Annotated in this window: 40 protein-coding genes (2 of these 40 cut by a window edge); 25 read left to right on the forward strand and 15 right to left on the reverse strand. The window is 71.4% G+C overall.

Features of this window, described 5'->3' with window-relative positions:
- Window positions 1–465, forward strand: partial view of a PQQ-binding-like beta-propeller repeat protein gene (locus tag AB0E90_RS05995; protein ID WP_360399946.1) — the end only. 828 nt of this gene lie to the left of the window's left edge; the window shows 465 of its 1,293 coding nt (coding positions 829–1,293); the start codon falls outside the window, past its left edge; it ends in the stop codon at window positions 463–465.
- Between the two features lie 38 nt (window positions 466–503).
- Here AB0E90_RS05995 and AB0E90_RS06000 read toward each other — a convergent pair whose 3' ends face one another.
- Window positions 504–1,877 carry an aromatic acid exporter family protein gene (locus AB0E90_RS06000; protein WP_360399949.1) on the reverse strand — a complete coding sequence of 458 codons (1,374 nt, stop codon included), beginning with the start codon at window positions 1,875–1,877 and terminating at the stop codon, window positions 504–506.
- Between the two features lie 363 nt (window positions 1,878–2,240).
- A complete protein-coding gene (locus tag AB0E90_RS06005) occupies window positions 2,241–2,849 on the reverse strand; it encodes a hypothetical protein (RefSeq protein ID WP_360399952.1) in 609 nt (202 codons plus the stop codon).
- Between the two features lie 432 nt (window positions 2,850–3,281).
- Here AB0E90_RS06005 and AB0E90_RS06010 point away from each other — a divergent pair, with 432 nt between their 5' ends.
- The 7 genes from AB0E90_RS06010 (at window position 3,282) to AB0E90_RS06040 (ending at window position 12,949) form a co-directional block, all read left to right on the forward strand.
- On the forward strand, window positions 3,282–4,832 hold the full coding sequence (locus AB0E90_RS06010) for an amino acid permease (RefSeq protein WP_360399955.1): 1,551 nt from the start codon (window positions 3,282–3,284) through the stop codon (window positions 4,830–4,832).
- Complete coding sequence (locus AB0E90_RS06015; RefSeq protein WP_360399958.1) at window positions 4,829–5,665, forward strand: urea amidolyase associated protein UAAP1; 837 nt, start codon at window positions 4,829–4,831, stop codon at window positions 5,663–5,665. The genes AB0E90_RS06010 and AB0E90_RS06015 overlap by 4 nt, the downstream gene beginning before the upstream one ends.
- Entirely contained in the window at window positions 5,662–6,288 is a 627-nt protein-coding gene (locus AB0E90_RS06020; protein WP_360399961.1) for an urea amidolyase associated protein UAAP2, read from the forward strand. The genes AB0E90_RS06015 and AB0E90_RS06020 overlap by 4 nt, the downstream gene beginning before the upstream one ends.
- A gap of 122 nt (window positions 6,289–6,410) precedes the next feature.
- Window positions 6,411–9,959: an urea carboxylase gene (gene uca / locus AB0E90_RS06025; protein WP_360399964.1), complete on the forward strand. Its 3,549-nt coding sequence runs from the start codon at window positions 6,411–6,413 to the stop codon at window positions 9,957–9,959.
- Window positions 9,956–11,623: an allophanate hydrolase gene (gene atzF / locus AB0E90_RS06030; protein WP_360399967.1), complete on the forward strand. Its 1,668-nt coding sequence runs from the start codon at window positions 9,956–9,958 to the stop codon at window positions 11,621–11,623. The genes uca and atzF overlap by 4 nt, the downstream gene beginning before the upstream one ends.
- A 59-nt stretch (window positions 11,624–11,682) precedes the next feature.
- Window positions 11,683–12,360 (forward strand): helix-turn-helix domain-containing protein, encoded by a 678-nt coding sequence (locus AB0E90_RS06035; protein ID WP_360399970.1) that lies wholly within the window; start codon window positions 11,683–11,685, stop codon window positions 12,358–12,360.
- A gap of 91 nt (window positions 12,361–12,451) precedes the next feature.
- Window positions 12,452–12,949: a hypothetical protein gene (locus AB0E90_RS06040; protein ID WP_360399973.1), complete on the forward strand. Its 498-nt coding sequence runs from the start codon at window positions 12,452–12,454 to the stop codon at window positions 12,947–12,949.
- An 8-nt stretch (window positions 12,950–12,957) separates the two neighbouring features.
- Here AB0E90_RS06040 and AB0E90_RS06045 read toward each other — a convergent pair whose 3' ends face one another.
- On the reverse strand, window positions 12,958–15,534 hold the full coding sequence (locus AB0E90_RS06045; RefSeq protein WP_360399976.1) for a tetratricopeptide repeat protein: 2,577 nt from the start codon (window positions 15,532–15,534) through the stop codon (window positions 12,958–12,960).
- Window positions 15,535–15,607: 73 nt separating this feature from the next.
- Window positions 15,608–16,363: a DUF3152 domain-containing protein gene (locus AB0E90_RS06050; protein ID WP_360399979.1), complete on the reverse strand. Its 756-nt coding sequence runs from the start codon at window positions 16,361–16,363 to the stop codon at window positions 15,608–15,610.
- A 106-nt stretch (window positions 16,364–16,469) separates the two neighbouring features.
- Here AB0E90_RS06050 and ligA point away from each other — a divergent pair, with 106 nt between their 5' ends.
- From ligA to AB0E90_RS06070, 4 genes are read left to right on the forward strand one after another with little or no spacing between them, the layout of a single operon-like run.
- Window positions 16,470–18,452 (forward strand): NAD-dependent DNA ligase LigA, encoded by a 1,983-nt coding sequence (gene ligA / locus AB0E90_RS06055; RefSeq protein ID WP_360399982.1) that lies wholly within the window; start codon window positions 16,470–16,472, stop codon window positions 18,450–18,452.
- Between the two features lie 33 nt (window positions 18,453–18,485).
- A complete protein-coding gene (locus AB0E90_RS06060) occupies window positions 18,486–20,552 on the forward strand; it encodes an ATP-binding protein (protein WP_360399985.1) in 2,067 nt (688 codons plus the stop codon).
- Entirely contained in the window at window positions 20,549–20,821 is a 273-nt protein-coding gene (locus AB0E90_RS06065; RefSeq protein ID WP_360399988.1) for a PAS domain-containing protein, read from the forward strand. Before AB0E90_RS06060 ends, AB0E90_RS06065 begins: the two co-directional genes overlap by 4 nt.
- A 22-nt stretch (window positions 20,822–20,843) precedes the next feature.
- Window positions 20,844–21,539 carry a histidine kinase dimerization/phospho-acceptor domain-containing protein gene (locus AB0E90_RS06070; RefSeq protein WP_360399991.1) on the forward strand — a complete coding sequence of 232 codons (696 nt, stop codon included), beginning with the start codon at window positions 20,844–20,846 and terminating at the stop codon, window positions 21,537–21,539.
- A 101-nt stretch (window positions 21,540–21,640) separates the two neighbouring features.
- Here the strand turns inward: AB0E90_RS06070 and AB0E90_RS06075 are convergent, their stop codons facing one another.
- A complete protein-coding gene (locus AB0E90_RS06075; RefSeq protein WP_360399994.1) occupies window positions 21,641–23,149 on the reverse strand; it encodes a right-handed parallel beta-helix repeat-containing protein in 1,509 nt (502 codons plus the stop codon).
- A 155-nt stretch (window positions 23,150–23,304) separates the two neighbouring features.
- On the opposite strand from AB0E90_RS06075, the gene AB0E90_RS06080 reads away from it, so the two are divergent.
- The 7 genes from AB0E90_RS06080 to AB0E90_RS06110 all read left to right on the forward strand — a co-directional run bounded on the left by AB0E90_RS06080 (window position 23,305) and on the right by AB0E90_RS06110 (window position 35,281).
- Entirely contained in the window at window positions 23,305–25,161 is a 1,857-nt protein-coding gene (locus tag AB0E90_RS06080) for a right-handed parallel beta-helix repeat-containing protein (protein WP_360401323.1), read from the forward strand.
- 18 nt (window positions 25,162–25,179) lie between these two features.
- A complete protein-coding gene (locus AB0E90_RS06085; RefSeq protein ID WP_360399997.1) occupies window positions 25,180–25,713 on the forward strand; it encodes a GNAT family N-acetyltransferase in 534 nt (177 codons plus the stop codon).
- 243 nt (window positions 25,714–25,956) lie between these two features.
- A complete protein-coding gene (locus AB0E90_RS06090; protein WP_360400000.1) occupies window positions 25,957–26,841 on the forward strand; it encodes a hypothetical protein in 885 nt (294 codons plus the stop codon).
- 44 nt (window positions 26,842–26,885) lie between these two features.
- Window positions 26,886–28,787 carry a hypothetical protein gene (locus AB0E90_RS06095; RefSeq protein ID WP_360400003.1) on the forward strand — a complete coding sequence of 634 codons (1,902 nt, stop codon included), beginning with the start codon at window positions 26,886–26,888 and terminating at the stop codon, window positions 28,785–28,787.
- Between the two features lie 11 nt (window positions 28,788–28,798).
- Window positions 28,799–29,716, forward strand: coding sequence for an AAA family ATPase (locus tag AB0E90_RS06100; RefSeq protein ID WP_360401326.1), 918 nt, complete (start codon window positions 28,799–28,801; stop codon window positions 29,714–29,716).
- The gene (locus AB0E90_RS06105) at window positions 29,709–32,090 is read left to right on the forward strand and encodes an SAV_2336 N-terminal domain-related protein (RefSeq protein WP_360400006.1); all 2,382 of its coding nucleotides are present in this window, start codon (window positions 29,709–29,711) and stop codon (window positions 32,088–32,090) included. Before AB0E90_RS06100 ends, AB0E90_RS06105 begins: the two co-directional genes overlap by 8 nt.
- A gap of 644 nt (window positions 32,091–32,734) precedes the next feature.
- On the forward strand, window positions 32,735–35,281 hold the full coding sequence (locus AB0E90_RS06110) for a tetratricopeptide repeat protein (protein ID WP_360400009.1): 2,547 nt from the start codon (window positions 32,735–32,737) through the stop codon (window positions 35,279–35,281).
- Window positions 35,282–35,292: 11 nt separating this feature from the next.
- On the opposite strand, the gene AB0E90_RS06115 is transcribed toward AB0E90_RS06110, so the two are convergent.
- On the reverse strand, window positions 35,293–35,580 hold the full coding sequence (locus AB0E90_RS06115; protein ID WP_360400012.1) for a hypothetical protein: 288 nt from the start codon (window positions 35,578–35,580) through the stop codon (window positions 35,293–35,295).
- A gap of 49 nt (window positions 35,581–35,629) precedes the next feature.
- Window positions 35,630–37,837 carry an ATP-binding protein gene (locus AB0E90_RS06120; protein WP_360400015.1) on the reverse strand — a complete coding sequence of 736 codons (2,208 nt, stop codon included), beginning with the start codon at window positions 37,835–37,837 and terminating at the stop codon, window positions 35,630–35,632.
- 79 nt (window positions 37,838–37,916) lie between these two features.
- Between AB0E90_RS06120 and AB0E90_RS06125 the strand changes: the two genes are divergently transcribed.
- Window positions 37,917–38,378: a response regulator gene (locus tag AB0E90_RS06125; protein WP_360400018.1), complete on the forward strand. Its 462-nt coding sequence runs from the start codon at window positions 37,917–37,919 to the stop codon at window positions 38,376–38,378.
- A 2-nt stretch (window positions 38,379–38,380) separates the two neighbouring features.
- Here the strand turns inward: AB0E90_RS06125 and AB0E90_RS06130 are convergent, their stop codons facing one another.
- From AB0E90_RS06130 to AB0E90_RS06140, 3 genes are all read right to left on the reverse strand, one after another.
- Window positions 38,381–45,766: a CHAT domain-containing protein gene (locus tag AB0E90_RS06130; protein ID WP_360400021.1), complete on the reverse strand. Its 7,386-nt coding sequence runs from the start codon at window positions 45,764–45,766 to the stop codon at window positions 38,381–38,383.
- A 64-nt stretch (window positions 45,767–45,830) separates the two neighbouring features.
- Window positions 45,831–46,445, reverse strand: coding sequence for a hypothetical protein (locus AB0E90_RS06135; protein WP_360400024.1), 615 nt, complete (start codon window positions 46,443–46,445; stop codon window positions 45,831–45,833).
- 159 nt (window positions 46,446–46,604) lie between these two features.
- Window positions 46,605–49,130 carry a TIR-like protein FxsC gene (locus AB0E90_RS06140; RefSeq protein WP_360400027.1) on the reverse strand — a complete coding sequence of 842 codons (2,526 nt, stop codon included), beginning with the start codon at window positions 49,128–49,130 and terminating at the stop codon, window positions 46,605–46,607.
- 131 nt (window positions 49,131–49,261) lie between these two features.
- Here AB0E90_RS06140 and AB0E90_RS06145 point away from each other — a divergent pair, with 131 nt between their 5' ends.
- Entirely contained in the window at window positions 49,262–49,930 is a 669-nt protein-coding gene (locus AB0E90_RS06145) for a Type 1 glutamine amidotransferase-like domain-containing protein (RefSeq protein ID WP_360400030.1), read from the forward strand.
- Between the two features lie 15 nt (window positions 49,931–49,945).
- Here the strand turns inward: AB0E90_RS06145 and AB0E90_RS06150 are convergent, their stop codons facing one another.
- Window positions 49,946–50,689, reverse strand: a complete 744-nt coding sequence (locus AB0E90_RS06150; protein ID WP_360400033.1) for a hypothetical protein — start codon at window positions 50,687–50,689, stop codon at window positions 49,946–49,948.
- A gap of 199 nt (window positions 50,690–50,888) precedes the next feature.
- Here AB0E90_RS06150 and AB0E90_RS06155 point away from each other — a divergent pair, with 199 nt between their 5' ends.
- A complete protein-coding gene (locus AB0E90_RS06155) occupies window positions 50,889–53,150 on the forward strand; it encodes an ATP-dependent Clp protease ATP-binding subunit (protein WP_360400036.1) in 2,262 nt (753 codons plus the stop codon).
- Here AB0E90_RS06155 and AB0E90_RS06160 read toward each other — a convergent pair.
- The 4 genes from AB0E90_RS06160 to AB0E90_RS06175 form a co-directional block, all read right to left on the reverse strand.
- The gene (locus AB0E90_RS06160) at window positions 53,147–54,043 is read right to left on the reverse strand and encodes a hypothetical protein (RefSeq protein ID WP_360400039.1); all 897 of its coding nucleotides are present in this window, start codon (window positions 54,041–54,043) and stop codon (window positions 53,147–53,149) included. The two genes, AB0E90_RS06155 and AB0E90_RS06160, sit on opposite strands and share 4 nt — an antisense overlap.
- 111 nt (window positions 54,044–54,154) lie before the next feature.
- Entirely contained in the window at window positions 54,155–55,216 is a 1,062-nt protein-coding gene (locus tag AB0E90_RS06165) for a lysylphosphatidylglycerol synthase transmembrane domain-containing protein (protein WP_360400042.1), read from the reverse strand.
- Between the two features lie 48 nt (window positions 55,217–55,264).
- Window positions 55,265–55,786: a hypothetical protein gene (locus AB0E90_RS06170; protein ID WP_360400045.1), complete on the reverse strand. Its 522-nt coding sequence runs from the start codon at window positions 55,784–55,786 to the stop codon at window positions 55,265–55,267.
- 88 nt (window positions 55,787–55,874) lie between these two features.
- The gene (locus AB0E90_RS06175) at window positions 55,875–56,525 is read right to left on the reverse strand and encodes a hypothetical protein (RefSeq protein ID WP_360400048.1); all 651 of its coding nucleotides are present in this window, start codon (window positions 56,523–56,525) and stop codon (window positions 55,875–55,877) included.
- On the opposite strand from AB0E90_RS06175, the gene AB0E90_RS06180 reads away from it, so the two are divergent.
- From AB0E90_RS06180 to AB0E90_RS06190, 3 genes are all read left to right on the forward strand, one after another.
- Window positions 56,496–56,975, forward strand: a complete 480-nt coding sequence (locus tag AB0E90_RS06180) for a hypothetical protein (protein WP_360400051.1) — start codon at window positions 56,496–56,498, stop codon at window positions 56,973–56,975. The genes AB0E90_RS06175 and AB0E90_RS06180 overlap by 30 nt on opposite strands.
- A gap of 76 nt (window positions 56,976–57,051) precedes the next feature.
- Window positions 57,052–57,216: a hypothetical protein gene (locus AB0E90_RS06185; protein WP_360400054.1), complete on the forward strand. Its 165-nt coding sequence runs from the start codon at window positions 57,052–57,054 to the stop codon at window positions 57,214–57,216.
- A 290-nt stretch (window positions 57,217–57,506) separates the two neighbouring features.
- A protein-coding gene (locus AB0E90_RS06190; protein ID WP_360400057.1) for a carbohydrate binding domain-containing protein crosses the window boundary here: on the forward strand, window positions 57,507–57,671 show its beginning. Its footprint extends 2,829 nt past the window's final position; the window shows 165 of its 2,994 coding nt (coding positions 1–165); the start codon lies at window positions 57,507–57,509; its stop codon lies beyond the right edge, outside the window.

The following is a 57,671-nucleotide window of genomic DNA, read 5'->3' on the forward strand; positions in this document are numbered from 1 at the left end:
CGCTCCGACGAGCTGATCGGCTACGTCACCGGCTGCGGCCCGCTGATCTGCACGGCCGGCGTGCGCGGAGTGGCCGGCCGCGATCCCGCCACCGGCCGCCAGGCGTGGCGGCGCGACGACATGAACTTCGTGTGGGACGTCGGCGCCGGCCGCCTGCTGCTCTCCGCCGCCGCCAACCTGGCCTCGGCCACGACGGTGCTGGTCGACGCCGCCACCGGCCGCACGATCGGCGGTCCGCTCGGCGGCCAGGAGGCGTTCGTGGCCGGCCCGGCCAGCTCGCTGACTCTGCTGCGCGCCACGGGAAGGCCCGATGACCGCACCGCGGTGAGCCGCCTCGACCTGGCCGACGGCCGGCTGACCATCCTCGGCACGGTTGACCGGCTCGCCGAGCAGGGCTGCCAGGGCGCGTCCGGCTATCTGCTCTGCCCGCGCGGGGACACCCTGACCGTCACCGCGGTTGGCTGATCCCCGGAACGTCGCCGGTGGCCGGGCGGGTACGGGGCTCAGTGGTCTGGTCGCCGGTTGGTGGTGTCCGGGTCGGTTTTCGGGACCACCGCCTTCTCCCAGAAGCTGCGGACGGCCGGTACGACCTCCGAGACCGCCGGGATGCCCGGGCCCGTTTCCCGGGCACCGACGGTGAGTGCCGGCGCTGACCGCTCCAGCGATCCCGCCATCCGGTCGATGTCGGTGATGATCGAGCCGGTGAGGACCAGCACCCCGGTGTCGTCGATCTGGGTGCGCACCTTGTGCAGCGTCTGCCGTCGCACCTCGCGCAGGTCGTCGAGCAGGCCTTCGAGACTGTCGGCGTCCTGTGTGGGGTCGGCGTCCGGGTCCGTCTCCAGGGAGGCGTGGGCGGCGAACGCCTCCGAGGCGGCCGCGAGCAGCGGGCCGATCTCGTCCGGTACGCCGGGGTGGTTCGGTGTCGCGGCGGCATCGAACATCGACCGTGCCACCGAGTTGACCTGGTGCACCCCATGTTCGAGGACGCGGAACGTGTGGTGCACCGGGGCCACCTCCGCGACGGGGGTGGTGAGTGACCAGCGGGCCTGCCGGTCAAGATCCTCCACGGCGTCGACCGCCTCGCCGAGGGTCTCGCCGAGCGCCCGGGACCGCGCCAACCACTGTGTGGCCTGGTCCCGGCCGTACCCGCGGGCCGCGCCGGCCCCGAGGTCGCCGAGCAGGCGTGCGATCTCGGTGGACAGGTACGCCAGCTTGTCATGAGCCCGTTCCAGCGGCGTGATCCCGCCGACCAGTGGTGAAAGAATGATGCCGACCACGATGCCCAGCCCCGTCGCCCCGGCCCGTTCCCAGACGAAGGTCTCGGTGACGGCGCTGCCGGCGACCAGCACGCCCAGCGAGGTCGCCGGCACGGTGACCGCACCGTCGCCCAGGCGCAACAGCCGGCCGACGACGAGCCCGCACCCGGCGATCATGGCGATCGACAGCGGGCTCGGGCCGAACACGCCCCACACGCTCACCGCGAAGCCGACTCCGGCGAGCGTGCCGACCATGCGCCGCGTGCCCTCCCGCACCGAGGCATGCGAGCTGAGGTGCACCGACAGGATGGCCGAGATCGATGCGGTCACCGCGCCGACCAGATGCAGGGTTTCGGCCGCGAACCAGGCGACGCCGGCGGCGATCGCCGCCACCAGAACGGAGCGAACGGTGGAGGGGTCGCTCCGCTCGTACCACCGGCGTGCCACCCGGCGCAGACCGGCCGGTAGTCGCGGTCCCACCTGGTCGAGCACGACGCGGCCCGCGGACTCGACGACCGGCTTGACCTTGCGACGCAGTAACGCCGCGACCACCGCGCAGAGCGTGAGGCTCGCGGCGACGATCGTGATCGGGTTCGCGGACTCGACGAGCGACTGGGGCAACGCTGCTTCCTCTTCACGGCGGCTGATCCGGACGCGAAAAGTATCCTCGACTGCCCAACACCAAATGTCGCAAATACAGTAATTGTGACAGCCGTCGCCAGTGTGCACTTTGGGAGAAATGGTGGTGCCACCGAGGCTCAGTCGGCCCGCACGCCGCCCGATCAGCCGCCTCCGAACGGGTCCGGGACGGTCTGGTCGCGTCGGTGCAGGCGTGGATCGACGGTCCGGACGCCGTGCCGGTGGCACTCGCCAGCGTGCACGCCCAACCGCGCAGCCAGGCCGCGCGCAACGAGCGCCGCAACTCCGATCAAGACTGACCTAGCGGTCCCCGATCACCGAGCGGGCGCGGTCCGCTGACCTCGGTCACGCTCCAGCTGCGGGCGCCGTCGTGGGGTCGGTCGTCGGAGCGGTGGTCGGCGTCTGCGTGGTCGGCGCGGTCGTCGGCTTGGTCGTCGTCGGCTTGGTGGCCGGGGTCGTCGTCGGCTTGGTGGCCGGAGTCGTCGTCGGTTTCGTGGTCGGCTTGGTGGTCGGGGCGGTCGTGGTGGCCGTCGCGAAGGTCCGCCACCGGGCCCGGCTGTCGCCGAGCGCGCGGATGCACCGCAGGCTCAGCCCGGTCGACGTCTTGCCGGTCGCGCCGATCGGCGAGCAGAAGGCTCCGGCGGTGACGCCCTGCTGGGCGGGCGTCGTCGTGGCGCCGGGAACGGCCACCTGCTCAGTGGCGGCCGCGCCCGCCGTCGCCCCGGGTCCGGCCGCTTCCTGCGTGAACACCTGAGAGTCGTCCTCGGTGGCATCGGCGGTCGCGGCGGCCGTCTGCTCCGGGGTGTCCGGCCCGGTGAAGTAGTAGACGATCGCGCCGAGACCGAGGATCCCGGCGACGGCCGCGGCGACGGTGCCCACAATCAGCTTGGCCACCGGCTCGCGGTGACTCGCCACCGGGATCGACTGATCGGCGGGCTCGTGCGCGGGTCTCATTCCGATGATCTTGTGCCGCGGAACGTGTCCGCGGATCGGCGATTCGGGCGGTCTCACCGGTAAAACGGCGGACTGACCGGGGCGCACTCCGCCCGATGTGTCGGACTGGTCCGTGGAAACTCCACAAAAGCCGAAGCGGAGCGCCAGGCGTCAGAGCCCGGCAGGGCGGGGCGATGCTCCCTCCCGCACGTCATTCGCCAGCAATGTCGGTAGGCGGCGAAGCCGAGTAACGCCACCACAGCGGCGGGAGCGGCCAGCACCCGTTTCCGGGGCGGCTTCGCGGGGTGCAGCCCGCCGTCGGCCGTCGGTCATCGCGAATTAACGCCGCGGAACCCGGCCGAAACGCTGTGGAACCGCGTCCGGAACACCTGGACTTCAACCTCAGGTCCATTACCTGTCGGACGACAGATAAGACCCGCCGGAGGTGGAGTCGTGAGCGCAACGGACGTCGACCCTGGTCACATCGGCTATAAACAAGAACTGCACCGAGGCGTGGGGACGTTCGCGTCCTTCGCTGCGGGCTTCTCCTTCGTCTCCATCCTGACCACCGTGTTCCAGCTGTTCGGGCTGGGATTCCTGCTCGGCGGGGCCTCGTTCTTCTGGTCCTGGCCGGTGGTGTTCGCCGGGCAGCTGTGTGTCGCGCTGTGCTTCTCCGAGCTGGCCGGGCGCTGGCCGGTGTCCGGGGCGATCTTCCAGTGGTCCAGCCGGCTGGCCGGCGTGAGTTGGGGCTTCTTCACCGGCTGGATCATGGTGATCGGGCAGATCCTGACCGTCGCCGTGGCGGCGATTGCCATGCAGGCCGTGCTGCCGGCGATCTGGTCGGGCTTCCAGCTGGTCGGCGGGTCGGGCGCCGACTCGTCGATTCTCTCCGCGACCGGGGCGCAGAACGCGATCATCCTCGGCGTCATCCTGCTGGCGATCACGACGCTGGTGAACGTGCTGGGCATTCGGCAGATGGCGGCGGCCACCAGCGCCGGCGTCGCGATCGAGATCGTCGGCGTGGTGGTGCTCATCGGCGTGCTGTTCGCGCTGTCCGAGCGCGGTCCCGGGGTGGTGCTGCACCACACCGGCTGGACCGGCGAGGGCCACTACTTCTTCGCCTGGCTGGCGTCGGGGCTGATGGCCGCGTACGTCATGGTCGGCTTTGATTCGGCCGGTGAATTGGCAGAAGAGACGCACGCGCCACGGAAGACCACGCCGAAGACGATCATCCGGGCGCTGACCACCTCGGGTGTGGGTGGCGGCCTGCTGATCCTGGCTGCGCTGATGTCCGCGCCCAGCCTCACCGACGGCAACCTCTCCACCGCCGGCCTGTCCTGGGTGCTCACCGAGCGGCTCGGCAACGTGCCCGGCCGGCTGCTGCTGTGCTGCGTCGCCATCGCGGTCTTCGCCTGCACGCTGGCCTGCCAGACCTCCGGGGCGCGGATGATGTACTCGATGTCGCGCGAGGGCGCCTTCCCGTTCGCCAAGGCGCTCGGCAAGGTCTCGCCGCGCACCGGGACGCCGATCCTCACCTCGATCGTGGTGGGGGCCGGCGCGGCGATCGCGCTGCTGGTGAACATCAACTCCACGACGATCTTCACCGCGCTCTCCAGCATCTGCATCGCGATGCTCTACATCGGCTATCTCGGGGTCACGCTCCCGCTGCTGGTGGTGCGGATCCGGCACCGCAACACCGACCGGTTCCCGGCCGGGGTGGACGAGGACGGCAAGCCGCTGTTCTCGATGGGCCGGTTCGGGCTCGCCGTCAACGTCGTGGCGGTGATCTACCAGGTGATCATGGTGGTCAACCTGATGTGGCCGCGTACCGAGATCTACGACCTCTCGCCGGACGGGAACTGGGCGCTGCAGTACAGCGCGCTGCTGCTGGTCGCGGTGGTCGTCGCGGTCGGTGCCGGCTACTTCGGCTACAAGCGGCTGCACCGCAACATCGAGCTGGTCCACGTGCCGCACAGTCACGTCCCGGCCGAGGTGCAGGCGTGAGCGTCCGCGCCGAGCATGTCACCGACAGCGTCCTGAGCGCGCGGGACGACGCCCGCGCGCAAACAGGGTTGAACAGCGAGTGGATGCCCTACCTGCCCGCGTCGAGCAGCCCCTTCGTTCCCGACGGGGTCGATCCGGCCGGGCTCACCTGGGCCGAGACGGTGGCGCCGGGCGGGTACACGCACAAGGTGCTCGCCCGGGGCACGCGGCTGCGCCTGGACGACCCGACCGGACAAGCGTGCGCGCACCTGATCGTCTACAACGCGCTCGAGCCGGTGGAGCGGCTGAACGTGGCCGACACCCTGAAGATCCCGTGGCAGGCGTACCTGCAATCCGGGACGCCGCTGCTCTCCGGCGACGGGCGGGTCCTGGCCAGCGTGGTCGAGGATTCCTCGGGGCAGCACGACGCGTTCTGCGGCACCACCACCGAGGCGTGGAACGCGCAGAAGTACGGCGATGCCCGGCCGGAGGGGCCCTCACCGGCCGGGCGCAGCCTGTTCGTCAAGGCGGCCGCCAAGCACGGCCTCACCCGGCGCGACCTGCCGCCCAGCGTCAGCTTCTTCCAGGGCGTCCGGGTCGCGGCCGACGGGGCGCTGGACTGGCTCGGCTCGGCCGGTCCGGGCACGCACGTGACGCTGGTGGCCGAGCTGCCGCTGCTGGTGCTGCTGGCCAATGTCGCCCATCCGCGCGATCCCCGGCCCGACTACGCGGTCGGGCCGCTGCGGGTGCACGCCTGGCGCGGAGAGCCCACCGATCCGCAGTCCGGCGTCACTCCGGAGCTGCATCGCGCCTACCTGAACACCATCGACTATGTGGAGGCACGCGGGTTATGACGGAGTCTCTTGTCGCCGGTGACGTGACCCGTGACGAACGGGTGGCGCCGAACGCGTCCTGGTCGGGCGTGGTCGCAAAGGGGGAGGTGCTCACGATCGTCGACGTCGGCGGCAACCAGTCGGCGGACTGCCTGATCTACAACGCGCACGATCCGGACGAGCGGTACAGCGTGCCCGACACCCTCGCGTGGCAGGGCAACGCGTACGTCCGTACCGGAACGATTTTGCGCAGTAACGAGGGGCGTCCGCTGATGACGGTCGTCGCCAACGAGATCGACCGGCAGGACACCATCGGCGGGGCATGCGGCAAGGAATCGAACACCCTGCGCTACGGCCACCACGTGATGTTCCATCACGGCTGCCGGGAGAACTTCCTCTCCGAGGGAGCCAAGCACGGATTAGGCGTACGGGATCTGGTCTCGAACTTGAATTGGTTCATGAATGTCCCGGTCGAACCCGACGGTGCGCTCGGCATCGTGGACGGGATGTCGGGGCCGGGCAAGCGGGTGGCGGTGCGGGCCGAGATGGACGTGCTGGTGGTGGTCTCCAACTGCCCGCAGATGAACAACCCGTGCAACGACTTCAATCCCACGCCGCTGCGGATGATCGTGGTGCGGCCGTGAGCGCGAGGAGTGAGCCGGTTTTGCGAGCCCCGCAGTCGCGAACGAAAGGAGGCTCGGCCGTGAGCGCGAGGAGTGAGCCGGTTTTGCGAGCCCCGCAGTCGCGAACGAAAGGAGGCTCGGCCGTGAGCACCGTGCTGATCGCGAACCGGGGCGAGATCGCCCGGCGGATCATCCGGACCGCCTCTCGTCTGGGCCTCCGGACGGTCGCGGTCTTCTCCGATGCCGACCGGGCCGCGCCGCACGTGCGCGAGGCGGACGCCGCAGTCCGGCTCGGCCCCGCCCCGGCCCGCGACTCCTACCTTCGCCGCGACCTGATCCTGGCCGCCGCGCTGGACAGTGGCGCCGGGATCGTCCACCCCGGCTACGGATTCCTCTCCGAGAGCGCCGATTTCGCCCGCGAGGTCGAGGCGGCCGGGCTGACGTTCGCCGGCCCGACGCCCGAGCAGATCGTCGCGTTCGGCGCCAAGCACACCGCCCGGGCCCTCGCCGAGCAGGCGGGGGTTCCGCTGCTGGCCGGCACGGGACTGCTCGGTTCGGCCGACGAGGCGGTGGCCGCGGCCGAGGCGATCGGCCTGCCGGTGATGCTGAAGGCGACCGGCGGCGGAGGCGGTATCGGCATGCAGGCCTGTGCCACGGCCGGCGAGGTGCGCACCGCCTTCGAGCGGGTCCAGGCGCTGGCCCGGGCCAACTTCGACTCCGCCGGCGTCTTCCTGGAGCGGCTGGTCCGGCCCGCCCGCCACGTCGAGGTGCAGGTCTTCGGCGACGGCGCGGGGCGGATCGCGGTGCTCGGCGACCGGGACTGTTCGCTGCAGCGGCGCAACCAGAAGGTGATCGAGGAGGCGCCCGCCCCGGGTCTGCCCGCACCGATCAGAGAGCGGCTGCACGCGAGCGCCCGGGCCCTGCTGGCCACGGTGGACTACCGGGGCGCCGGCACGGTCGAGTTCGTCTACGACCCGGTCCGGCAGGAGGCCGCCTTCCTGGAGGTCAACACCCGGCTGCAGGTCGAGCACCCGGTCACCGAGGAGGTCTTCGGGGTCGACCTGGTCGCGCTGCAGCTGCAGCTGGCCGGTGCCGGGACGGTGGATCCCGCCGTGTTCGAGCGGGACTGGCAGTCGTCGGGGTTCGCGGTGGAGGCACGGGTCTACGCCGAGGACCCGGCGAAGGATTCGCTGCCGTCCGCCGGCCTGGTCACCCGGGCGGAGTTCCCGCCGGACGTCCGGGTGGACGGCTACGTCGAGACCGGCCTGGAGGTGTCGCCCTACTACGACCCGATGCTCGCCAAGATCATCGCCACCGGTGACACCCGCGACGAGGCCCTCGATCGGCTCGGCGCGGCGCTGGACGCGACCCGGATCGACGGCATCGTCACCAACCTGGGGCTGCTGCGCTCGCTCACCGATCACACCGACCTGCGCGCCGCCGTCCACTCGACCACGACTCTGCAGTCCACCACCGACCCCCGGCCGCGGATCGACGTGCTCGCGCCGGGGCCGATGACCACCGTCCAGGAACTCCCGGGACGGCTCGGCTACTGGCACGTCGGGGTGCCGCCGAGCGGGCCGTACGACGCCGTCTCGTTCGCCGAGGCGAACCTCGCGGTCGGCAACCCGGCCGGGAAACCGGCCCTCGAGGTCACCGCGGGCGGCCTGTCGGTCCGGTTCTCCACGCCGTCGACGGTCGCGGTGACGGGCGCTCCGGTGCCGCTCGCCCTCGACGACGAGCCGGTGGAGCTCTGGACCGCGATCGACGTGCCCGCCGGTGGAGTACTCACCCTCGGCGCCTCGACCGGCCCCGGGTTGCGCACCTACCTGGCCGTGCGCGGCGGCCTGGACGTGCCGTCCTATCTGGGCAGCGCGGCCACGTTCACGCTGGGTGGGTTCGGTGGCCACGGCGGCCGGGCGCTGCTCGCCGGTGACGTGCTGCGCCCCTTTCCGGCCACCGGATCTGCACCAGAAGACACTCCCCCGGAGCGCCGCCCCCACCTGACCGACAGCTGGCAGATCGGGGTCACCGAAGGACCGCACGCCGCGCCGGAGTTCTTCACCCGCGCGGACATCGACACGCTCTACGCCACCGACTACCAGGTGCACCACAACTCCGCGCGGACCGGCATCCGGCTGATCGGCCCGAAGCCCACCTGGGCGCGGCCCGACGGCGGTGAGGCCGGCCTGCACCCGTCCAACATCCATGACACCCCGTACGCGGTCGGTGCCCTGGACTTCACCGGCGACACCCCGATCATTCTCGGACCCGACGGGCCGTCCCTGGGCGGCTTCGTCTGCCCGGCCGTGGTGGCCAGCGGAGAGCTGTGGAAGCTCGGCCAGCTCCGGCCGGGCGACACCGTCCGGTTCGTGCCGGTCCGGGAGGTCGATGCGGCCGCCCTCGCCGACCGGCGCAGCGCCCCGGCCGTCATCACCGGAGGCGGCGACGGTGACGACGGCCTACTCGGCCGGATCGAGGCGGACGCGGACCGCCCGGCCGTGACCTACCGGCGCGACGGCGACGACAACCTGCTCGTCGAGTACGGGCCGATGGAGCTCGATCTGGCGCTGCGCATGCGGATTCACGCGTTGCAGGAGACCCTCGCCCGGCACACGCCCGCGGGGATCCTCGACGTCACACCCGGGATCCGGTCGCTGCAGGTGCACACCGACGCGAGCGTGCTGAAGGCCCGCGACGCCGCCGCCCTGCTGCGCGAACTGGAGGCCGAGGTGCCGCCCACGCACGAGCTGGTCGTCCCCTCGCGCACCGTCCGGCTGCCGCTGAGCTGGGACGATCCGGCCACCCGGCTGGCCATCGAGCGGTACATGGCCGGCGTTCGCGACGACGCGCCCTGGTGCCCGTGGAACATCGAGTTCATCCGCCGGATCAACGGCCTGGACACCCCCGACGACGTCTACCGCACCGTGTTCGACGCCAGCTATCTGGTGCTCGGGCTCGGCGACGTCTACCTGGGCGCGCCGGTCGCCACCCCGCTGGACCCGCGGCACCGCCTGGTCACCACGAAGTACAACCCGGCCCGCACGTGGACGGCGGAGAACTCGGTCGGGATCGGCGGGGCGTACCTGTGCATCTACGGCATGGAGGGGCCCGGCGGCTACCAGTTCGTCGGCCGTACGGTGCAGATCTGGAACCGTTTCCGCTACCGCGACCAGCCCTGGGCGCTGCGGTTCTTCGACCGCATCGAATGGTACCCGGTCACCGCCGACGAGCTGCTCGAACTGCGCGCCGAGAGCGACGCCGGGCGACTCGCCTCGGACACCGCCGAGGGATCGTTCTCGCTGGCGGAATATGACGCGTTCCTCGCCGCGAACGCGGAGTCGATCGCGTCGTTCCGGACCCAGCAGTCGGCGGCGTTCGAGGCGGAGAAGGAACGCTGGCGGGTGGCCGGCGAGTTCGACCGGCGGGACCCGGAACCGGCGGCCTCGGCCGAAGAGGTGGCGTTGCCGGCCGGGGCCACGGCGGTGACCGCGCCGTTCACCGCCACGGTCTGGCAGCTGAACGCCGCGCCCGGTGACGTGCTGGCCGCCGATGATCCCGTGCTGTCCCTGGAAGCGATGAAGATGGAGGCGAAGGTGACCACACCGGTACGCGGCACCCTGGTGGAGCTGTACGTGAAGGCCGGCGAGCAGGTCGCGCCCGGCCAGATCCTCGCGGCGGTCCGGCCGTGACCGCGGGCGCGGTGGCCCGGGTCGAGGCCGCCTTCGATCGGATCGAGGCGGCCGACCGGCCGGAGATCTGGATCTCGCTGCGCGACCGGGCTTCGGCGATTGCCGAGGCGTCCCCGGTGGATCCGGCCTTGCCGCTGGCCGGCCTGGTCTTCGCGGTCAAGGACAACATTGATGTGTACGACCTGCCGACCACCGCAGGCGCCCCCTCCTACGCCTACCGCCCGGATGCCGACGCCACCGCGGTGGCCCGGTTGCGGGCGGCGGGCGCGATCGTGATCGGCAAGACGAACCTCGACCAGTTCGCCACCGGCCTGGTCGGCACGCGCAGCCCCTACGGCGCCGTCCGCAACGCCTGGGACCCGGCGCGCATCTCCGGCGGCTCGTCGTCCGGTTCGGCGGTGGCGGTCGCGCTCGGCCTCGTCGACTTCGCGCTCGGCACCGACACGGCCGGCTCCGGCCGGGTGCCGGCCGCGCTGAACGGGATCGTCGGGGTGAAGCCGACCAAGGGCCTGGTCCCGGTCACCGGGGTGGTGCCGGCCTGCTACTCGCTCGACTGCGTGACCGTCTTCGCCCGGGACCTGACCCTCGGCCGTACCGTCGCCGAATTGATGGAAGGTGTTGACCCGGCCGATCCGCTCTCCCGGTCCGCTCCCCTTTCGGTAGCCGCACCGGCCCGGCCCCGCCTTGCCGTCCCCACCGCCGCGCACCTGGAAGGTCTCGCGCCCGGCTGGCGGGAGGCGTTCGAAGCGGCCGTCCGCCGGTTCGCCGACACCGGCGCCGAGATCGTCGAGGTCGACGTCGCACCCCTGCTCGAGGCGGCGTCCCTGCTGTACGGCGGGGCGTTCGTGGCCGAGCGGTACAGCGCCGTCGGCGCCCACCTGGAGAAGCACGCCGACCTGATCGGCACCGACCTGGACCCGGCCGTCGCCGGCATCATCCTCGCCGGCAAGGAGAAGACCGCCGCCGACTGGGCCACCGACACCGGCCGGCTCGCCGCGCTGAGCGCCGCCGGGCGGGCCGCGCTGGCCGGCTGCGACGCGCTGCTCACCCCGACCACCACCTGGCACCCGACCCTGGCCGAGGTGGCCGCCGACCCGATCGGGGCCAACGCGCGGATGGGCCGCTTCACCAACTTCGCGAACCTGCTCGACTACGCCTCCCTCGCCGTACCGGCCGGGTTCGTGGGTGGCCTGCCGTTCGGGGTCATGCTGACCGGGGCCGCGTTCACCGACCGCGCGCTGGCCGACCTGGCCCGCCGGTTCGCCAACCCGGGCATCGAGCTGTTCGTGGTCGGCGCCCACCTCACCGGCCAGCCGCTGAACGTCCAGCTGACCGCGGCCGGCGGCACGCTCGTCGCGGCCACCGAAACCGCGCCGAACTACGCCCTGCACGTGCTCGACACCGATCCGCCCAAGCCGGGACTGGTCCGGGTCGGCGACGGCGGGTGCAGCATCAAGGGCGAGCTGTGGCGGCTCCCGGCGGACGGTTTCGGGGCCTTCGTCGGCGCCCTGCCCTCACCGATGGCCATCGGCCGGGTGACCCTGATCGACGCCACGTCGGTCAGCGGCTTCCTGGTCGAACCGGCGGCGCTGGAGAACGCGCCCGACATCAGCCACCTCGGCGGCTGGCGCGCCTACCTCGCCGAACCCGCCGTGCACGGGTGACCGCGGTGGCGTACCACCGGCCGGACAGGCGCCGGAACGGCGTGTGGAAGGCTGAGGACATGACGCAGCAGGCTCGACCGGGGCGGCCGCGGCACGCTCCCGCCTCGGGCCCGGCCGGCGCCACCGCCCGCGAGCAGATCCTGGACGCGGCGGCCGCGCTGTTCGCCGAGCACGGCTTCGCCGCGACCACCACCCGCATGATCGCCGAGCGGGTCGGCATCCGGCAGGCGTCGCTCTATTACCACTTCGCCGGCAAGGACGACCTGCTCATCGAGCTGCTGACCACCTCGGTGCGGCCCAGCCTGGACGCCGTGCGCCGGATCGAGGCTCTCGTCCCGGGAAACGCCAGCGCCGCCGCGGCGCTCTACCTGCTCGCCTTGATCGACGTGGAGACCCTGAGCCGCACGCCGCACAACATCGGCACGCTCTATCTGCTCCCCGAGGTGCAGCACGAGCGTTACGACTCGTTCCGCGCCGAGCGCCAGGAGCTGCAGGACGCCTACGGCCGCCTGGGCGCCCGGACGGCCGGCCCCGAGGTGCTGGCCGGCACCAGCGCACAGCGCCTCGGCGAGCTGCTCATCCAGGTCACCGAGGTGGTGATCCAGCTCCGCCGCACCCGCGAGCCGGACAGCGCCGACGCCCAGACGATCGCCGACTCCTGCCTGCGCTTGTGCGGCTGCCCGCAGCCCACGATCGACCGGGCCCGCGCCGAGGCCGCCGAACTCCGCCTCGCGTAGCCGCTATCCGGGTTCATCCGGGAAACCCTCGCCCGGCCGCGCCACATCGGACAGTCAGTGGCGTACAGGAAAGTAAACGAGGGGGGAAACGATGAACATCAGGAAGCGGGTGATCGGCGCGGGGGCGGCCGTCGCCTTCGTGGCCGGCACCGCCGGTGTGGTCACCGCCGTGGCGGCGAGTCCGGCCGCGGCCATCCCGGCGTCGCAGTCGATCTGCTCGATGCCCGGCTTCGAGTTCTTCTCGGACGCCGGCTGGATCACCATGCTGCCGGCGAGGTCGGTCGTGACGACCGGTGCGACCACGCTCAAGGTATCGGCGACCGCGGACGTCGGCGTCGACAACGCCAACAACGCGGAGGTACGGCTCGGCTGGGCGATCAACGGCGGGCAGCCGAGCGAGGGCGTCTTCGGGCCGGCGAACTTCGCCAGTCACGCCAACACGTGGGAGACCCGGACGACCTGGGGGCTCATCAGCGTCGGGGCCGGCACCACCACGGTGCAGCCGTACATCCGGCTCAGCGCGCCGCTGCTGTCGCCGAGCGCGCACATCCTCCACCGGTGCTTCACCATCGAAGCCACCACCGCCTGACTCGAGGGTCAGGCGGCTCCGGACCGGTCCTCGTCGAGTGCGGCGAGGTCGGTCCGGATCCGGTCCGCCTCCGGCACGCCCAGCTCGGCGTAGAGCGTCACGGCGTGCCGGAGATGCCGGCGGGCGAGCGCCCGCTGGTCGAGGGCGCGGTGCGCGGCGCCCAGGCCGGCGTGGGCGCGGGCCTGCTGGTCCAGGTCGCCGATGTCCGCCGCGAGGGTGTGCGCGGCCTCGTGGTGGGCGAGCGCCTCGGCCGGGCGGCCGCCGAGGTGCGCGGCCTCGCCGAGCCCGTTGAGCGCCCACACCTCGCCGTCACGCTGCCCGATGGCGGTGACGATGGCCAGCGACCGGCGGTGGAAGTCGGCGGCCAGGGCGGGCTGAGCGAGCCGGGCGTGCAGGGTGCCCAGCTCGTCCAGCACGCAGGCCTCGCCGGCCCGGTTGCCGAGCCGCTGGTACGCCGACAGCGCCTGCCGGAGATGGCGGGCGGCAAGCCGGTGGCGGCCCAGCCGGGTGTTGGCGGCGCCCAGGTTGGTCTGCGCCCCGGCCGCGGCGATGACGTCGCCGGCGGCGCGGTTCAGCGCCAGGGCCTGGGCCTGCCGCTCGGCGGCCCGCTCGTGGTCGCCCAGCCGCGATTCGAGAAAGCCGAGATTGCTCAGGGCAGCTGATTCCGCGCTGCGGTCGCCGGACCGCCGGCTCAGCTCGAGCGCTCGTTCGTAGTGGTCGGCGGCCGGGCGGAGGCGGCCGCGCCGTTCCTCGACGCCGCCGAGGTTGGTCAGCGCCCGCGCCTCGCCGTCCGAGTCGCCGATCTGCCGGAACAGGGCCTGGGCCCGCTGGAGAAGCTCGGCGGCCTGGTCGTAGTGGCCGAGCCGGCGGTAGGTGACACCGAGGCTGCCCAGGGCCAGCGCTGCGCCGCCGGTGTCGCCGGCGGCCCGGGCGGCCCGGTGGGCGTGGCCGTGCACGGTCAGCGCGTCGGCCGAGTGGCCGCCGCCCTGCAGGTAGCGGAACAGGATCGGGGACAGTCGCGTGGCGTGGGCGGGCCAGCCCTGGGTCGCGGCGTGCGCGGCCATCGCGACCAGCGTGGGCCGCTCGGCGTCCAGCCAGGCACGCGCCGCGAGGGGATCGGCCATCGGCGGCAGCGGCGTGCCGGGCGCGGGCACCGGCGGCCGCCGGTGCGCCTCGCCCGGGTGCTGGATGTCGGCCGCGGCGGCGGCGCCGGCCAGGTAGAGGTCGAACACCCGGGTCAGCGCGGCCCGGCGCTCCGCCGGCGGGTCCTCGTCCCGGGACCGTTCGGCGGCGAACGCGCGGACCAGGTCGTGGAACGTGTAGCGACCGGCCGCGGCCCGCAGCAGCAGATGGTCCGCGCCGAGGTCGCGCAGGCCCGCTCCGGCCGTGTCCGGATCGATGCCGGTGAGGGCGGCCGCGGCGTACGCGTCGAGGTCCGGTCCTGGATGTGCGGCAGCCAGGCGAAGCAGCCGGCGCCGGTCGGCGTCCAGCCGCCGGTAGGACAGGTCGAGGGCGAGCTGCACGCCGGCGTCCAGGCGCCGCTGCCGGTGCCGTTGGTCGAGCCGGTCGGCGTGGTCGGTCAGGGTCCACCCGGTGGCGCCGCGGATGTGGCCGGCGACCAGACCGACGGCAAGTGGCAGGTGACCGCAGCGCTCGGCGATCCGGGTGGCCGCCGCCGGGTCGGCGCCCACCGGCACGCCGGTCGCGGCCCGGGTCAGCAGACTGACCGCCTCGGCCGCGGTGAACACCTCCACTGCCAGGTGCGCAGCGTCCGGCAGGCCGGCGAGCGTGCGCCGGCTGGTCACCAGCACCGGGCAGCCCGGCGTGGCCGGGAGCAGCGGCCGGACCGTCTCCTCGTCCGCCGCGTTGTCGAGCACGACCAGCGTCCGGCTGCCGGCGAGCCGCTCCCGGAAGGCGGCGGTCCGCGCGTCCAGCTCGTGCGGCACCTGATGGCCGGGGACGCCCAGCAGGCGCAGGAATCCGTCGAGGACGGCGGCCGGTTGCGCCGGCGGCTGGGCCGGGTCGGGATGGAATCCGCGCAGATTGACGAACAGCACCCGATCGGCGAGGCCCTCCTCGCGGAAGCGGCCGGCGGCGTGCACGGCGAGCTGGGTCTTGCCCACCCCGGCCATCCCGGAGAGGACCACCGGTACGCCGTTGCCCAGCGCCACGCGCAGCCGGCCCAGCTCGGCGGCGCGGCCGGTGAACGAGTCCAGCTCCTCCGGCAGCGCGTCCTGGACCCGGACCTGGGTCGCCGCCCGGGCCTGGCCCTCGACCACCTGGAGCGCCTGCCGCCACTGCGACACATACCCCGGGTCGGGGTGCAGCGCCTGGACCACCGCGGCCACCAGGTCGGCGTTGACCCGCCGCCGGCCGGCCCGGAAGCAGTCCGCGACGGTGCTCTTGCCGGCCAGCTCGCCGCGCGGGCGCCCGGCCTCGGCCCACGCCGCGTTGATCCGGCCGGTGATCGTCTCGTACGACGGGTCGCCGGCCCAGACCTTCAGCGCGCGAAGCCGCTCGGCGAGATCGTCGAGGGTGCCGGCCTGCCCCGGGTCGGGCAGCGCCGCGAAGGGTGGGAGCGCCATGCGAGCCTCCTGTGTGGACGCTCCGACACTAAGGCTCGAACGGGCGGCGGGCAGTCAGCGGCAGGACAGCGGGTCAGGATTGGCCGCGGTCGCGGGGCGGGACGTGGTCGTCGTACGCGCCGATTCTTCCGCGGTGGCGTTCGCCGTTCAGCAGTGGCCACGGGTCGGGTTTGCATCCGTGCAGGCCGAGGGTCTGCTGCTGCATGACCGGGGCGGCCTCACCCTGGCCGGGGCAGAGTTCGTGGGCCTGGCCGAGGCGGTGGCCGACCTCGTGGTTGATGACGTATTGGCGATAGACGTCGAGGCTCGCGCCGTAGCCCGGCACGCCCTTGGCCCAGCGGGCCACGTTGATCACGACCTCGTCGTGGGTGCGGCAGGAGGTGTAGCCGTCGGCTGCTCCCTCGCAGAGGCTGTCGCGGGTCTTCGGAGTCACCAGGTGGATCGTGAAGTCCGCCCGGTCGGCCGGGCCGACGCGCTTCAGTCGCCAGTCGCCGGCCCCGGTCCAGCTGCGGGGGTCGCGCAGGATGGCGGTGACCGTGGCGGCGAACGCGGCGGCGGTGATGCCGTGGATGTCGCGTTCCACCGCGACGTGGTATCGCAGCAGGGTGCCCTTCGTGCCGGCCGGGGCGGCGGTCTCCCCCGCCGCGACCGCGTAGCTCCGGCTGCCGGACGCGGGGTAGGTGATCCGGACCGGCGGCGCCGGAGACGGCGGCGCCGGAGATGCCGCGACCGTGGCGGCCGCCGTCGCGGACGGGGCGGCCCGTGGCTGCGCGCGGACCGCCGTGCCGCAGCCGGCCAGCAGAAAGCAGCCGGCCAGCAGAAACAGCATCGCGGCGACGGCCGTTAGTCGAGTTGATCTCACATTCCCCTGACGTGCGCGAGCCGATCGCGGTTGCATCCCGGGACTTGTCGTACCCGCCACGTAAGTTGTCGGCATGACGGACGACACCGCCCTCACCGAAGCCGGCTTCGCCGCCGCCGTCGACCAGGCGCAGGCCGCCGCGAAGTCGTATTACGACACCGGCGACGTGCTGATGACCGACGCCGACTACGACGCGTTGCTCGACCGCATCGCCGAGGCGAAGACGGCGCATCCGGGGTGGGACGACCGCGGTGTCACGACGCGGGTCGCGGCGGGTGTGTCCGGTGGCGGCGACGTGCGGCACCCGGTGCCGATGATGTCGCTCGGCAAGGTCACCGGCGAGGATGAGGTGCGCGCGTTCGTCGCCAGTCTCGGCGGCGACCCCTGCCTGGTCGAGGTCAAGCTCGACGGGCTCGCGATCCGGGTGGAATACGCGTCGGGCCGGCTCGCCCTGGCGGCGCTGCGGGGCGACGGCAGCACCGGGGAAAATGTCACCGCCCAGGTGCTGCGGGGTGTTGCCGGGCTGCCCGCCCGGCTCGGCACGGCGTGGACGGGTGAGGTCCGCGGCGAGATCTACATGACCGTCGCCGACTTCGAGGCGGCCAGTGCCAACCGGGTCGCGGCCGGCGCCAAGGCGTTCATCAACTCGCGCGGCGCGGTCGCCGGGTCGATCCGGAGCGCCGACCGCACCTACGAGACGCCGATGACCTTCGCGGCGTACGACGTGTCCGGTCAGTTCGGCTCCCACCAGGAGCGCATGACCCAGGCGGTGGAGCTCGGCTTCCCGGTGGCCGGGCGGCTCGCCACCGGCGATTTCCAGGTCGCCGCCGATGCCGAGACCGCGCTCGCCGCCGTCGCGCACATCGGCGAGCTGCGCCGCGGCCTGGAGTTCCCGATCGACGGCGCGGTGCTCACCGCCGACCTCGAGTCGACCCGCCGTCGGCTCGGCTCCGGCAGCCGCACGCCGCACTGGGCGGCCGCGTTCAAATACCCGGCCGACACCGGCTCGACGGTTCTGCGCGACATCGAGGTCCGGGTCGGACGCACCGGCCGCATCACGTTGCGGGCCGTGCTCGACCCGGTCTTCGTCGACGGCACCACGATCACCTACGCGACGCTGCACAACCCGAAGTTCGTCGAGGAGCAGGGCCTCGCGATCGGTCAGACCGTCGCCGTGTGGCGGGCCGGCGACGTCATCCCGCGGGTCACCGCGCCCATCGGCGAGCAGCCGCACGGCCTCACCCCGTGGGTGGCGCCGGAGACCTGCCCGCAGTGCGGCGAGCCATGGGACAAATCCAGCCTGCTCTGGCGCTGCCACACGGCCTCGTGCAGCGCCACCAACGCACTGGAATATTGGTGCAGCCGCGAGGCGATGGACGTCGAGGGGGCGGGCGAGGCGCTCTGCGTCGCCCTGGTCAACACCGGCCTGGCGAACGACGTGGCCGACCTCTATGTGCTGACCGCCGAGCAACTGGCCGAGCTGCCGGTCGGCAACACCAAGGCCGGCGGTGTCGTGCTGCTCGGCAAGCTCAACGCGGCCAAGGTCGTCGCGTCGCTCGAACACAGCAAGACCCAGCCGTTCAACCGGGTCATCACCGGCCTCGGCATCCGGATGACCGGCCGCAGCGTCGGCCGCTGGCTCGCTGCCCGGTTCAAGACCATGGACGCGCTGCGCGCCGCCACCGTCGAGGAGATCGCCGAGATCGACAAGATGGGCCTGATCAAGGCCCAGCACGTCGTCGACGGCCTCGCCGCCATGGCCGGCGTCATCGACCGGCTCGCCGCCGCCGGCGTGACCATGAGCGTCCCCGAGACCGAGGGCGACAAGCCGCTGGAGGGTAAGACGTACGTGGTCAGTGGCAGCGTCCCCGGGTACACCCGCACCACGGTGAGCGAGCGCATCGAGCAGCTGGGCGGCCGGGCCAGCGGCAGCGTCTCGGCGAGCACCACGGCGCTGGTCACCTCCGAGACGGCCACGGCCAAGGCGACCAGGGCCGCCAAGCTCGGCATTCCGATCATCGACCCGGCCGAGTTCGCGGAGTTGCTCGGAGACTGATAACCAAATGGGGGAATTACGTAGAATGCGGGAATGGACGGGAGCAGCGTCGACCACCGATTGTTGTTCGCCGCCTTGCCGACGCCCGTTCTGGTGATGGATCCGGACCTGGTGATCGTGGACGCGAACGAGGCGTACCTGGCGGCCACCATGACGAGCCGCGAGTCGATCGTGGGCCGGCCGGTGTTCGACGTGTTCCCGGACAAGGGGGAGGACGAGCCGAGGGCCCGGCTGAGGGAGTCGCTGCGGCGCGTCGTGCGGGAGCGGGTGGTGGACACGGCGCCGATCCAGAAATATGCCGTCGCCCGGCCGGAGTCCGCCGGCGGCGGGATGGAGACGCGGTACTGGGCGCCGGTCAACGCGCCCGTGCTCGGTCCGGGTGGTGAGCTGCTCTGGGTCATCAATCGGGTGGAGGACGTCACCGCCTACATGCAGGCCCGCGAGCTTGCCGGGGAACTGCAGGCCCGTACCGAGCGGATGGCTTCCGAGGTCTTCGCCCGGCAGGAACTGCAGGAACAGAACCAGTCGATGCACGCTCTGCTCGACAGTCTGGACACCGCGGTGGTCGGCTGCGACGCCGCGGGCCTGCCGGTGCTGCACAACGAGGCCGCGCGCAGCCTGTTCGGCGACCTCGCCGACGGAACGCCGGTCCAGGAATGGGCGCAACACCGCTACACCTTCCACCCGGACGGGCGCAGCGTGCCCGGCAACGACGTGCCGCTGATGCGCGCGCTGCGCGGCGAGCGGGTCCGCGACGCCGAGGTCGTGTTCCGCCGGCCGGGTCAACCGCGGCAGTTCTTCCGTGTCAACGGCCGGCCGGTCGTCGGCCAGACGGGGTTGGCCGCGGTAGTGGCGTTGCATGAAGTGACCGGACACCGGCGCGCCACCAAATACAAGGAATGCGAGCTGGAGATCGCCCAGCGGACCTCGAAACCCGACCCGGTCGACGTCGTGCTGGCCGACATCGTGCAGGTGATCGGCGGCATGCTCGAGTGGTCGGCGGTGGAGTTCTGGACCGTCGACGACGTCACCCAGGTGCTGCGCCGCGCCACCTGCTGGGCCGAACCCGGTCACGACCGGCTCGGCCGGACGCCCTACCCGCTGCGCTGCGGGCAGGACCTGCCCGGTCACGCCTGGCAGACCGCCAACCCGGTCTGGGCGCAAGATCTGCCGATTGATGACCTGGGTGCGTCGCGCTCCGCCCTGGCCATCCCGATCACCAGCGGCTCCGCCGTCCTCGGCGTGCTGGTCTGCTACAGCGACACCAGCGAGGTCCCCGACGACACCCGCACCGCGATCATGACCGGTATCGGAGCGCACATCGGCGAGTTCCTCGCCCGCCGCCGCGCCGAACGCCTCACCACCGAGCTCGACCGGACCCGCGACGAATTCATCGCCCTGGTCGGCCACGAACTGCGCACACCGCTGACCAGCGTCCAGGCCTACACCGACACGTTGCTCGAGGAGGCGCACCTGCCGGACGAGCACCGCGTCATGCTGCAGGTCATGCAGCGGAACACCGCCGCCCTGCACGCCATCGTGATGAAGCTGCTCGACGTCGCCGGGTTGCGTGCCGGGCACATCGACCTGCATCCGCAATTCATCGACCTGACCGTGGTCGTGCGGGCCGCCGTCGACAACGCCCGGACGAGCGCCGCGACCCGGGTCACGATCGAGACGAACCTCCCGCCGGTGGCTCCTCTGCACGGTGATCCCGCCCGGCTGCGCCAGGTCGTCGACGAGCTGCTCTCCAATGCGCTGACCTGGGCCCGCGACGACAGCACCATCGTGCTCAACCTGCACACCGACCCACTCACGGTCACTCTCGCGGTGTCGAACGCCGGGGAGCGGATCCCGGCCGACGAGCGCGACCGGCTGTTCGACCTGTTCTTCCGCAGCGATGCCGTCCGCCACAGCGGCATACCGGGCAGCGGCCTGGGCCTGACCATCGTCCGGGCCATCGTCGAACAGCACGGCGGCACCATCCGGGTTGGCGAGACCGACGAGGCCGCCACCACCTTCACCGTACGGCTACCCACACAGATGGATCCGCCACCCACCCCGCCTATGCGGGCTAGGCTTCCAGAGCGCCCGGGATGACTGAATTGCCCGATTCGAGCTTTCGGGCCCTCTTCGAATCCGCGCCCGGCCTCTTCCTGGTTCTCGATCCGGATCTGCGCATCGTCGCCGTCACCGACGCGTACCTCAGCGCCACGCTGACCGTCCGCGAGCAGATGGTGGGCCGCTACCTCTTCGACGTCTTTCCGGACAACCCCGGCGACCCCGACGCCACCGGCACCTCGAACCTGCGCGCCTCCCTGCACCGAGTTCGTCGCGACGCGGGAACAGGGCGAGCAGGAGACCGATGAGCTACGCGCCCGCACCCGGCCGATGCAGGCCGAGATCCTCCGCCGCTCGCAGGAGCTGCAGGCGGCCAACCGGGCGCTCCGGGCCGCCGACGACGCCAAGAACGACTTCCTGTCACGGGTGAGCCACGAGCTCCGAACCCCGCTCAACGCGATCCTGGGCTTCAGCGAGCTGCTCACCCTCAGCGAGATCGACGAGGGCCACCGGGAACGGGCCGGCCTCATCCACACCGCCGGCCGGCACCTGCTCGCCCTGCTCGACGACGTCCTGGACATCACCCGGATCGAGGGCGGCAATCTGGCCCTGAACCTGGTGCCGGTGCCGGTCGGCGCCCTGGTCACCGAGGTCCTCGACCTGGTGCGCCCGATCGCGGACGCCGAGGTGGTGGGCCTGACGCCGGCCCCGGAGCTGCCGGCCGACTGGTGTGTGCTCGCCGATCGGCAACGCCTGCGCCAGGTGCTGATGAACCTGCTCTCCAACGCGATCAAGTTCAACCACCCCACCGGCACGGTCACCGTGACCGCACGAATGGAACCGGGCGAACGCCTCCGGATCGACCTGCCGTCCGGCGCCTGCGCCACAACCGGCCCGGAGCACTCCCCCGGCCCGGCATCGCACTGCCGTCCGGCCACGCCCACCCGGCCCGGGTGCTCTACGTCGAGGACGTGGCGGACAACATCCGGCTGGTCGAGAGCATCCTGGTGCACCGGCCGACGGTGACGCTGATCCCGGTCACGCTCGCGGCGACAGCCCTCGACCTCGCCAACGAGCATCGACCCGACCTGATCCTGCTGGACCTGCACCTGCCGCCCGGGTCTGAGTTACCAGCCGAGGTTGTCCGAGGCGAGCACACCGGAGTGCAGGTTGGCCCCCAGCTGGATGGAGCGCCAGCGGGTGCCGGTGACCGTCATGCCGCTGCCGGTCGCCACGTCCACCGCGTACCGGGCTGAGCCGTAGACGACCGTATCCCGGACGACCACGCGGTTCGAGGTGGTGACCGAGACGCCGTCGTAGACCTTGTCGGCGGCGTTCGTCCAGCCGTAACCCGGGTCCTGCACGATGTTGCCGGCGATCTGGGCGATGTCGGCGCCCTCCAGCCGGATGCCGTGCTGGTGCGACCGGTAGACGTGGTTGCCGGTGATCCGGGTGACCTCGGCGCCGACCACCCGGATGCCGAAGTTGCCGGGGGCGTCGCTCTGCAGATCGATCCGGTTGTCCGCGATGATCGTGCCGTTGACCTCGGCGGTCCCGCCCTTCTCCACCAGGATCCCGGTGATGCTGGGCTGGATCACCACGTTGCCGGAGACGACCGTGCCGGTCACCGACTTGTTGAGCGGCGCCTGGGCGATGATGCGGACGCCGCGCTGCGGGCGCTGGAACACGTTGCCGGTGACCGTGTTGCCCACGCTGACCTCGTCGCCGATGAAGACGCCGTCCTTGCCGCCCTCGGTGGTGTTGCCGACGATGGTCGTGCCGACGCAGCCGTAGCAGTCGATGCTGTTGTCGACGAAGCCGGAGATCGTGTTGTTCTCGATCCGGCCGCTCCGGCCGCGGCCGTTGGAGATGCCCTGGGAGCTGGTCGTGGCGTCCGCGCCGGCGATGATCAGGTTGCCGCTGCACTCGTAGTAGCTGATCTCGGGCTCGCCCCGGAAGTAGACGCCCCAGTCGCAGTCGAGCAGGTGGCTGTCGATCAGCGCGGTGTAGTCGCCGGCGATCCGCAGCGTGGCCACGAAGGACCTGTCCACGGCGCCTTGGGTGTCGAGCGGCGGGCGGTGCCCGCAGTGCTGGAACAGGCAGCCCACGATGCGGGTGCGGACGGCGCCCGGGTTGACCAGGATCGCGCTCTCGGCGAGCTCGGTGAACCGGCAGTTGTCGATCAGCGACCCGGCCGCGTCGTCCTCGATGATGATCGCCTTGCCGCCCAGCTGAGGCCCGAGTGCCGGATCGATGCCATCGAACGCCAGGCCGGAGACCTGATGCCCGGCCGCCCTCAGGCGCAGCGGACCGTGTTTGGCGCCGCTGAACCGGATGATCGCGCCGGTGCCGACCAGGAACTGCGGCGTCGCCTGCCCGGCGACCAGGTCGCCGGTCACCCGGTAGATCTTCTCCGGGCCGCCGAAGTCGAGCACCCGGGCCTGCGCGAGGGCCCGGTTGAGCGCCGCGGTGTCGTCGGCCACCCCGTCGCCGACCGCCTGGAAGTCGGCCGGTGTGGCGGCCGTCCCGGCCGGTGCGGCCAGGGCCGGCCGGGCGGGTGCGCCGACCGCTGCCGTGACGCCGACGACCGGTGCCCCGGCCAGCAGCACTCGCCGGCTGATTCCTCGCGTGGTCACAGATTCGTCCCCTCGTAACCGATCCGTGTCGGGCCGGATCATATCGATGGACGGGACTCCCCCGCTGTCCCGGATCGGGGGGCCACACGGACCGTCCACGCCGTCGTAGGCTGCACGCGCACGAAACGCTACGGGGGCGGAGATCCACAGTGGACATGATCGGTGACGGGGTCACGGACGACACCGAGGCGTTGCGGGAGGCGCTGGCGACGCACCGGGTGGTCGACCTCGGCGGCCCGGCGAAGACCTACCTGATCACCGGAGTGCTGACCCTGGACCAGGCCGCCGCCCGGCTGGTCACCGGCCGGGGCGCGACGATCCGGGCCGGAGCCGCCGGGCTGACCGTGCTCGACCTGGTCACCAGCGGCCACACGATCGAGGGGCTGGTCGTGCAGGGCGGCACCGGCATCGTCGTACGCGGAGCCGGTGTTCGCATTCGATCCTGTGCCTTTGATGGTCTGGAAAGCACGGGAGTGCGGGTGGAGGCGGGCGGCGAACGCGTCGTCGTGTCCCGCTGCGCGTTCCGGAGCTGCGGGGAGTTCGCGGTGGCCGTCCAGGGTGCGAGATTCGCGACGGTGGCCGGCAACGAGATCCGGGACGGCGGCGCGCTCCGATTCGGCCCGGGGTCGACCGCCCTCAGCTGCCGGGACAACACGATCATCAATGCGTCCGGCATCGTAGTCAGCGGCGGCCGGCGCGGATCGATCACCGGCAACACCATCACCGGCGGCTCCGGCGACGCGATCGTCAGCGAGGCGAGCGAGGCACTGGTGATCGCCGGCAACACGGTCAGCGGCGGCAGCGGAGTGACCGTCACCGGCGCCTCGGCCGGCCTCACCATCCGGGGCAACACCTTCCGGGACGTCCGGCACGGGGTGCGGCTCGCCGACACCGGCGGATCGGTCCGCGGGGTCCTGATCACCGGCAACACGATCGTCCAGCCGACCGTCGCGGGCATCGCGGGCGCCGTGTCCACCGGCCAGATCGCCGGCCTGCTGATCGCGGGCAACAGCATCGACGTCCTGGCCAAGGGCACGAACGGCGTGGCGCTCACCGGCGTCGACAGCTCCCAGATCCGGGACAACCGGGTGTACCGCCCGGCGGGCGACGCGATCCGCCTCGACGCCGGGACGATGATCCAGGTGGCCGGCAACACCGTGCGGGACGCCGGCTACCCGGGCGCGATCGCCGACGGCGTGTCGGTGAACAGCTCCGACCGGGTGTTCCTGCGCGACAACCTCGCCTACGGCGGCCGGCACGCCGTCGCACTGGCCGCGGCCACCAACGCCACCGTGGCCGGCACCCGCTGGCGGTCGGCCGACCCGTCCGGCATCCAGGACCAGGCCGAGCAGGCGGTGCTGCTGGACAACGCGGTGCTGACCGGCTGCCGGATCATGGCGCTGGGCGACTCGATCACCGACGGCATGGACCGGACCAGGCCCGGCGCCTACCGCAAGGTTCTCCGGCAGTTGCTGGTCGGCGCGAACTACTCGGTCGACTTCGTCGGCACCCGCTACAACCGGGCGGGCGATCTCCCCGATCCCGATCACCAGGGCTACGAAGGCAAGAAGATCACCGACTTGGACGTACGGGTGGAAGCCGCGCTCCGGGCCACCGTGCCGCACGTGGTCCTGCTGCACATCGGCACCAACGACGTCTCCGACCTGACGCTCCCGGTCGCCACCCTGGAGCAGCAGCTGGGCGTTCTGCTCGACCGCATCCACGGCATCGACGCGGCCATCGACCTGTTCGTCGCGAAGATCATCGATCGCCCGGTGAACGCGACGATCATCGCGAAGATCAAGGACTACAACGCGGCCGTGCAACGAGTGGCCGACGCGCGCGCAGCGAAGGGCCGGCGAATCCACGTGGTCGACATGTACCCGGTGGTCACCGTCGCCGCCGGCGACTACGACGACGGCACGCACCCCAACGACCAGGGCTACGCCAAGATGGCCCAGAAATGGTTCGACGCCCTGGTCGCGGTCCCGGGCGCCCTCTCTGCCCGCTGACCTGGTTAAGGTCGTCGCGTGACAACGGAGCTGACCCGGTGGCCCGAGGCCGAGATCGGCCCGGAGCTGCACCGCTCACTGCAAAGCCTGCTGGGCGCCTGCTTCCCCGGTTATCCGGAGCGCAGCTACTTCAAGATCCCACCCCATTTCCGGTACGTCGTGACAGCCGCCGAAACCGTGCAGGCGCAACTCGGCGTCGAGCTACGCGTGATCCGCGTCGGCGACCAGATCCTGCGCACGTTCGGCGTGGTCGACCTCTGCGTCCGCGACGACCAGCGCGGCCAGGGCGTGGCCGGCCGGCTGCTGACCGAGCTGACCGGCTACGCCACCACCTGCGGCATGGACTTCGTCATCCTGTTCGCCGACGACGACACCCTCTACCGCCGGCACGGCTTCACCCGCGTCGACAACCCACTGACCTGGGTCAAGATCAACGACCACCACACGATCGGCCTGGCCGAGTCAGTGACCCCGCACGAGCTGATGGTCCGCCCGGTGGGCGACAAGACGTGGCCGCCCGGCGAGACCGACCTGCTCGGCCACGTGTTCTGACGGTGGACGCCCCGTTCGCAGCGTCCACGAACGCGCTCATCGGCACCGCCCCGTGGCGCTTCATTCGGACTTACTCCACCGGCTGACCACCTGGAGATCGATTGATTCCCCCATTCGAGTCCGCCCCTTGTCGGCGCATCCAGGCTCGGGCACGATTGCGCTCTTCGAGAGGGCAGCCATCGGGCCGGTGAGATCATCAAAACGCGAATCGCATTCGTCCACGGAATTGGTCCACCCCGTCAGGTGGATGACGAGATCAGGAATTGGACAGCGGCGCTGGCCTCTGGCGCTCGTGCGGCCGGCCACGCGCTCTTCGCATCGCGGATAGAAAGCGGCGAGGTGGCGACGGACTTCGTCCACTACGCCGATCTCTTCGTCGAGGACCAGGCGCAGGGACAGGGACTCGATCTGACCGAAGACGAGGCTGAATTCCTGGTTCGTCTGATCACCGGCTTCGTCGACGAGCAACTGGAGGAATGCACAGAACCCGCGGAACAGGAGCTCCTGCAGCATGCGCGCGCCACCCTCACGCCGACCGGTCAGGAGCAGGGCATCTTGGCACCGGTGCGCTGGGCGATCAATGCAACCACGTCGTTGCTGGCGCTGCCCGGGCTGCAGCGAGCCGGGCAGTGGGCCGGAAGCAAGCTGCTTGTCCGCGACTTTGCCCAGGTCGCGAGATACCTCGGCCGCAGCGACGAGCTGGACACGAGGATCCGCCGCAGACTGCACGACGCCCTCGACCGGGAACCCGACGTGGTGATCGCCCATTCGTTAGGTTCGGTAGTGGCGTGGGAGGCGTTGCACGAACACCCGGGCCGTCTCCCGCTGCTGGTCACGCTCGGCTCACCGCTCGCGATGCGCACCGTCGTGTGGCCTCATCTCGTGCCACGTCCTCCCGCCACGCCGCCCGGGGTGCAGCAGTGGCTGAACTGCTGGGATCGCGACGACATCATCGTCGCCCGCCCGAGGCTCGAGAACGAGATCAGGGCGAACGCCGATAACGTACGGCTGCGTAGCGTGCGGATCGATTCCGACGGATTCTGGACGCATACCGCGACCAAGTACCTGTGCCAGGCACAATTGGCCGGCCCCGTGGCTGAGGTCGCCGCCCGGGAAACGCCCGGATGAGTGCACGGCGACATCTGCTCGTTGTTGCGACCCAGTGCGCCCAGATGGGCGAGCTCAAGAAGCTCGGGCCGGCTGCCAAGGAACTGTGCCAAGTCCTGCTCGATCCGGAGCGTGGTGGCTGCGTGCCCGGACTTCCCGACGACGTCGCGCTGCTGAATGGCTACTGCACTGTGGCGGAGGTCGAGTCGGCCGTCCGGCTCGCCGTCGACACTGCCGCGAAGAACGCGGCCACGCTCGTCCTCGCGCTGCTCGGTCACGGGTTCGTGCCCGGCGACGACCCGACCCTCCATTTCATGGCGGCAGAATCGAAGGAAGGGGTGGCCACCAGCGCGTTCAACGTTCCGGCGCTGCTGGCCGCCGCAGCCGACCGGGCCGGCGTCGATGGGGTGATCGCGATCGTCGACACCTGCAGCGCGGCCGGCGCTGTCGTCCCCGCGTCCGCGCTGACCAGCGGTAGCCGCCAGGGCCGCATTCGTCTGGACCTGCTGATGGCCTCCGGGGTGGGCCGTTCCGCCATCGACCTGCGCATGACCCGGGAACTGACCTCGCTGCTGCGGCGGGGTGCGGACGACGCAGCCGTCCTCGATGTCGGCATGCTGGCTGACCGGCTGCAGAAGAAGCCCGGCCTGCTCGACGTCACGTTCAGCCGCTACCAAGGCTCAGCCGGCGGCCTTTGGCTCAGCCGCAACGCACGGGTGAACAATGCGGCACGCAAGCTCGGGTCGCGTGGGTACGACCGATATCGATTGCTCATGCGGGAGGCGTTTCCCGACCTCGTCCCACTGCCGGCGCCGGCGGAGGGAATCCGGATGCTGGAGAGGGACGCCGACGAACTTCGCATGATCCTGCGCACTGTCGACCTGCTACGCCGTCGCCCGCTGCGCGACTGCCTCACCGAACAATCGCTGCGTCGCGCTGCCCGCACGAACCTCCCTCCGGACCTGTTCGCGCCGGGACTGGCCGCAGAAGCAGAGGTGGTCTCCTACCTTGTGCTGAATCCCCGCGTCGGTCAGGACGGCCGGTCCGAGATCCTGCGCTTCGTGCTCACGCTGGCGTACGACGCCGACCATGATCTCGACAGCGACGCCTTGCAGCTGTGGATTGCCGATGTCGACCTGATCACGCTGGCCAACGAGGTGCGTAAGGACCTGCTAGACCGGCGCGCGAGTTGGCGGCTTCGGTTGATCATCAGCCTGCACGGCAATCTGGTCGGTGATTGGCCAGAATCGATTTCCACATGGCTGATGCTCGGTGAGGACGAACTCAGCCAGGCGCTGATCTCGTGCGCGCCGACTCTGGATGGTGTGACCAAGGCCGTCTTCGAGGCTGTGGATGAGGCGCACGACGTCACCGATCGGCACGGTCTGCAACTGATCCGGATCGAGGTGGCTGCGCCCGCCGGCCTACTGCTGCGCTGGCGCCCGGAGGAAATCGGTTCCGACATTCGCCTGGGTCTCGACCACGACGTCGTCCTGCATTGGAGTGATCGGCTCAAGCAATCCGCTCATCTACGACGACTCACCCGTTCCCTGCGCGACTGGCTGCGCACCGAAAAGGCATCGGACACGCCATTCAGCTGGCTGAACGCCGTCGATCTGCACGATTCCACCATCCTCCACGAACAACTACGCAACCGGGCGCTGCGAACGGCGGTCGCCCTGGGATGCCACCCAGCCGATGCGGAGACAGTGCTCACACTCCTGCTCGCGTACACCCCCATCGTCATCTGGCCGGCCGACGTCGACCCGAGCCGGGATCCGCGAGCCCGGTTGACGGAGGCCTGGCACGGCCTGCCCGCCGGGTTCACGGAGGCCTACCGCAGCCGGTGGCGTGACCCTGGCCACGGCGACGACATCGCACATCTGCGAGCCGTGTGGGATGACGCGAGCTGGCTCGACTTCTGCCATCGGATGCAGTGGCGCCCCGATCGAGAGGGAGCGGCATGACTTGGGAGTCCATGTATCGAGGTGACGGTGTTCCACGGGAGGTGGAGCTGCCGCCCGCGCCGCCTTGGCGAGTCTTCTCGCAGCAGACCGACGGCCCTGTTTTCGTGCCACCGGACGGACTTGCCGATGCGGTCAACGTAGCGCTGGCATTGCGTCGCCCCCTATTGGTCACCGGAGCACCCGGATCGGGAAAGTCTTCCCTGGTGGACTCGGTCGCTGTAGAGCTCACGCTCGGCGCACCGCTGCGTTGGCACATCACCTCTCGAAGCGCGTTGTCCGAGGCTCTTTACCGGTATGACGTCCTCGGCCGCATCCACGCTCAGCAACTCGCGGGAACCGGCTCCGAGGTCGCCGACATCGCGCCCTTCATTCAACTCGGACCGCTCGGCACGGCTCTCGCGCCGGCCAACCGCCCACGAGCGTTGCTCATCGACGAGATCGATAAGAGCGACCTCGACCTGCCCAGTGACCTGCTCGACGTCCTCGAGCGCGGCGAGTTCGAGATCCCGGAACTCGCTCGCCACGCCGAGGAGGCGGTGGCGATCCAAGAATGGGGCAGCGATCGTCGGCAGACTGTCGTCAACGGGCGGATCGCATGTACGGAGTTCCCGTTCATCGTGATGACCAGCAACGGCGAACGCGACTTCCCGGCGCCGTTCCTGCGGCGGTGTATCCGATTCGTGATGCCGGAGCCGAACGCCGGCACACTCGCCGAGATCGTCGCCGCGCACCTCGGGTCGCAAGCGCCGATCGACCCGCCAGTGGCTGCGCTGATCGACTCGTTCGTCAGCCGTGTCTCGTCCGGCGAGAGCCTCGCGGTCGACCAACTGCTCAACGCGATACATCTGCTGGCCGGCGAGCGGGCGCCTCAGGGCGCGGCCCGCGAGCAGGTACGGCGGCTGGTTCTCCGCGAGCTGTCCCGTGCTTGACCTGACGCCACTGACCCGGGCCGTGCTCAAACTCGACCCTTTCGCCGACGAAATCAGCGTCGCGGAAGCCGTCTGGCTCGCTACCCACCAGCGATCACGGGCCGGCCCCGGCCGTGCGCCGCGAGCGACCGACCAGCCCGCGGTGGCACCGAACACCGCGACCGAGCGATCTCCGGAACGGGCGAAGGCCGAACCGATCCAGATGTCTGTGCCACTGTATGCGCCGGTATCCGACGCTCGCACCGGCCGCCCCGCACGAGCTGTGACGATCAAACCGCCCCCGGCACTGCCTCACTCACTCCGGCTCGCGCACAGCCTGCGGCCGTTCGTCCGGCCGTGGCCGGGCGGTCCTCGCACTCGACTCGACGTGGACGCCACCGTGCGTCAGTACGCCCGAACCGGTCAGGTCGTTCCCCACTTCCAGCCCCGGCCGGAACACTGGTTCGAGGCATTCGTCCTGGTCGACGACGCGCCGGGAATGGCCGTATGGGAAGCCGTGATCGGACAGTTCATCCGCGTACTCCGGGTCGCCGGGGCCTTCCGCGTGGTGAAACGGATGAGCTTCGATCCGGGCGGCAAGGTCATTCCCGAACTGACCGGCGGCCCCCGCCGGATGGTATTCGTGGTCAGCGACTGTTCAGCCGGCCCCTGGCAGGCTTCAGCGCCGTGGCGCGCCTTGCGGTTGTCCGCGGAAAGCCAGCCGACGGTGCTTATCAACTTACTGCCGGCGCGGATGTGGGACCACGCCGGCCTCGACCTTCCCGCGGTACGCGTATTCGCCGAGCAGACTGGACCTTCCAACCGCGCGCTGCGCTTCCGCCTGCCGCTGCTCTGCAGCCCGCCCGGCTCCGAGTCCGAGGACTGGATTCCGATTCCGGTCGCGGGACTGACGCCGCACTCACTCGGCCGACTCGCAGCGGCGTTGATGCGCAACGATCCATCGGGCTGCGAAGCGGTCCTCACCACTGCCACCGGGCGCTCTGCCGCTGACCTGGACGCGGTCGCCCAACCTGACGTGGAGGCGCTGGTAACCGCGTTTCGGCGGATGGCATCGCCTGGCGCCCTACGCCTGGCTGTGCTCGTGGCGATGTGGGAGCGGCTGCCTCTGCGCCTCCTGAGTGTGGTGGCAGCGCGGGCCGTGCCTGAGGCCACGGCGAGCGACCTGGGCGAGGTCATGGCGAGCGGACTGTTCCTCGTAGACGGCGATGCGAGCTCGCCGATGCTGACCTTCCGCCGTGACGCCCGCGAGACGATACAGCGAGACCTGCGGGTCGACGACGTGCTGCGGGTGTACCAGTTGGTCTCCGAGAACGACCCGGCAGATCGCGGTTTCCGTGCGTTGGTCGCCGAGGCTGCCGGCTCCGCGACCCTGTCGTCCGACGCGATGGCATTCGGCGTCCTCTCGCCGGAGGCGATCGACATCCTCGGCCTGCATCCGCCGGATCGCCGCGTCGCGCCGCCAGATCCGCCACCTTCGCTGATGCGACCTGCGCCGGGCCGGCGCTCATCACCCGGCTCACCAACCCCGCCGAGTCTGCACGCCGTCGAAGAGCCGCCCGCACCGCCGAGCCGGGCTGCGCCGCAAGACTGGCCTGTTCGTCGCCACCCGTCCGGCACGCCGGACGCAGTTCCGGACATTTCGTGGCCGACCATCGCCGACATCGAGCTGGAGGGTTGGGACGGGTACGATCCGTCTGCCCTGTCACGAGAGCGCTATGACCGGATCCGCAGCATCGATGAGCAGGTCATCCGGATCGTCGCTGACCACTTCGTCCGGGTCGCCCCGCAGAGATGGCGGGAGAGGGCGGTTTCGATCGGTGACGGCGTGAACCTTTACCCGGCGCTCCTGATGCTGCCGTTCGCCGGCTCGGTCGCGCTGGTGGAGCGATCGTTCGTCAACCGGGAGTGGCTGGTCAACCAGTTGGCTAGACCATCCGATTCCTGGGGTTTGTTCTGGCGGGCGATCAGCGAGGGCCGCACCGAATACGCGCGAATACGCCAGCCCTTCGATCAACTCGAATCACGGTCAGAGGTCTGGAAGGGCAACGTATTCACCATGCAGCCGATGACCTACGACATCGGCACCATGTTCTTCGTGGCCGAGCAGGCGACGACGCGAAGCGACGAGTTCGAGCGTGCCACCCGGCTGTTCATCGGGTCGCTCCGTTACCGGGCTCCGTTCGCGGCCACCTTCCACCGGAATTCTCCGGCCTACATGATGGGCGGACGAAGGCTCTTTGCCTGTTCGGTGGACGTGGACGACGTGCGCCACGCGCTACGTGATTCCTTCATCGAGGACATCACGGTGGTACGCGACCCGGACGCCGAGCCGGGCGAGAACGAAGTCATCGTTGCGATCGGCCGCGGCCGCTGACAATCATCGACGGCGGGTGGGCGGCCGCGGGTGGCTCGACTACCCCGCCATTGCGGATCGACCGGTGGGCAACCCGTCAGACCGGCTTTCCGGCGGTGCGGTGCGACGCCAGAAACTCGGCCAGGGCGGGGCCGAGCATCGGGCGGCCGGCGGGGAAGCCGGCCTCGGCCAGGATGTCGCGGATCGTCTCGACCAGCGTGGTCTGGCTGGGCGTACACCTGCCGGGCGATCACCAGTGCGGTGAGCGCGACCGTTCCGATGATCATCCCGCCGGGCGGGAAGAGTGACTGCTCACGGGCGGCGTAGGCCAGCAGGCCGGAGGCGAGCGCGAGCGCCCCGTACGGCAGCCGGCTGAGCGGGCTGCGCTCCGAGCGTTCGCGCTGCTCCGAGCCGTCGTGGCGAAGCCGGCGGTGGTCTGCAGGAGAGGGCCGATCTCCAGGTACCACAGCGCCATGCAGGCGACGGCCACGACGGTCAGGGAGTCGATCAGCCCGATCCCCACACCGACGCGGTGAGCAGCCGGGCCGGACGCACTCGCAGTTGTGCCCCCATGACCTGCTTGATCGGTGGGTGACCGGCCGGCTTGCGGCGGTCGCCCGTTGCGAGCCGGGAGCAGATGAGGTGTAGGGCTATCTTCTTCAGGAGTGGAACGCTTTGTCGCGCTGCCGGACCCGGGCGAGGCCGGTTCTCTCGATGACCTCGTGACCCGGTTGCGGTCGCTGAAGGTCTGGGCCGGCGATCCGTCGTACGAGACGATCAAGATCCGGGTGAACGCGGCCTGGAGCGCCGCCGGGCGCCCGGCGAGCGAGCTGACGATCCGGTCCACCGTGGCGAACTGCTTCCGGCCCGGGCGGCGCCGGCTGAACAACGAGCTCGTCCTCGCGGTGGTCGAGGCCCTGCACCCGGACGCCGGCTACGTGGCGCAGTGGCGGCAGGCGCTGCGTGTGGTGGCCGGCGAGTCCGAGGCCTTCGCCCAGGTGCGGGTGGAGGACAAGCTGCCGCCCGACCTGGCCGAGTTCACCGGCCGGCTCGGCGAGCTGGCCGAGTTGCGCCGCGCCGCCGCGGCCGGGCGGGCGGTGGTGATCTCGGCGATCGAGGGCATGGCCGGGGTGGGCAAGACCCAGCTCGCCGTGCACGCCGGGCACCAGCTGGCGCACGAGTTCGACCGGGTGCTGTTCGTCAACCTGCGCGGCTTCCACCCGGACCCGGCGCAGCCACCGGCCGACCCGGCGGCCGTCCTGGACGGTTTCCTGCGCCGGCTCGGCGTGCCAGGGCATCAGATTCCGCACGGCCTGGACGCCCGGTCCACGGCCTACCGGGCCCGGCTCGCCGGCGTCCGCGCCCTGGTCGTGCTGGACAACGCGGCCACCGCCGAGCAGGTCCGGCCGCTGCTGCCCGGCACGCCCGGCTCGCTCGCCCTGGTGACCAGCCGGCGCAGCCTCACCGATCTCGGCGCGGCCCGCCTCACCGTCGACGTCTTCACGCCGGCCGAGGCGGTGGCTTTCCTGACCGGCGCCGTGCCGGACGTGCCGGCCGGCCCGTCGCCGGACGCGCCGGCCCGGATCGCCGCGCGCTGCGGCTACCTTCCGCTGGCGCTGACCCTGATCGCCGGGCACATCCGCAACACACCGGGCTGGACCCTGACTGACCACGCCGACCGCCTCGACGAACGTCACCACAGCCTGCGCCTGGACACCGGCGTCGAACTCGCCCTCACCCTCTCCTACCGGCATCTTCCGGCCGGCCACCAGCGCATTCTGCGCCTGCTGGCACTACACCCCGGACAAGACTTCGAGGTGTACGCTGCGGCCGCGCTCGCCGGCGTCGAGGTGGAGACCGCACGGTCCTGGCTGAACCAGCTCCGCAGCGATCATCTGCTTCAGCCGGCCGGCACCGGGCGCTACACCTTCCACGACCTGGTCCGCGCCTACGCCACCACCCGGGCCCACGACGAGGACCGCCCGTCCGAGCGGCGCGCCGCGCTGACCCGCCTGTTCGACCACTACCTGGCCACCAGCGCGACCGCCGTGGACATCCAGTTCCCGGCCAACGCGCACTGGCGCCCGCAGATCCCGCCGCCGGGCACCGCGGCGCCCGACCTGACCGGGCCGGACGCGGCCGTGACCTGGCTGGACGACGAACGGCACACCCTGATCGCGGTCGCCGCCCACACCGCGACGGCCGGCTGGCCGGGGCACACCACCCGGCTGGCCCGCATCCTGTCCCACTACCTCGAGGGCGGTTACTACCCCGACGCGCTGGCCGTGCACGGCCACGCCTACGACGCCGCCCGGGCCGCCGGCGACCTCGACGGTCAGGCGTACGCGCTGCGGGATCTCGGCTACGTCCGGGTGCACATCGGCCCGCTGGAGACGGCCACCGCGAACTTCCGGCAGGCCCACGACCTGTTCCGGCAGACCGGCAACCGCGCCGGGCAGGCCCGCGCCCGGCACAACCTGGGGATTGTCGCCGACCGGACCGGCCGTTATCCCGAGGCCATCGACCACACCCGGGCGGCGCTGGCGCTCTACCGGGCGGCCGGCGACCGGACCGGCGAGGCCAGCGTGCTGCTCTCGCTCGGCATCCTGCTGCGGCGCGAGGGCCACTACCCGGAGGCCATCGGCCACCTCGAGGACTCCCTCGCCCTGGCCCGGGCGGACGGCAACCGGCGGGGTGAGGCGTACGCCCTGAACGGCCTGGGCGAGATCGAGGTGCAGGCCGGCCTCTACGAGTCGGCCCAGGACCACCTGCAGCAGTCGATGACACTGCTCGGGCAGCTCGCCAACCGCAACGCCGAGGCCAGCGTGCTGGACAGTCTCGGCGCGCTCGTCCACCGGATGGGCGAGCCGGAACGTGCCACCGCGTATTACCGGCGGGCGCTGGTCATCTTCCGCGAGTCCGAGGACCACGTCAGCGAGGCCTGGGTGCTCAACGGCCTCGGTGAGGCCGCACCCGCCGCCGAGGCCCTCGTGCACCACACCGCCGCCCTCGAGCTGGCCGCCGAGATCGGCGTCCGGGACGCCCAGGCGCGCGCGCAGGCCGGCCTCGGCCGCGCCCACCACGAGCTCGGCGATCTGGCCCGGGCGCAGAAGCATTACCAGGAGGCCCTGACCCTATACATCGAGCTGGGCGGCCCCGAGGCCGATGAGGTGCGCGCCGCCCTCCGGCGGATCTCGCCGGAGGCGGCCTGAGCAGGTGCGGATCAGAAGGGAGGTGCGTCCTCGCCCATCAGCGCGAACACGACGCCGCCCTTGCCGCTCTTGAGGCTCTGGACCACGACCTTACCGGTGCTGCCGTCGGGCAGCTCCAGCGTGAAGGTCTTGCCCACTGCGTTCTTGGGGCCGTTGCCGGCGCTGTTGGCGGGCCGGAAGTCACCGGCCCACGGCGCGGGCCCACCCTTGCGGGCAGGCTCGGCGAAGAGCGCGGCGGTGCCGGGGGTCCGGGTGCCGTCCGAGGAAAGGAGGACTGAGGCGCTGCGAAAGGTAGCCATATGCGGCAAGGTTATCGCGTCCGCGCTCCCACGGCGCGCTACCGCACGGTCACCTTTGCTGTTGCGCCGCCGTGCGAGGTGGCCGGCCGGTTGCCGCGGGGAGGGTGACGGTGATGCGGGTTCCGCCGCCGGGGTTGTCCGCCGCGGTGATGGTGCCGCCATGGCGCTGGGCGATGCGCTGGCAGATCGACAGGCCGAGGCCGGTTCCGGCGTAGTGCCCGCTCGGGGCGGCCCGGAAGAAACCTGCGAAGACCGCCCCGTGCTGACCTGGTGGGATGCCGATGCCACGGTCGGCGACCACGAGGCGCAGCTCGCCGGTCCCGGACGTCTCCGCGGCGATGTCGAGCCGGGCCGCCTGCCCCGGCAACACGTATTTCAGGCTGTTGCCGATCAGGTTGTCGAGCAGCTGTCGCATCATCGTCGCGTCGGCCCGGATCGTCGGCAGCGGGCCGACGAAGACGTGCGGGGCGGGAGCGCCGGGCTGCACGGCGTATTCGATCAGCCGGTCGGCGACGACCTGGTCCACCAGGGCGCGGAGGTCGATGTCGGCCCATTCCAGGTGGGCGTCACGAGCGGCCGCGTACCGCAGCAGTTCCTCGATGAGGCGATCCATTCGCTGCGTCGCACGGAGCACCTCGCGCAGGTGGGCCGTGGGCGTTTCCGGCGATGCGCCGGCGGTGAGCGCGGACACGGCGAGATGGGTGAATCCGGTTACCGCGGTCAGGGGCGCCTTGAGATCGTGTGCCACCACGCCCGCGAAAGCGGTCAGCTCAGCCTGATGCTCGCGCAGAGCGGTGATGTCGTACGACGACGCCACCGCCCCGATGGTGCGGCCGCTCGGGTCGTGCAGCGGGCGGCTGTGCACCTGCAGGATTCGCCGGTCGCCGTCCGGCAGGACGACGGTAATCTCCAGGCCGTCGACGATCTCACCGTTCAGCGAGCGCTGAAGCGGCAGCTCCGATGCCGCCAGGGCTCGGCCATCGGGAGTGCTGGCCCGCAGGCATCCGCTGTGCTCGGCGATCGTCGAGCTGCCCGCCACGACGGCCAGATGGTCGCGTGCGGTCCGGTTCAGGTGGGTGATCGTTCCCTCGCGGTCGCAGGTGAGGACGCTGACTTCGAGGGCGTCGAGGACCTGTGCCAGGCGGGTGCGCTCCGCGGCGAGGTCGTCGTGCGTGGTCCGCAGCAGCGCCTCGGCGGCGTACCGTGCGCTGAGCTCGGTGTTCAGATGCGCGGCGCTGCGCAGCAGTTCCGAGGTGGCGGCCCGGACCCGGTGGTCGGCCCGGGCTCGTCCGGTGAGGAGAACGGCGGCCAGCAGGGCGATCAGCACGCCGACGATCCCGGTGGTCATCGGCAGAGCGCTGTGCGCCCCGGGAAGCCGCGCCGCCGAGGCATCGATCTGGATCGTCCAGCGCGCCTGCGCAACCGTGAGGTCGAGGGTGCGGTGCAGATCGCGCCGGTTCGTGTCGGCATCGCGGAGGGCGGCCACCGTCACCGCGCGCCGGTCGGCGGTGCGCACCCACAACGTCACGTCGACGAGGTCCTGCGCGAACTTCTGCAGGGTGGCCGTGATGAAATCCTGGCCCCGGAGGCTGATCACCACCCAGCCCTGGAACCGCAGGTCGCGACCACCGTCGACCGGCGCCGCGAGGACGACGGAGAGCTGACGCCGAAGTGGCGGCAGCACCTGGTCGCGCAACAGCTGGTACGGGTCCGACACGGTGGTCCGGCCGGAGGCTCTGGCCTGGCGCATCGCCTCCGCGGCGACCGGTGCGCGGGTCGAGTCGGTTCCGACCCGGGGCGCGGCCGACCCGTCGATCGTCCGGTTCAGCACGGCGAAGAGGTGGTGGGTCACGTCGCGATTCGGCGCGAGGCTCAGCTCGCTCGATCCGCGTGACCGCCACAGCGCCTGGGTGGCGGCGATCTGGTCGTCGCTAGCCGGCACGACGAAAGCGATCGACGGGACGCCGCTCAGCCCCAGTCCCCGCAGCGGCGCCGTGATCCGGGTGAAAGCGTCGGCGGTCAACGGCTGGGCTGCCGCGACACCGCCCGCGACCAGCTCCAGGGCATCGACGTAGCGGTCCAGCTGCCTTTCCGCGGCCGCGCCGACCAATGCGGCCCGGTTGTCGAGCTGCCGCCGGGCGGCCCTGGCCTGGGCCGCGTGAGCGACGCCGGCGACAGTTGAGGCAGCGACGCCGACAACCGCCGCGACGACGCCCGCCAGCACCAGAGCCGACCGCATCCGCAGCGGATTCAGCACCGGCGCGCAGATTCCATGACCGAAACGCTACGCACGAAAAGGAGTTAAATGTAGAATATACGCAAATCGGGAGGCCGGCATGGCGATGGTTCTGATCGTGGATGACGATGAGGCCGTCCTCGGCCTGATCGCCGCGACGCTCGCGGTGGCCGGCATCGACAGCCGCACCGCGACCAGCGGCACGGAAGCGCTGAACTCGATCGCCACGGTTCTGCCCGACTGCGTCGTGCTGGACATCATGATGCCCGGCCCGTCCGGGCTCGACCTGTGTTCGATGCTGCGCGCCGACGACCTTACCGACGGCATCCCGGTGATCCTGCTGACTGCTCGCGGCCAGCATGCCGACCGGGCCTCCGGCTTCGACTGCGGCGCCGACGACTACATCATCAAGCCGTTCGACCCGGCCGACCTGAACCGCCGGGTCATCGCGTTGCTCAGTCCGGTGCGCCAGCAGCGCTGGCGGCGGCAGGACAGCGTCCCACTGCCGGCAGCGTCGCTCACCCCGACCCTCACGCTGGGCTGCGGGCCCGCCCCCCGGTGAGGTCACGGTCCGATATGGACATACGGCGACCAGATCACCGGCTGCCGCGGGAACCGCTCCCGCAGGCCGCGCACGGCCTCGTGCAGGGCCTGCGCCGTGTCCGTGGTCCCGATTCCGCCGGACGGCGTGCGGAGGCTCGCGTACACGTCGCGGGCCAGGGTCGGGGCCTCGCTGTCGGCGATCGCCCACAGCGTGCCGATCACGTGCCGAAAGCCGGCGAGCTGCAGGGCGGCCGCGACGGTCAGCCCCTCGTCGGGGACGCTCAGCCCGCCGCGCGAGGTGTGGCACGCGGAGGCGAAGGCGAGCTCGGCCCCGGGCAGGCGCAACGCGCTCAGGTCGCGCAGCCGCAGGTTGCCGTCGTGCAGCAGGATCCGCCCCTCGGTCGGTGACGTCAGGTCCTGGGCGCCGTGGCAGGCGAGGTGCAGCCACGGCGCGCCGGGCAGGGCATCGAGCACGGCGGCCCGGGTCGCCTCGGCGCCGCGGAACCGCCGGACCTGCGGAAACATTTCGGTGAGTACGGCGATCTCACGGTCCACGCCGGCCAGTCCGGTCGCGCCCGGCGTCTCCGGCATGGCGATCAGGACGGGTGCGGTCAGACTGCTCGCCGGGGGCCGGCGGCGCGACGCGAGCAGGGCTCCCAGGCTCGGCGCGTACGACGAGACGACCCGGTCGAGGACGGTGTCCGCGCGGTGGCCGGGCCGGCCCGCGGCGTGCAGCGGCAGGAACGACAGCCATCGGGTGGGGCACCACCACACCCGGGGCCACGGCTCGCCCGGAGCCGGCGGGGCGGTGTGGCCGAGCGCGTCGAGGACCGGCTCGGCCACGGCGGTCCAGAGCCAGGCCAGGGTGTCGTCGAGGGCCGGCCCGTCACGCACCGGCTCCAGGTCGCGCCACCCGCCGTCCCGGCCGCCCGCCGACGGCACGTGCAGGGCATTGACGTGGTCCATCAGGGCGGCGATGGTCAGGTCCGGCAGCGGTACGGATTCGACGCCGCCTTCGGCCACCAGCAGCGCGTCGCAGCGGTCGCTGTCCACGTTGACCACCACGACGGCGCCGCCGGCCGCGGCCGTGCGCAGCTCCGACGCCGGTTGCGGGCGCAGGAACCCGGCCAGGCCGGGCAGCGACCGCACCGCCTCCACCGCTTCGTCCCACTGGTGCGCGAGCCGGATCCGGTCGGCCGGATCGGCGGCGGTGACGATCGACCCGTACGCGATGATCTCGGTGTCGTTGTCGGCGCTTCGATCCAGCGTGTCGCTGAGCTCGGCCAGCCGGGCCGCCTCCGCGGGGTGTCCGGCGGCCAGCGCCGAGATGTCGGCGCGCAGTTCCCGGCGCTGGCCCCAGAGCACCGCGCGGCCCTGTTCCAGCAGCTCCAGAGCCCGGTCCGGCCGGCCGGCGGCGATCGCGCAGGCGGCCGCCCCGCTCGAGAGGCCGCCCAGGTTGGCGACGATCGCCGTCCGGTCGGCCGCGTCCAGGCCGCGCCACACCAGCTGGGGCACGAGGCCGACCGCGAGCTCGTAACCGCGTAGCCCCGCGGCGGGGTCGCCGGCGAGGTGGGCGAGGCCACCGAACCGGCCGGCCACCCCGAGGCGGAGGAACACCGACAGCACCGGCGAGTCCATCAGCTCGCCGAAGATCGTCACGGCGGCGATCAGATCAGCCGGCCGGCGCTCGGCGTAGTAGCGGGTGGCGAGAGTGTCGCCGAGGGAGAGCCGGGCGGTGGCCTGTCGCATCTCGTCCGGCGCGGCTCGCAGCGCCTCCTCCCCGGCGCGGACCGCCTCGCCCAGGGATTCGGTGTCGCCGGTGATCTGGAATCGGTTGCGCAACAGCCGGTTCTGCTGGGTGAGTCGCAGGCTGCGCTCGATGAGGTCGTCCACCGCGGTCCGGTCCAGCGCCTGGCCGATCGCCGCGATCGCCTGGGCCAGGAAGTCCGGGCGGCCGTGCCCGCCCCGGGAGACCCCGAAGTGCAGACACTGCCCCAGCCCGCCGTCGGCGTCGAACAACTCCTGCCACAGGTCGGCGGCGCGGCCGTAGTAGTCGGCGAGGTCCGGCTCCGCCTGGTCCTCGACCTCCTGGGCGAGCACGGCGGACATCTCCTCGACGAGGCCGGCATCCCGCGTCTTCCCGTACTGATCGAGGAGGAGCCGGAACAGCAACCGCCGGGCGTTGCGGCCGTCCCGGGAGTCGGCGTCGGAGAGTTCGACCGCTTCCCGGGCCACGCCGTTGGCCGCGGCCAGATCGGCCCGCCCGTCGCGCATCCGCAGGGCGTTGCCGAGATTGACGAGCAGGCCCACCCGGTACGGCGCGTCCGGAGCGATCCGCTGCTCGGCGCCGCGGAGCAGGTCGATCGCCTCGTCCAGCGCGGCCCGGGCGGCGCCCCGCACTTGATACGTCTGGATCAGTACCTCGGCCAGGTTGTTCGCGAACCCGGCGAGGTGCGGGTGGTCGTCGCCGGCCTCGCGGACGGCGTCGCGGAGAACGTCGGCGATCTCGGTCAGGAGCTCGATCGGCTGGGGCCGGCCGGGTTCCCGGAGTGCCGCGCCGATGTTGAGCAGGACCTCGGCCCGGTCCGGACCGGGCGGCAGCACGGCCGCGAGCTGACGGCGGGCGTCGACGAGCTGCGCCGTGATCGACTCGCCGGCTGCCTCGCGGAGAACAAGGACGTGGTCCAACTCGCGCAGGGCGAGGCGGTGCCGGTCGCTGCCGGCATCCGTGCCGGTCACCACGCCTCGGACAAGAGCCTCGGCCTCGACCAGGTTGCCCTGGTCCCGCAGCATCTCCGCCATCACCAGAGCCATCGAGTCGCGACCGATGTCGTCGAAACCGGACATTCCTTCCCGGAGCGCCGTGATGGCCTCGTCCAGCCGGCCGGCATCACGGATCGCCCGCACGGTCATCAGCAATTCCAGTGCCGCATTCGGCTCGATGAACACGCCGTCAAGATCGAGCGCCGCGCGGACCTCGGCCGGCACCCGCTCGGGGAGCCGTCGGGCGAGGGCGCCGAGGAACTGCCGGGCCGCCTCATAGTCGTCGGCGCCGCCGGCCGCCTGGTAACGCTGCCAGTAGAAGATCCCGAGCGGGAAACCCTCCTCGATCCGGCTCACCTGCACGCCGACGGTGACGAACTCGAGAGTGCCCCGCAACCGGTCGGCGATCTCGGTCGTCGCGCGGTCGAACAGCACCGCCGGATCGAGGTCGCGCTGGAATTCGTCCAGGCGTTCGTTCAGCGCCGCCACCAGCCGTTCGCGGGTCTCCCCGATCGAGCCGAGGCCGAGCGTCTCGCGGATCGCGACGACGCCGCCGGGCGGTCCGAGCCGCAGCAGCGCGGGCGCGCAGCCGATCACGTCGACGAGGAGATCGGCCCGGTCGGCGTGCCGGCGAGCCAGCAGCCGGGTGACCACCGCCGCCCGGTCCGCGGCGGGCAGCTCGGTCCAGCGGTGTGCCACCGAGGCCCAGAGCCGCGCGCGGTCCGAAAGGGAGTGCAGGCCGGCCTCGGCGAACCATCGCGGCAACCGGGACGCCGGCACGGCGGCCCCGATCCGTTGCAGGGCGTCGAGGCGGGCCGGGTCGTAGCCGATCTCGTCGACGTAGCGGTAGGCCGCGTCGTCGTCGCCGGCCACCGCGTAGCCCTCGGCCAGGCCCGCCCGCACCTGGTTGCGGATCGTCCCCGAGTAGAGCTCGCCGGTCTTCGCCGCCAGCGCGGCCAGTTGCTCCCGGTCGAGGGCGAACGCGATGCCGGCCGCCTGCTCGGCCCAGAGGTCGAGCCGGTCGTCGTGCCCCCCGGTGATCCCGGCGGACCAGTCCGGACCGAGAAGAGCACGGACCGCATCCGGGCGTACGGCCTGGTCAAGGTTCCGCAGCAGCTGCTGGACCACCGGTCCCAGGTCGTGCCAGTGCACCTGGCCGGCCGCCCGGGCCAGCACCTCGGGGCCGGCCGTGCCGGTCGTGGCGGCCAGCACCGCCGCGGCCACCAGATCGTCCGCCGAGTGGGCGGCGACCTCGCGCAGGTATCGCCGGTTCTCCTCGCCGGGCACCCCGGCCAGGCCGCCGGCCACGCCGACGGCCTTCAGCGGATTCGCCGCCAGCTCGGCCGGATCCTCGTCCTGGCGCACCGCGCCCGCCCCGTGCAGCGCCACCCGCCGCCGGTAGAGGGCGGCCGCCACCACGTGCGGACGGCCCTGGCCGACGGAGGAGAGCAACTCCGCCATGAGGTCGACCACGCCTTTCGCCGTCGACCGGCCGGGCAGCAGCGGCACGACGGCGCACAGGTACTCGCTGAGCATCCACCTGTCGTCGAAGCTGGTGACCGCGGCGGCGAGCTCGCTGGTGGTCTCCGGTCGCAGCGCCGCCGCACCGACCACGGCGGCCAGGCGCAGTCCGTCGTCGGTCACCCGGCCGAGGCCCACGTCCGGCGCCGGGGTCGCCAACGGCGGCTCGGGGCGGTCGATGTCGTCGGAGAGCACGATCTGCGCGGCGGCGCGCAGTTCCGGTGTGACCGGGTCGCGCCGCAGGAGGGCGAGCGCCCGGTCCGGGTCGAGGTCCGCGAGCCGGGCCAGCGGGCCCCGCCGGGCCAGGGCGACGGCGGCATCGGTCTCGCCGAGGTCGGCGACCTCCAGGGCACGTTCGGCCTGAGCCACCGACATGCCCGGGGCGAGCCCGGTCAGCCACCGGTCCCGGTCCTCGACGCCGGGCCGGCCGATGAGATCGAGCCCGTCGTCGATCAGGCCGGCATCGCGGTACCCCGGAGCGAGGAAGTCCTGGGCGCCCCAGCCCTGCAAGCCGCGGATCTCGCCGGCCCGGTCGCGCATCTCGGTGAGCACCGATTCGCGGTACGGGCCGTCGAGCACCGGCAGCAGCTGGGCCAGGCAGTACAGCCGGGCCGGGCCCCTCATGTGCTTCCGCACCAGGGCGAGCAACGGGATCGCATGCTGCTTCGCCGTCGCGCCGACCACGGCGGGCAGGTGCTCCTCGCGGCCGTACACCTCGGACGGATCGTCCAGGTAGTACTGCGTCCACGCCCAGCGGTTGTCGTCACCGAACCAGGGCGCCGCCGCGGCCATCACGTGCGCGTGCAGGTCGGGGTACCGGCTCAGGTCGTCACTCGGATCGATGGCCGCCAGCAGCTCGCCGTCGGGTATTCCGCGGTCCTCGGCGGTGAGCAGCCGGGCGGCCAGCTCCCGGGACACCACGGTGGTGAGATGCCGCGCCACGGCAGTGCCGTCCGTCATGCCGGGCGACTTCAGCAGCCGTAACGTCTCGAGCAGGGCCGCGGCCGCCGACGGTTCCGGCAGCTCGGGCACCAGGGTGGCCAGCGCGTACGCCCGTACATAAGCATGTCGTTGATGGTCTTCGGGCAGCCAGCCCGCCTCGGCCACCGCTTCGAGGGTCCGCCCGTGGCGGTGCAGCAGCCGGCACCAGCCCGCGGTGGCCTCGGCCAGCTCGGGCACGTAGGCCGTGGTGAGGTCGCGCAGGATGCGCCGGGCCGCGCCGATCTCCGCCACGCCCAGCTCGGGTGCGATCACCCCGACGGCGGCGGCCCGGCCGTCCACGAGCGAGGCGCGCTGCTCCAGGAAGGCGAGGGCCCGGGCCCCGGACCAGCGGCCCCGGCGCACCAGGGCGGCCGCCAGTTGCGCGGTGAGCCCGTCGCGGCCGGCGTCCGCGTCCGCCTCGCTCACCGAGCAGTGCACCTGCTCGGCGAGGTACGGCGCGGGGCGGCCGGCTTCGACCGCGGCGACGTTGATCGCGCCGATGGCCTCGGCGGCCCGCCGGACGTCATGGCCGAAGCCGTCGCGCGAGTCCGTCACCGCTTCCCAGGCCTCGCGCCACGCGGGGTGCACGAGGCGGTAGAGACCGGGCAGCGCCTGCCCGGCCGGAGCTGCCGCCAGCAGGTCACCGAGGTGCCGGACCAGGACGGCCGGGGTGTCGGCGGGCGCGCGCACGCCCGCCCGCAGATCGGCGAGCACGTCCAGACCCCATTCCCGCACCCGCTCGCGGAGAACCTCATGGCTGGTCCGACGACCGGCGGGCGTCACCGAACCCGACATGCCACCCCGGCGGAGCACCGGCGCCAGCTCCGCGAACGCCCGGTCGAAGTCGTCATCCGGGCCGGCGATGCCGATCCCGGCGGCCAGCGTGCGCAGCTCGGCCGGGGTGACCGGGCCAGGAAGGAGCGCCAGCAGGTCGAGCAGTTCCGCCGCGAGCTCGCTGCGGGGACCGGCCGGCTGCGCCGGGACGGCATGAGCCGGCGGATCGAGCCCGACGACTACGGCGGGCCGGCCCAGGTCTGCCGGTGACGGCATGGACAACAGCAGCCGGACGCCGTCGCCGAATCGCTCCGGCAGGTGGCGGGCGCCGAGCGCGAAGCCGGCCCGCGGGTCGTTGTCGACCACCACCAGCAACCGGCCGCCGGCCGGTGCGGGCGTCGACAGTGTCTTGATCAGCTCGAACCGCCGTGCGGCCTCGGTCCGCTCGGCCGGGCGGGTGTCCCGGCCACGCAGGCGCTCGATACGTCGCAGCAGCGCCGTCATCGCCGGCTGCTCGGCGCCGAGGCCGTAGGCCGGGTCGCACGGCACGAACGCCACCCCACCCTGCCGGGCGCGCTCGCCGGCCCAGTGGGCGAGCAGGGTGCTCGCTCCGGAACCGGGCGATCCGGTCACGATCGCGACCGGTGGCGCGTCCGGGTCGTCCCACCAGCGGGACAGGGCGGCCGGCTCGGCTTCGCGGCCGGTGAACGGGCCGCGCGTGTGCTCCGCGACGAACTCGGCAATCGCCGCCGCGTCGGGCTCGGCCGGATCCCCCGCCAGCGGATGCCACGGCGGCAGCAGCAGGTCGGCGAGCAGCGGCCACCGTTGCACCACCCGGTCGATCGGGGTGACCCGCAGGCTCCGGCCGAAGCTCCCGGCGGCGAGCACGATCCCGGCCGCGGCCGGACCGTCGGGCGTGTCGACCAGTGCCGGTGCACCCGCGTACGCCCGGCTCGGCAGGCGCCGGACCGCCGGGCCGGCCAGTTCGCCGCTCGCGGTGGGCGTCGCAACTCGCGACCATTCACCGATCTTCGGCCACCAGCCAGAGACAGTGACCTCGCGACCGGCGTCGAGCGGAACGCGGGTCAGCGGGATGGTCGCCTCGTCGGCCGGCGCCCGGGTGGTCACCCGATAGAGCGCCACGCCGAGCCCAGCGTCGTGATCGACGTGCTCGGCGTCGGTGCTGTGGAAGCCGTCGAAGACGACCGCCACCCGCCACTCGGCTGACCCGTACCGGCCGAGCTCGTCCCAGGAGGTGAGGAGAAAGTCGGGGGTGATCTGGAAGGCGCTGCACGCCGGCCGGCTGAGGTCGTCGCAATGGACCGCGCCGACCGGCCCGGCCGGATCCAGCTCGAGGAACTCGTACACCGGTGGCTCCTGTCGATGGATGCCGGTGGCGCCGCGCCGTGAGGCCCGGCGCCACCGGGGGGAATCAGCTCGCGTTGGTGTGCGTGACCCGCACCGCGGTCACCGCCGCGGCCCGGCTGTACGACCGCGGCAGCCCGATCTGGGCCAGCGCGTCGTTGACCGCATCGACGAACCCGGTCAGCGCCGGAGTGCTGCTGTAGAAGTTGTTCGTAGCGGTCTGGGTCGAGGCGCAGCTCGGGTCGAAGACCGCACAGCCCATGGCGTAGTTGGTCCCGCTCGGGAACGCCCCCGCGCTGGTCTCGATCCAGAGCTGGGCGTTGGCCCGGCAGGCGGCGAACCAGTACGGGCTGGTGACGGTCGTGCTGATCACGGCCTGGTCGTTGCCCGGGAAGTATTCGGCGTGCGTGGTCGCGACACAACCACCGTTCCAGGTGTCGTCCGGGCCGTTGTCGGTCACCCACTTGCTGGGCGGGGTGGCCGCGAGGGCGGCGCCCCGGGCCCGGAACCGGGCGACTTCCTTGGCCACGTCCGCCTTGCTGACCTGGCCGGCCGCCACCGGACCGGGGCCGGGGTCGGGCGTCGCGGCGAAGGCGACCGAGCCGGAGCCGGCTGCGGTGACCGCCAGCGCGGCGCTTGCGACGAGCCCGACCATCACCCGGCGAACAGCGGTGCGAAACATGAGGTTCTCCCTCCACAGTGCGCTGGCGTCTCCAGCGACACGACCGAGCGTGCCGGATCGCCGACGGATGGCATATCGGGAGTAATCACTATCCGGGTGGTGCCGCACCCCTTAGATCGAGCACCATTCGGCCCTTAGAACACCGCGTCGAGGACGCACTCAATCAAGCTTGCCCTGCCGCGTATGAAAACTGAACCGCGCAAGCTTGCCGCACCACGCCTGCCATTCGTCGATGCTGGGCATCTCTTCCTCGGGGATGGTGGCCAGGAGAACGCCGTCCAGCACGTCGGCCGGCTTCGCCGAAGGGTCGGCTCGCAGAAGCTTCTCGAAAACGGCACTTGACTCGGCAGGAGACGCGACCATGACGATCAGCAGGCACTGCACCACACGGTAGGTGCGTGATCTGATGAACGCAGACAATTCTCCGCCCGGAATTCCGATTCGGACCAGGCGATAGAGGTTGACCACCTTCTTCGCCGCTCGCGGGGTCGAGATCAGCGGGGCGAGCCCGGCCAGGAACGCCGCTTCCTCGGGGTCGAGCACGAGGCCCGGCGGGCGGAGATCTGGCCTGTCCATCGGAACCGTGGCCGCGGGCGAAGTGGGACGGGATGGCAGATCCGCGTCCCTGACCGGGCCCGCCTTCGGATTCGCGTCGGCGAGCTCCTCTTCCTCCTCCTCGTCGCCGTTTATCGCGCGGCGCGCAAACAACGGCTCGGGAGCGTTGAGCAATGCGGTGACGAACCGGGAGGCTGCGGGGCCATCCATCGCCGTAACCGCGTACGGAATCTGAAAGATCTTGTCGAGGTAGTCGATCGGTGTGGCCGTTAGCGGGAGGTCGCTGTCCGAGGTGAACATTTCCCCGTAGTGGTGTCCGAGCGAGCTGAGTAGCCACCGCGAGTCGACCGCCACGACCACCACGAAAAGCGGCAGGGCCAACATCAGGTGCACCGCAGCGAGTACCTCGACCACGCGCCGTGGCGGGCAACGGTCGAGGTCATCGATATAGAGCACGATCCGTTCGAGCGGCGGTGCGTCCGGGCTCGGGTGCGATCGCCATTGCGAACCGGCGTCGGCGAGGGCCGTGCTGAGCCGATCGAGATCCTCGTGCACCTGTCCGAGCAGGCCACGCCGCTGCTGATACGTGTCGGCGCCGCGCCGTTCGTCGAGGAACCGGGACAACCTCTCGGCGGCGTCGAGCTCGGCGATCCGGCTGTTCGCCTCGTCGACCTTCGTCCGCGCATGCTCGAGGCGTTTCTGGAGCCGCCGATGGGCCAGGTCAGTCACCGCAATACCCTTGGCGTGCCAGGCGCGGAGCCGCTTCCACACCAGCAGCAGGGCCGGCACCACCGTTGCCACCGCGGCGACGATTCCCGTCAGATAACTGCGATAAAAGAGCCAGCTTGCGTACGCGAGAACGGCCGCGGCCGCCCAGAGCAGGAGCAGACCGGAGTTCTCGCGTACTTCCCGGAGCAACTCGCCGGCCGTGGCGAACAGAAGTTTGGCGCTGGCGATCGGCGAGCGCACCTTGACCTTGTCGGCGGCCAGTTGTTTGCTGATCCGCTCACTGTCCGACTTCCACTTGGCGCGTTCTTCCCGCAGTCGCGTGACGTCCTCGCGGATCGCCGCCGGATCGGTGGGCGCGGCTACCGACTCGTCAGGCTTGGCGAGTGTGTCGAACAGGTGCGCGATCAGGCCGGTCCACAGCTGGTCGTCGCTGTAGTGCCACGCGTTGAACGTGACCTGCCGGACATTGGCGACGAACGAGCTCTCCTCCGGCCGTCGCCGCGACGAGTCCGCCAGCCGCTGCACTCGCCGCCGGACCTGCGTCATCAGCGTCGACTTGCCGGCACCCCATTCGCCGAGCAGAGCGACGGCCAGCGGCGGCTGGGTGACCTGGGCAGCGATGAGAGACGCGAGAGTACGCACGTCGTCGCTGATCCCGATGAGGTCTTCCTCGCTCGCGGTGTCCCGCCGGATATACGGCAGCGGCGGGGTGCCATCTCCCTCAGCTTCGCCGTCCGGTGCGCTCTCCGCGACTGAGAACCTGGCGGACGAGTCCAAATCTGAACGGGGATAGGGGAACTCCACATCTGGAGGAAGAGAGGGGAGAGGAAATGCGCTCGGTACCTGATGCCAGTCGAGGTCGGTCGGGCCGTCTTCCAGCGGGTCGTCATGCGCCGCGTCGACGATACGGGCGGCCAGCCGGGAGATAAACTCAAGGTATTCGTCTTGATTGCGGGCCAGCCTCATCAGTTGACGAACGCCCGAGTTGGCCCGCTGACCGGCCAACTGCGGCTCGTCGAAGTATCCCAGCCCCGACACGAAGTCGGGCGCGGGCCTCGACGGGAGCCATCGGAGCGGGATCAACGCTGACGGCCGGGTCCGATGGAGCTGCTCATGGCGGCGGATCCGCTCCTCGAAGATCGCCCACTGCCGGCCGCACGGTTCGCTTTGGAAGAACCGCGAGGAACAGAGCGGCACGAACGTACGGCAACGGGAGAGTGCCGCGACCAACTTTGCCGCCCAGACGTCACCGGACTCAATGCTCTCGCTGTCGAGAAAGCCGACCTCTTCCCCCGGCTGCAGGCCGGCCAGAAGGCGCACCTCGACACAAAGATCGTCGAAGAACTTGCGCACGTAGATGTCGTCGCTTCCGCGGGCGTAACCGACGAAGAAATACAGCAAGCGTTCTCCCGCAAGGCTCGTACCCCGACGACGGGCGGCGTCGCGTAGTCGCGATTGTATGAATCAGAATCCACCGTGCTGGTCCGCTGGTTGCTTTGCGAGCGCCTCATCAGCCGTGGTTGGCTCGGCTGGTGAATCTTCTGCTGACGGCGAGCGGTCTGCGCAACGAGACGTTGCGGGAGGCGCTGCGCGACATGCTGGGTAGGCCGTTCGGGTCGGCCAATGTCGTGTTCGTGCCGACCGCGTCGGTCGCCGAGCCCGGCGACCACGGGTGGTTCGTCGCGGACATGGTCCGGCTGCACGGTCTCGGCTGGCGGGAGTTCGACGTCCTGGAGCTGAACGGCCTGCCTCAGCCGATGGTGCTCGACCGGCTGCTCCACGCCGACGTCATCTACGTCGAGGGCGGCAGCCATTACCACCTCGCGCGCAGCATCACCGGCAACGACCTGGCCGGCGGCCTTCTCGCGGCGCTGGAGAGCCGGGTCTACGTCGGGGTCAGCGCCGGCTCGATGATCTTCAGCCGGAACCTCACGGAACACTCCGCCGACGTCATCGGGGACGCCGCCGACCTGCACGTGCTCGGCGCGACGACGGTGCAGCCGCCGTTCGGCCTGTTCGACTGGTATCTGAAGCCGCACCTGTACTCGCCCAGTTTCCCGGAGCGGGACGAAGCCTGGGCCGATCGCATCGTCGCGCGGGCGGACTTCCCGATCTACTTCATCGACGACGACACCGCCGTCCGCGTGATCGACGACAAGGTGGACGTCGTCTCCGAAGGCCAGTGGCGGTTTCACCCGTAAAGCCGGTAAAGGACGTCAGACCCCGACCGGCTGCTGCTCCTGGCCGAGGTCGACGAGGTGCACTCGCGGGTCACTGCCGAGCCGCACCTCGTACGCCGTCGGTGGCCCGCTCCGTGGCCAGCGCGCGCCGACCACCGTGGCCGTCCGGCCGCCGAGCTTGACCGGTGCGCCCGGCGCCTTGAGCCGGTGGGCGCCGAGCAGCACCGCGTCGAGCGTCTGCCGGGCGCCCGGAAGTGAGCCGCGCAGGCTCAGACCGAGGGCGGGCGCCGGGTCGAGCGCCGCCTCGACCCGCGTCCACAGCCGCCACTGGTCGTCGTCGAGCAGCAGCCGGGCGGCGCGGTCGAGGGCGGCGCAGGTGATGTCGACCGCGGTCTCCTCCCCCAGCTCGGCCACCCACGCCAACTCGTCGGCGGCGGGCAGCACGGCCGGCGACTCGTGCGCGACCACCGCGAAAAGCATGGCCAGCACGGCCTGCCGGTCGCGGCCGTCGTAGAGCCGGCCGGCCGCGGTGTGCAGCCGCGGGAAGCGGGCCGCCAGGTGGGTGGCGCGGCCCAGCGGGGGCGCGGCCGCGTCGCGGGTGTCGCGCACCCGGACGTGGAACGGGCGTTGTTCGCGGTGGGCGAACACGAGCGCGCGGTGCGGGTCGGCGATCAGCCGCGCGGCGACCGAGTAAGGCACTCCCATCTGGGCGGCAAGGGCCCGGATGGCACGCCGGCGGGCACGGTCGTTGGCCTGGCGGCGGCGTTCGGCGTCGGTCATCGGGGCACCTCCCTTGGGCCATCGTAGGTTCTTCGCGGTAGCTTGAGGGGGCAGCCGCGCCTGCACGAGCGTGCGAGCCCCCCACGCGGGCCCGCGTCGACGCCAAGAGGCTCTGACTCAGCGCACACCACCCTTACGCGCGCCCTCGTGCGCCGACCGGGTGGGGTGCGTGGGGCCTCGCCGCGAGGACGTGAGTGTCGTGTTCGAACGGTTCACCGACCAGGCCCGCCGGGTTGTCGTCCTGGCTCAGGAAGAAGCCCGGCTTCTTGATCATCACTACATCGGCACCGAGCACCTGCTGCTCGGGCTGATCCGCGAGGGCGAGGGCGTGGCCGCGCACGCCCTGGCCGATCTCGGGGTGTCGCTCGAGGCGGCCCGCCTCAAGGTCGCGGAGTTCGTCGGCGGCGACGCGGCGCCGGCCGGCCTGCACGTCCCGTTCGACCCGGCCGCCAAGAACGTTCTCGAGTTGTCCCTGCGTGAGGCGCTCAAGCTGGGCCACAACCACATCGGCCCGGAGCACATCCTGCTCGGCCTGCTCCGGGACGCCGCGGGCGTGCCGGCCGAGGTTCTTCGCACGCTGGGCGCCGACCCCCGCGACGTACGCGCGAAGGTCCTTCTGTTGTTGTCCGGGCATCCGTCCCTGGCCGACGCGCCGCCGGCCAGCTCGGCCCTGCTCGACCAGTACGGCGAGAACCTCACCCAGCGCGCCCGCGACGGCGGCCTCGACCCGGTGGTCGGCCGGGACCGCGAGATCGACCGCATCATGGTGGTGCTCTCCTGCCGCACCAAGAACAACCCGGTGCTGATCGGCGAGCCCGGCGTCGGCAAGACCGCCGTGGTCGAGGGGCTGTGCCGGCGGATCGTGGCCGGTGACGTGCCCGAGACGCTGCGCACCAAGCACGTCTACACGCTCGATCTGGGGTCGCTGGTGGCCGGCACCCGCTACCGCGGCGACTTCGAGGAGCGGCTCAAGAAGGTGGTCAAGGAGTGCCGCACCCGCGGTGACGTCATCCTGTTCATCGACGAGATCCACAGCCTGGTCGGGGCGGGCGCGGCCGAGGGCGCGATCGACGCGGCCGCGATCCTGAAACCGATGCTCGCGCGCGGCGAGCTGCAGACGATCGGCGCCACCACGACGGCCGAATACCGCAAGCACTTCGAGAAGGACGCCGCGCTGGCCCGCCGCTTCCAGCCGGTGCCGATCGGCGAGCCGACCTCGGCCGAGGCCGTCGAGATCCTCAAGGGCCTGCGCCGGCGGTACGAGGAACACCACCACGTCTCGTACACCGATGTCGCCCTGACCGCCGCCGTGACCCTGGCCGACCGGTACGTCGCCGACCGCTTCCTGCCGGACAAGGCGATCGACCTGATCGACGAGGCCGGCGCGTGGGCGCACATCCACCCGCACGGCGACCAGAGCGTCGGCGGCGAGCAGATCGCCGAGGTGCTGGCCAACTGGACCGGCATCCCGGTGCAGCGGCTGACCGAGCAGGAGACGACCCGGCTGCTGCGCATGGAGGACGAGCTGCATCAGCGGGTCATCGGCCAACAGGAGGCGGTCCGGGCGGTCGCGCGGGCGATCCGCCGCACCCGCGCCGGGCTGAAGGACCCGAAACGCCCGTCCGGCTCGTTCATCTTCGCCGGCCCGTCCGGTGTCGGTAAGACCGAGCTCTCCAAGGCGCTGGCCGAGTTCCTGTTCGGCTCGGAAGACGCTCTGATCCAGCTCGACATGTCCGAGTTCCACGACCGGCACACGGTGTCCCGCCTCGTCGGTGCCCCGCCCGGTTACGTCGGTTACGACGAGGGTGGCCAGCTGACCGAGAAGGTGCGCCGCAAGCCGTTCTCGGTGGTTCTCTTCGACGAGATCGAGAAGGCCCACCCGGAGGTCTTCAACACCCTGCTGCAGATCCTGGAGGACGGTCGCCTGACCGACGGCCAGGGCCGCATCGTCGACTTCAAGAACACCGTCATCATTCTGACCACCAATTTGGGTACGCGGGACGCGTCCAAGGCGGTGTCACTGGGTTTCCAGGCCGCCGAGGGCGCGCCGGACCGGATGGCCGCGAAGGTGCACGACGCGCTGAAGCAGCACTTCCGCCCGGAGTTCCTCAACCGCATCGACGACACGATCGTCTTCCCCCGGCTGACCGAGGCCGACATCCTGTCCATCGTCGACGTGCTGCTGGCCCGCGTCGACCTGCGCCTGCGCGACCGCGACATGGGCATCGAGGTGACCCCGGCCGCCCGCCGCCACCTCGCCGAGAAGGGCTTCGACCCGGCCCTCGGCGCCCGGCCGCTGCGCCGCACGGTGCAGCGCGAGGTCGAGGACGCCCTGGCCGAACGCATCCTGCTCGAGGACCTCCATCCCGGCGAGGTCACGGTGATCGACCACGACGGCCACGGCCTGGTCTTCCACGAGCGCGCCTTCCACGAGCGCGCCGGGGCGGGGGTGCCGGCCTAGAGCGCGCCGATGCCGGCGAACACGGAGGCGTAACGGATGCCGGCGCCGAGGCCGCCACCCTGCACCGAGATCGGGTAACGGCCCGACGCGGCCTGGGTGTCGAACTCGACCTGGTACTGCGCGGACGTCTGGTTGTGCCGGGCGACCCAGGGGCCGACGCTGTCGTCGGTGAAGATCGCCGCGTACTGCAGCGCGTCGGACGCGTCGACCATGGTGGGCCGCATCCCCCGCCGGTTGTAGCCGTCGAACCATCCCTGGTATTCGTCGGCCGTGCCCATCTCGTGCGCCCGCCACTTGACCTGACCCGGGTTGGGCAGGCAGGTGGCGGCGTACGTGCGGTCGCCGGCGCCACCGTAGATCGCCAGCGACGTCGGGATGCAGTTGTTGGTGCGCGCCCAGGCCATCAGGTTCGCCAGTGTGCCCGGGGTGGTGGCGGCCCCGTCGACCAGCCCGTGCCGGGCCTGCCACGTGCCCGCCGGCCGCTTCTCGAACACGGCCGCGAACACCGGGTCGACCCGGCTGCCGGTGGCGCTGACCCGCGTCGCGACGAATCCGGCCGCGGTGAGCTCGTCGAACTTCGCCTGATAGCCGGCGCCGTTGAGCCCGTGCACCGCGGCCCAGGCCGGTCCGCCGCGCTGCACCCAGACCGCGGCGTAAAGCGGGTTGTACCGATCCCCGTAGACGCTGACCGAGATCATCCGGTAGCCCTGGGCGATCAGGCTGTCGAACCGCTGCTGGTGAACCGCGCCGGAGACCCCGTGGTAGGCGCTCACCGCATTGCCCGAGGCCAGCGCGGGAGCGGCCCCGAGCAGCCCACCCACGACCCCGGCCCCGGCGGTCAGCCCGGCGGCGGTAAGCAAAGCACGGCGGGAAAGAACGGAATCGAATGTCATGGCGGCGCCTCCACGGCCCGGTGCGCATTCCTGGCTGGATGCGGCCCGCCCGACCATCTCACAAATGGGTCGTTACCGTTTTAAACCTCGGAATTCCGATAAAACGTCAGGCTAACGGGCGATCCGCCGTCGCGGGCGGGGGATCGCCCGGGTGCGCAGGTCATTTCGGCGCAGGGCCAGAGCCGCCAGGCCGCCGGCCGGGAGCAGCAACCAGCAGGAGATCAGGCGGTAGACCAGGACCGCCGCGGCGGCTGAGGCGGCGCCGGCGCCGGCCGCGGTCAGGCCGGCCACCAGGGCGGTGTCGACCACGCCTACGCCGCCGGGGGTCAGTGGGACCTGGCGGACGATCTGCACGCCCAGGTAGATGCCGGCCAGCGTGGTGATGCCGACCGGGAGGCCGACGGCGCGACAGGTGGCGGCCAGGCAGAGCAGGTCGGTGAGCCAGTTGACGGCGAAGAACAGCAGGCCGGCGATCCAGTCGCGGGGGCGCAGCGACGCGCCCGCGTGCCACGCGTCGCGGGCCGAGGCCAGCACCGAGCGGACCCAGCGGATAAGGCGGCCGTCGCGGGTCACCCGGGTCTTCAGGGCGGGCAGGCGGCGGCCGGCCAACACCAGCGCCGTGGTCAGCACGGCCAGGGCGGCCACCACGGGGAGGGGGCGCGGGCTCAGCAGCAGCGCCGGGTTGCGGCCGACGACGGCGAGGCCGCCGGTGACGTAGAGCAGGGTCAGGCCGCCGATGGAGGTCAGGCCGGAGACGATCATCGAGGCCGCGGAGAGTTCCTTGCTGACGCCGGCCCGCTGGTATTCCTTCACGGCGTAGCCCGCCGACACGGCGGCGCCGGCCGGCATCGAGATGGAGATGGCGGTGCGGGCCAGGGTTACCGCGGCGGCGCGACGGGCGGTCAGGCGTACGCCTAAAGCTCTCAGCAGTTGCCGTTGCTGCCAGGCGAAAGCCGCCAGCGACGCGCCCTGCAGCGCGGCAGCCAGCGTGATCCACCAGTAGTTGGCGCTGGTCAGCGCACCGAGGAAGTCGCGCGGGTCGGGCAGCCGACCCCACAGACCGAGTGCGGCGACTGCCAGACCAACCACGATGAGTAACGGCAGGCGGAGCCGGACCCACCACGACCGGGCCACGGAGGGGCCCGGCGACGACGGGCGCTGGTCGGAGGACACGCCGCGATCCTGGCAAACTTCGTCAAGGTTCGGCCACCCCCTGTGAGATCAGTCGCCGGAGTAGCCCCAGAAGTACAGCTCAGTGGGGTTGCCGTCGGCATCATGCAGGATGGCGCACCGGCCGATTCCGCGATATTGCGCGAGCTCGGTGATCTTCTCGACGTGCTCGGGGGTCAGTTTGGTGGAGCCGGCCGCCGCGTACGCCTCGGCCTCGCTGATCGGCACGATCATGCCGTACTCCGGATTGCCGTGCTCCTTGACCAGGGCCATGTACTCTTCGAACGTTTCGTAGGCGAACGGCAACCAACCGTAGTTGGGCTTCTCGTCGTCGGCCAGAACCCGGTACATGTCGAGGATCGAGTGCGTGCCGGCCAGCCGGACCGACTCCTCGGACCACAGCTCGTCCTCGGTCTTCGGGCGGTTCGGGTAGTCGCGGGCCGTTTTGCCGGGCTCGCCGGGCACTGCCCACCAGAACTCGCCGCTCTCGAAGACCTCTTGCCGCAGTGCCACGAAGGCCGCATACCGGTCGGGCTGGTAGGGAACGTAATAGTCCCACCCGGAAGCGCCCAACGAATCCTCCTCAAATGATCTGTGCCGCAGCACTGTACCGGGGGAGCCGGGCGCGTCCGCCCCACTCCCCCGGCAAATTTTCAGCGCGTTAACAGCGGCCGAGATCCTGCCACTGCTCGGTCCAGCCGGGCTCGGAGCCCTGCGTCCAGTAACGAGCCTTCCAGAGGTGCTTGCCCTGCCCGGACGGCGGGCCACCGGGATCGCCGTTGCGGCTCTTCTCGTGCTTCACCAGGTTGCCCCCGGTGTAGACGGCGGAATAGATCATGTGCCCGTTGGCGACCTGGACGACCAGGTCGTGCCAGCCGTCGAAGCTCTTCCGCTCCTCCGAGTGCACGTTGTCGGCGTACCACGGGTCGTTGCGGTAGGCGTACCAGCTGGTCTGGTAATTGATCGGCCCGGTCTCGCCCCACCCGCCGTTCGGCAGGTATTCCGAGATGTCGAGCTCGGAGTAGGTCGGGTCGAGATCGCCGTTGAGCGGGCTGATGGTGAAGAAGGTCTCGTTGATGTGGTCGCCGTCGGCGCCGCTGACCGGTGCGTCGGTGAACCGGATGCGGCTGGCATAGGTGCCGTCCAGGAACCGCTTCTGGGTCGAATAGAGCTCGGCCTGATCGGTGCCGGCGCCGGTGCCGTCGGTCGAGGCGGTCAGCCGCATCACCTGGTCGCTCTGGGCGACACCGTGCGAGCCCGCGCGATCCTCGAGCGCCTCTCCGTGCAGGAGGCTGCCGGCATTGCCGGACACGCCGGCCGGATCGATCTGGCCGACGCCTACCTCGCCCGGGTGAGCGATCCCCCGGCCCGTGCCGTCGCGCAGACCGACCTGGTGATCGCCCTGTCACCGAACGGCGATGAGGCGGACATCGCCCAGTTGATCAAGGCGGCCGAGTCGGTCCTTGATGAGATCGTCGTCCCGACCATGTACATCTCGATCATCGCTCGGATCATCAAGGCCTGGGCCGCGAACAGCAACCAGGCTCGTGCCATGGCCTTCGCGAACATCGCCGAATCCATGATTCTCGACCTCGATATCCGCTGGCCCACCCTGTCCGCGACGGACCTGCCCCGGCGCGAGCTCGGACTGGCGCTCGGGCGCATCGGCGAATTCGCGGCGGCCCATCGGGTGATCGACGGCATCCACAGCGATTCGTGGGCGGCGGGATGCCCCGGAACTGGCCCGGAAGATCGCGGATGAGGCCGCCGCCGCGGCAGCGACGATCGGCTCCGGCCCGGCGTGGAAAGAGGCGGCCCGGCTGGTCGCCGAGCGGACCGTGGCGATACCCGCGGCCGACGCTCCCGTCCGGCTCGGCCGGGCGGACGTCCTGGCGGCGCTCGCGGCCGGCGACTGGCCCGGCACTCTCGCGTGGCTGGCCGGCAACGACCCGGACGCGGTCCGCGCCGCCGTGGACGAATACCTGACGATCCACCCGGTCTGATCAGGCGGCTTGCAACGAGTTTCAGGCCGCGGCCGCGAGTGAAAATCCATCCTGGACGAGCGTGACCTGCTGTTACACGTCCGCACGGATCGATGGCTTTCTAAGCATGGCCCTGCCACATTGCTGGAAACTCTTCCAATCGATGCAAGCCGTTGCTACGGTCCTCATCAATATGAACGTGGGGTTACGCCCGTGTCACCGTCTCCGACGCCGGTGGCGCGGGCCTCGCGTTATTCGACCCAGCGTCATCCTTCGATCGAACGCCCCCCGAGGTCGTTGGAGGAGCCCCCGTGTCCAAAAAACGCCGTTCCTGGTGGCTAGCCGCGGTTGCCGCGGTGCTGACCGCCATCCCCCTGGCGGTCGCCCCGGCCTTCGCCGCCGCGACCAACACCGTGACCGTCTTCTTCAAGCCGACCTCGGCCTGGACCACCGTCAACATCCACTACGCGCCGACC

This window comes from Actinoplanes sp. NPDC026619, assembly GCF_040638295.1.
In the GTDB taxonomy this organism is placed as follows: Bacteria; Actinomycetota; Actinomycetes; order Mycobacteriales; family Micromonosporaceae; genus Actinoplanes.

Coding starts and splice junctions, on each gene's coding strand:
- AB0E90_RS06005 (WP_360399952.1), bottom strand. CDS start 2,849: ATGAGACCCGCGCACGAGCCCGCCGATCAGTCGATCCCGGTGGCGAGT.
- AB0E90_RS06020 (WP_360399961.1), top strand. CDS start 5,662: ATGACGGAGTCTCTTGTCGCCGGTGACGTGACCCGTGACGAACGGGTG.
- AB0E90_RS06035 (WP_360399970.1), top strand. CDS start 11,683: ATGACGCAGCAGGCTCGACCGGGGCGGCCGCGGCACGCTCCCGCCTCG.
- AB0E90_RS06040 (WP_360399973.1), top strand. CDS start 12,452: ATGAACATCAGGAAGCGGGTGATCGGCGCGGGGGCGGCCGTCGCCTTC.
- AB0E90_RS06045 (WP_360399976.1), bottom strand. CDS start 15,534: ATGGCGCTCCCACCCTTCGCGGCGCTGCCCGACCCGGGGCAGGCCGGC.
- AB0E90_RS06050 (WP_360399979.1), bottom strand. CDS start 16,363: ATGCTGTTTCTGCTGGCCGGCTGCTTTCTGCTGGCCGGCTGCGGCACG.
- ligA (WP_360399982.1), top strand. CDS start 16,470: ATGACGGACGACACCGCCCTCACCGAAGCCGGCTTCGCCGCCGCCGTC.
- AB0E90_RS06060 (WP_360399985.1), top strand. CDS start 18,486: ATGGACGGGAGCAGCGTCGACCACCGATTGTTGTTCGCCGCCTTGCCG.
- AB0E90_RS06065 (WP_360399988.1), top strand. CDS start 20,549: ATGACTGAATTGCCCGATTCGAGCTTTCGGGCCCTCTTCGAATCCGCG.
- AB0E90_RS06070 (WP_360399991.1), top strand. CDS start 20,844: ATGCAGGCCGAGATCCTCCGCCGCTCGCAGGAGCTGCAGGCGGCCAAC.
- AB0E90_RS06080 (WP_360401323.1), top strand. CDS start 23,305: ATGATCGGTGACGGGGTCACGGACGACACCGAGGCGTTGCGGGAGGCG.
- AB0E90_RS06095 (WP_360400003.1), top strand. CDS start 26,886: ATGGGCGAGCTCAAGAAGCTCGGGCCGGCTGCCAAGGAACTGTGCCAA.
- AB0E90_RS06100 (WP_360401326.1), top strand. CDS start 28,799: ATGTATCGAGGTGACGGTGTTCCACGGGAGGTGGAGCTGCCGCCCGCG.
- AB0E90_RS06115 (WP_360400012.1), bottom strand. CDS start 35,580: ATGGCTACCTTTCGCAGCGCCTCAGTCCTCCTTTCCTCGGACGGCACC.
- AB0E90_RS06125 (WP_360400018.1), top strand. CDS start 37,917: ATGGCGATGGTTCTGATCGTGGATGACGATGAGGCCGTCCTCGGCCTG.
- AB0E90_RS06135 (WP_360400024.1), bottom strand. CDS start 46,445: ATGTTTCGCACCGCTGTTCGCCGGGTGATGGTCGGGCTCGTCGCAAGC.
- AB0E90_RS06150 (WP_360400033.1), bottom strand. CDS start 50,689: ATGACCGACGCCGAACGCCGCCGCCAGGCCAACGACCGTGCCCGCCGG.
- AB0E90_RS06160 (WP_360400039.1), bottom strand. CDS start 54,043: ATGACATTCGATTCCGTTCTTTCCCGCCGTGCTTTGCTTACCGCCGCC.